Origin of the sequence: Novosphingobium sp. HR1a (assembly GCF_015594425.1) — a bacterium.
In the GTDB taxonomy this organism is placed as follows: Bacteria; Pseudomonadota; Alphaproteobacteria; order Sphingomonadales; family Sphingomonadaceae; genus Novosphingobium; species Novosphingobium resinovorum_A.
The window spans coordinates 1-57671 of the sequence record NZ_JABXWS010000092.1 but is presented as its reverse complement, the minus strand read 5'-3'; the positions used below and the strand labels follow the sequence as shown (position 1 = coordinate 57671).

General features: G+C 65.1%; 50 protein-coding genes and 1 pseudogene (1 of these 51 running past the window's edge). 24 read left to right on the top strand and 27 right to left on the bottom strand.

The genetic code is table 11. The features are described from left to right. The 13 genes from HWN72_RS24635 to hutI form a co-directional block, all read right to left on the bottom strand. Positions 1–1456, bottom strand: the 5' portion of a protein-coding gene (locus tag HWN72_RS24635; protein WP_211151609.1) for a response regulator. Its footprint begins 1343 nt before the window's first position; the window shows 1456 of its 2799 coding nt (coding positions 1–1456); the start codon lies at positions 1454–1456; the stop codon falls past the left edge of the window. Further along, complete coding sequence (locus HWN72_RS24630; RefSeq protein ID WP_211151608.1) at positions 1453–1761, bottom strand: hypothetical protein; 309 nt, start codon at positions 1759–1761, stop codon at positions 1453–1455. The genes HWN72_RS24635 and HWN72_RS24630 overlap by 4 nt, the downstream gene beginning before the upstream one ends. Before the next feature lie 165 nt (positions 1762–1926). After that, positions 1927–3744: a bifunctional diguanylate cyclase/phosphodiesterase gene (locus tag HWN72_RS24625; RefSeq protein WP_211151607.1), complete on the bottom strand. Its 1818-nt coding sequence runs from the start codon at positions 3742–3744 to the stop codon at positions 1927–1929. Positions 3745–3793: 49 nt separating this feature from the next. Continuing rightward, positions 3794–4966, bottom strand: coding sequence for a pectinesterase family protein (locus HWN72_RS24620; RefSeq protein ID WP_211151606.1), 1173 nt, complete (start codon positions 4964–4966; stop codon positions 3794–3796). Next, the gene (locus tag HWN72_RS24615; protein WP_211151605.1) at positions 4963–5937 is read right to left on the bottom strand and encodes an alpha/beta hydrolase; all 975 of its coding nucleotides are present in this window, start codon (positions 5935–5937) and stop codon (positions 4963–4965) included. The genes HWN72_RS24620 and HWN72_RS24615 overlap by 4 nt, the downstream gene beginning before the upstream one ends. Positions 5938–6009: 72 nt before the next feature. Continuing rightward, positions 6010–9000 carry a TonB-dependent receptor gene (locus tag HWN72_RS24610; RefSeq protein WP_248006303.1) on the bottom strand — a complete coding sequence of 997 codons (2991 nt, stop codon included), beginning with the start codon at positions 8998–9000 and terminating at the stop codon, positions 6010–6012. Between the two features lie 147 nt (positions 9001–9147). Continuing rightward, entirely contained in the window at positions 9148–10095 is a 948-nt protein-coding gene (locus HWN72_RS24605; RefSeq protein WP_036530874.1) for a FecR domain-containing protein, read from the bottom strand. Then, positions 10089–10718 (bottom strand): RNA polymerase sigma factor, encoded by a 630-nt coding sequence (locus tag HWN72_RS24600; RefSeq protein WP_008829310.1) that lies wholly within the window; start codon positions 10716–10718, stop codon positions 10089–10091. Before HWN72_RS24600 ends, HWN72_RS24605 begins: the two co-directional genes overlap by 7 nt. 48 nt (positions 10719–10766) lie before the next feature. Further along, positions 10767–11297 (bottom strand): HutD family protein, encoded by a 531-nt coding sequence (locus HWN72_RS24595; RefSeq protein WP_008829311.1) that lies wholly within the window; start codon positions 11295–11297, stop codon positions 10767–10769. Between the two features lie 123 nt (positions 11298–11420). After that, positions 11421–13085, bottom strand: coding sequence for a urocanate hydratase (hutU, locus tag HWN72_RS24590; protein WP_008829312.1), 1665 nt, complete (start codon positions 13083–13085; stop codon positions 11421–11423). A gap of 1 nt (position 13086) precedes the next feature. Then, positions 13087–13899, bottom strand: a complete 813-nt coding sequence (gene hutG / locus HWN72_RS24585) for an N-formylglutamate deformylase (protein ID WP_008829313.1) — start codon at positions 13897–13899, stop codon at positions 13087–13089. Continuing rightward, positions 13896–15425, bottom strand: coding sequence for a histidine ammonia-lyase (gene hutH / locus HWN72_RS24580; RefSeq protein ID WP_008829314.1), 1530 nt, complete (start codon positions 15423–15425; stop codon positions 13896–13898). Before hutH ends, hutG begins: the two co-directional genes overlap by 4 nt. Continuing rightward, entirely contained in the window at positions 15422–16618 is a 1197-nt protein-coding gene (hutI, locus tag HWN72_RS24575; RefSeq protein WP_008829315.1) for an imidazolonepropionase, read from the bottom strand. The genes hutH and hutI overlap by 4 nt, the downstream gene beginning before the upstream one ends. 88 nt (positions 16619–16706) lie before the next feature. Between hutI and HWN72_RS24570 the strand changes: the two genes are divergently transcribed. From HWN72_RS24570 to HWN72_RS24550, 5 genes and pseudogenes are all read left to right on the top strand, one after another. Continuing rightward, entirely contained in the window at positions 16707–18086 is a 1380-nt protein-coding gene (locus tag HWN72_RS24570; RefSeq protein ID WP_211151603.1) for a formimidoylglutamate deiminase, read from the top strand. A 2-nt stretch (positions 18087–18088) separates the two neighbouring features. After that, complete coding sequence (gene hutC, locus HWN72_RS24565) at positions 18089–18823, top strand: histidine utilization repressor (protein ID WP_008833402.1); 735 nt, start codon at positions 18089–18091, stop codon at positions 18821–18823. A 128-nt stretch (positions 18824–18951) separates the two neighbouring features. Further along, positions 18952–19984: pseudogene (locus HWN72_RS24560) on the top strand (IS110 family transposase). A 316-nt stretch (positions 19985–20300) separates the two neighbouring features. Beyond that, on the top strand, positions 20301–20483 hold the full coding sequence (locus tag HWN72_RS24555; protein ID WP_156799939.1) for a hypothetical protein: 183 nt from the start codon (positions 20301–20303) through the stop codon (positions 20481–20483). A gap of 235 nt (positions 20484–20718) precedes the next feature. Beyond that, the gene (locus HWN72_RS24550) at positions 20719–20985 is read left to right on the top strand and encodes a hypothetical protein (protein ID WP_036524974.1); all 267 of its coding nucleotides are present in this window, start codon (positions 20719–20721) and stop codon (positions 20983–20985) included. A gap of 284 nt (positions 20986–21269) precedes the next feature. On the opposite strand, the gene HWN72_RS24545 is transcribed toward HWN72_RS24550, so the two are convergent. Then, positions 21270–21737 (bottom strand): Lrp/AsnC family transcriptional regulator, encoded by a 468-nt coding sequence (locus HWN72_RS24545; protein WP_036525294.1) that lies wholly within the window; start codon positions 21735–21737, stop codon positions 21270–21272. A 126-nt stretch (positions 21738–21863) separates the two neighbouring features. Here HWN72_RS24545 and alr point away from each other — a divergent pair, with 126 nt between their 5' ends. From alr to HWN72_RS24530, 3 genes are read left to right on the top strand one after another with little or no spacing between them, the layout of a single operon-like run. Continuing rightward, entirely contained in the window at positions 21864–22982 is a 1119-nt protein-coding gene (gene alr, locus HWN72_RS24540; RefSeq protein WP_008828690.1) for an alanine racemase, read from the top strand. Continuing rightward, a complete protein-coding gene (locus tag HWN72_RS24535) occupies positions 22979–24229 on the top strand; it encodes a D-amino acid dehydrogenase (RefSeq protein ID WP_008828689.1) in 1251 nt (416 codons plus the stop codon). The genes alr and HWN72_RS24535 overlap by 4 nt, the downstream gene beginning before the upstream one ends. A 42-nt stretch (positions 24230–24271) precedes the next feature. Further along, positions 24272–24619 carry a RidA family protein gene (locus tag HWN72_RS24530; protein ID WP_008828688.1) on the top strand — a complete coding sequence of 116 codons (348 nt, stop codon included), beginning with the start codon at positions 24272–24274 and terminating at the stop codon, positions 24617–24619. 22 nt (positions 24620–24641) lie between these two features. Here the strand turns inward: HWN72_RS24530 and HWN72_RS24525 are convergent, their stop codons facing one another. Together HWN72_RS24525 and HWN72_RS24520 are read right to left on the bottom strand one after the other, a co-directional pair. Next, positions 24642–25823 (bottom strand): SGNH/GDSL hydrolase family protein, encoded by a 1182-nt coding sequence (locus tag HWN72_RS24525; protein ID WP_008828687.1) that lies wholly within the window; start codon positions 25821–25823, stop codon positions 24642–24644. 99 nt (positions 25824–25922) lie between these two features. Further along, positions 25923–28415 (bottom strand): TonB-dependent receptor, encoded by a 2493-nt coding sequence (locus HWN72_RS24520; RefSeq protein WP_211151602.1) that lies wholly within the window; start codon positions 28413–28415, stop codon positions 25923–25925. A gap of 149 nt (positions 28416–28564) precedes the next feature. Here HWN72_RS24520 and HWN72_RS24515 point away from each other — a divergent pair, with 149 nt between their 5' ends. After that, positions 28565–29572 carry an NADP-dependent oxidoreductase gene (locus HWN72_RS24515; RefSeq protein WP_008828685.1) on the top strand — a complete coding sequence of 336 codons (1008 nt, stop codon included), beginning with the start codon at positions 28565–28567 and terminating at the stop codon, positions 29570–29572. Further along, the gene (locus HWN72_RS24510) at positions 29572–30363 is read left to right on the top strand and encodes a ThuA domain-containing protein (protein WP_008828684.1); all 792 of its coding nucleotides are present in this window, start codon (positions 29572–29574) and stop codon (positions 30361–30363) included. Before HWN72_RS24515 ends, HWN72_RS24510 begins: the two co-directional genes overlap by 1 nt. 4 nt (positions 30364–30367) lie before the next feature. On the opposite strand, the gene HWN72_RS24505 is transcribed toward HWN72_RS24510, so the two are convergent. The 3 genes from HWN72_RS24505 to HWN72_RS24495 form a co-directional block, all read right to left on the bottom strand. Continuing rightward, positions 30368–30709, bottom strand: coding sequence for a hypothetical protein (locus tag HWN72_RS24505; protein WP_036524981.1), 342 nt, complete (start codon positions 30707–30709; stop codon positions 30368–30370). Positions 30710–30792: 83 nt separating this feature from the next. Beyond that, entirely contained in the window at positions 30793–31557 is a 765-nt protein-coding gene (locus tag HWN72_RS24500) for an SDR family NAD(P)-dependent oxidoreductase (protein ID WP_008828682.1), read from the bottom strand. A 92-nt stretch (positions 31558–31649) separates the two neighbouring features. Then, positions 31650–33974 carry a TonB-dependent receptor gene (locus tag HWN72_RS24495; protein ID WP_036524984.1) on the bottom strand — a complete coding sequence of 775 codons (2325 nt, stop codon included), beginning with the start codon at positions 33972–33974 and terminating at the stop codon, positions 31650–31652. A 153-nt stretch (positions 33975–34127) separates the two neighbouring features. Between HWN72_RS24495 and HWN72_RS24490 the strand changes: the two genes are divergently transcribed. Both HWN72_RS24490 and HWN72_RS24485 read left to right on the top strand, forming a co-directional pair. Then, the gene (locus HWN72_RS24490) at positions 34128–35141 is read left to right on the top strand and encodes an NADP-dependent oxidoreductase (RefSeq protein ID WP_008831895.1); all 1014 of its coding nucleotides are present in this window, start codon (positions 34128–34130) and stop codon (positions 35139–35141) included. After that, a complete protein-coding gene (locus tag HWN72_RS24485) occupies positions 35138–35854 on the top strand; it encodes an SDR family NAD(P)-dependent oxidoreductase (RefSeq protein WP_008831894.1) in 717 nt (238 codons plus the stop codon). Before HWN72_RS24490 ends, HWN72_RS24485 begins: the two co-directional genes overlap by 4 nt. Before the next feature lie 139 nt (positions 35855–35993). Here HWN72_RS24485 and HWN72_RS24480 read toward each other — a convergent pair whose 3' ends face one another. The 4 genes from HWN72_RS24480 to HWN72_RS24465 are packed head-to-tail and all read right to left on the bottom strand — an operon-like array spanning position 35994 to position 42127. Next, entirely contained in the window at positions 35994–37454 is a 1461-nt protein-coding gene (locus tag HWN72_RS24480; RefSeq protein ID WP_211151601.1) for a lipopolysaccharide biosynthesis protein, read from the bottom strand. Further along, a complete protein-coding gene (locus HWN72_RS24475) occupies positions 37451–38845 on the bottom strand; it encodes a glycosyltransferase (RefSeq protein ID WP_081798956.1) in 1395 nt (464 codons plus the stop codon). Before HWN72_RS24475 ends, HWN72_RS24480 begins: the two co-directional genes overlap by 4 nt. Further along, entirely contained in the window at positions 38842–39981 is a 1140-nt protein-coding gene (locus HWN72_RS24470) for an acyltransferase (RefSeq protein ID WP_083274773.1), read from the bottom strand. The genes HWN72_RS24475 and HWN72_RS24470 overlap by 4 nt, the downstream gene beginning before the upstream one ends. Then, positions 39971–42127: a polysaccharide biosynthesis tyrosine autokinase gene (locus HWN72_RS24465; RefSeq protein WP_162177371.1), complete on the bottom strand. Its 2157-nt coding sequence runs from the start codon at positions 42125–42127 to the stop codon at positions 39971–39973. The genes HWN72_RS24470 and HWN72_RS24465 overlap by 11 nt, the downstream gene beginning before the upstream one ends. 142 nt (positions 42128–42269) lie before the next feature. On the opposite strand from HWN72_RS24465, the gene HWN72_RS24460 reads away from it, so the two are divergent. Continuing rightward, positions 42270–43448, top strand: coding sequence for a glycosyltransferase (locus HWN72_RS24460; protein ID WP_051586770.1), 1179 nt, complete (start codon positions 42270–42272; stop codon positions 43446–43448). Beyond that, positions 43441–44523 (top strand): glycosyltransferase family 2 protein, encoded by a 1083-nt coding sequence (locus tag HWN72_RS24455; protein WP_008832831.1) that lies wholly within the window; start codon positions 43441–43443, stop codon positions 44521–44523. Before HWN72_RS24460 ends, HWN72_RS24455 begins: the two co-directional genes overlap by 8 nt. A 20-nt stretch (positions 44524–44543) precedes the next feature. Here HWN72_RS24455 and HWN72_RS24450 read toward each other — a convergent pair whose 3' ends face one another. After that, positions 44544–45332 carry a hypothetical protein gene (locus HWN72_RS24450; RefSeq protein ID WP_008832830.1) on the bottom strand — a complete coding sequence of 263 codons (789 nt, stop codon included), beginning with the start codon at positions 45330–45332 and terminating at the stop codon, positions 44544–44546. Further along, positions 45329–45838, bottom strand: coding sequence for an RNA polymerase sigma factor (locus HWN72_RS24445; RefSeq protein WP_008832829.1), 510 nt, complete (start codon positions 45836–45838; stop codon positions 45329–45331). The genes HWN72_RS24450 and HWN72_RS24445 overlap by 4 nt, the downstream gene beginning before the upstream one ends. An 86-nt stretch (positions 45839–45924) precedes the next feature. On the opposite strand from HWN72_RS24445, the gene HWN72_RS24440 reads away from it, so the two are divergent. After that, the gene (locus tag HWN72_RS24440) at positions 45925–47169 is read left to right on the top strand and encodes a S8 family serine peptidase (protein ID WP_069709381.1); all 1245 of its coding nucleotides are present in this window, start codon (positions 45925–45927) and stop codon (positions 47167–47169) included. 110 nt (positions 47170–47279) lie between these two features. Next, positions 47280–48059 (top strand): hypothetical protein, encoded by a 780-nt coding sequence (locus HWN72_RS24435; RefSeq protein ID WP_008832827.1) that lies wholly within the window; start codon positions 47280–47282, stop codon positions 48057–48059. A gap of 132 nt (positions 48060–48191) precedes the next feature. On the opposite strand, the gene HWN72_RS24430 is transcribed toward HWN72_RS24435, so the two are convergent. Both HWN72_RS24430 and HWN72_RS24425 read right to left on the bottom strand, forming a co-directional pair. Beyond that, a complete protein-coding gene (locus HWN72_RS24430; protein WP_069709380.1) occupies positions 48192–50438 on the bottom strand; it encodes an FdhF/YdeP family oxidoreductase in 2247 nt (748 codons plus the stop codon). 124 nt (positions 50439–50562) lie between these two features. Next, a complete protein-coding gene (locus HWN72_RS24425) occupies positions 50563–51486 on the bottom strand; it encodes a LysR family transcriptional regulator (RefSeq protein WP_008832825.1) in 924 nt (307 codons plus the stop codon). A 145-nt stretch (positions 51487–51631) separates the two neighbouring features. Here HWN72_RS24425 and HWN72_RS24420 point away from each other — a divergent pair, with 145 nt between their 5' ends. The 8 genes from HWN72_RS24420 to HWN72_RS24385 form a co-directional block, all read left to right on the top strand. Then, complete coding sequence (locus HWN72_RS24420) at positions 51632–52789, top strand: muconate/chloromuconate family cycloisomerase (protein WP_211151600.1); 1158 nt, start codon at positions 51632–51634, stop codon at positions 52787–52789. Positions 52790–52794: 5 nt separating this feature from the next. Further along, positions 52795–53085: a muconolactone Delta-isomerase gene (gene catC, locus HWN72_RS24415; protein ID WP_008832823.1), complete on the top strand. Its 291-nt coding sequence runs from the start codon at positions 52795–52797 to the stop codon at positions 53083–53085. Between the two features lie 47 nt (positions 53086–53132). Then, the gene (locus tag HWN72_RS24410; RefSeq protein ID WP_008832822.1) at positions 53133–54053 is read left to right on the top strand and encodes a dioxygenase; all 921 of its coding nucleotides are present in this window, start codon (positions 53133–53135) and stop codon (positions 54051–54053) included. Between the two features lie 25 nt (positions 54054–54078). Then, positions 54079–55428 carry a Rieske 2Fe-2S domain-containing protein gene (locus tag HWN72_RS24405; RefSeq protein ID WP_008832821.1) on the top strand — a complete coding sequence of 450 codons (1350 nt, stop codon included), beginning with the start codon at positions 54079–54081 and terminating at the stop codon, positions 55426–55428. Beyond that, positions 55425–55940, top strand: coding sequence for a benzoate 1,2-dioxygenase small subunit (benB, locus tag HWN72_RS24400; protein ID WP_008832820.1), 516 nt, complete (start codon positions 55425–55427; stop codon positions 55938–55940). Before HWN72_RS24405 ends, benB begins: the two co-directional genes overlap by 4 nt. A 10-nt stretch (positions 55941–55950) precedes the next feature. Continuing rightward, the gene (gene benD, locus HWN72_RS24395; RefSeq protein ID WP_008832819.1) at positions 55951–56736 is read left to right on the top strand and encodes a benzoate diol dehydrogenase BenD; all 786 of its coding nucleotides are present in this window, start codon (positions 55951–55953) and stop codon (positions 56734–56736) included. Between the two features lie 25 nt (positions 56737–56761). Further along, positions 56762–56905 (top strand): hypothetical protein, encoded by a 144-nt coding sequence (locus HWN72_RS24390; RefSeq protein ID WP_172705185.1) that lies wholly within the window; start codon positions 56762–56764, stop codon positions 56903–56905. 3 nt (positions 56906–56908) lie between these two features. Beyond that, a partial coding sequence (locus tag HWN72_RS24385; protein WP_211151599.1) for an alpha/beta fold hydrolase occupies positions 56909–57671 on the top strand: 763 nt, incomplete at its 3' end.

The window sequence follows — 57671 nt, the reverse complement described above, 5'->3', positions numbered from 1 at the left end:
CCAGCAGAACGAGGTCGTAGGCATGGCCGGCCTCGTCCGCGCCGCGGATGGCGCTGAGTGCTTCGTCACCCGACGCGACGAGATCGAGCGGGATTTCCCAGCCTGCGAAGATGTCCTGAAGGACCTGACGCGATGCCGAGTTGTCGTCGGCAGCGAGCACGCGCAGGGCGCGGATCTGCGGAGGCACGGCCGGCTCAAGCGCGGCGGTCTCATCCTCGCGCGCCATCTGCATGCGGGCAACGAAGGTGCTGCCTTGTCCGGGCGCGCTCTCGACGCGGATCGAACCACCCATCTGCTCCACGATCTGGCGGCATATCGCGAGGCCGAGGCCGGTGCCGCCGAAGCGCCGGGTGGTCGAGCTGTCCGCCTGCGAGAAGGACTGGAACAGCGCCGCCTGCTGCTCGGCGTTCATGCCGATGCCGGTATCGCGTACCTGCAGTTCGACGGTGAACTGGTCGTCGACTTCCGCGACGATGTCGAGGCCGATGGTGACGCTGCCGTTTTCGGAGAACTTGACAGCATTGCTGACGAGATTGAGCAGCACCTGGTTGAAGCGCAGTTCGTCGCCCATCAGGCGATGGGGCAGAGCGCGGGAAATCTCGGACGTCACACGGACCCGCTTGGCCTCGGCATCCCCTGCGACCAGCTGCAGCTGGTTGGCGACCGCGTTGCGCACGTCGAAGGGGTTGGCCTCCAGCGTCAGCTTGCCCGCTTCGTTCTTCGAGAAATCGAGGATGTCGTTGATCAGGCGCAGCAGCGACATGCCCGCCTGCCCGATCTTGGAGACGTAGTCCTTCTGCTTGGGGTCGAGGTCGGTTCGGCCGATCAGGTGGCAGAAGCCGAGGATCGCGTTCATCGGCGTGCGGATTTCATGGCTCATGTTGGCCAGGAACATGCTCTTGGCGCGGCTCGCCTCTTCCGCTTCGCGGGTGCGTTCGCGCAGGGCGAAGGATTCCACCAGCTGGTCGCTCAGCAGCACCAGCACGCTCGCCTGGAAGGTGACGATGACGGCATGGAGCAGCACGCGGCCGAGGTTGCCCCCGCCCGCGAAAACGACCGAGGGCAGCAGGTAGAGCAGCAACAGGTGATGCAGCGCCACGGCAGTCGCGGCGACCAGAACGGCGCGGCGATCGCACCAGCCGATGGTCAGCGTCAGCATGGCGAAGAAGTACATGTGCATGTCCATCTGCCACGGATGGCCGCGCAGCAGGACGAGCAGGATCGCCGGTTCCGCCATCAGCGCCACGGCGGAGAGGTAGCGCGTCGCAGGCGCGATGCCGTGCCGCAGCCACATCACGTGGTAGCTGCCCGCCACCAGGGCGCCCGCCAGCGCGGCGGCAACCGCATTGTGGCTCGTCAGCAGCGCCACCACGGCGAAGAGGGGCACGTGCGCCCAGAATAGCCAGAGGAGCAGGCGCCCGGACTTGCGGCGCAGTTGGTCGAGTTCGACGTTCAAGAGGTCTGCTCCTGCGAAGAAGGGGCGCCGCATCCCGCGACGGCCGGAACGGAAACAGCGAGCCACGCGCCCGCCTTGCGAAGCGACGCGGCGAAGTGGGCCTGGGAAGACCCGGCTATCACGACATTGGGCAGCGAACTGGTGGCTGCGAGGCGGCCGCCGGTCCGGGTGACGAGATTGACGCTATCGACCAAGGAGGAGGTCGGCGCCATGACCACGAGGTATTGGCCCGATTGCGTGCCCGAAAACAGCCAGCCAGCCGTCAGTCCGACGAGCCCCGCGGCGAGCAGTCCGGCAGCGGGCAAGAAGTCGCGCAGGCCACCTTGCGGGGAAGGGCCTTTCCGCGACGCGCAAGCACGCGACTCCGCCCGACGATGTATTGTCCAAGAAATCATGCCCACCGCCTACGAGACTATGGCTATTTTTTGGTTAAAGAGGTGCAGGATTCCCGTTCGATCCGGCACATTTCACTATTGTAACCGTCCGCCGGCCAGAGTGATTCCTCGCCCGCGTGGATGCGCGGCCATCAGGACCGCCGCCGCATCGCTCGGTACGGCGCGGGAATAGAAGAAACCCTGACCCAGCGTACACCCAAGCGCCATCAGCTTGCGTGCCTGTCCGGCCGTCTCGATCCCTTCGGCGATGACACGGATTCCGAGCTTCGTCGCGATGTCGATTATCCCCTCGACGATGATCTGGCTGGGGGCATGCGAAACGATGCGATCGACGAAGGACTTGTCGATCTTGATGTAGTCCACCGGCACGCTCATCAGATGCGTGAGCGAGGCGTAGCCGGTGCCGAAATCGTCGAGGGCCACCTTCAGCCCCTTGGCGCGCAGGGCTTCCACCGATTTCCGCACGACGCCCGCCTCGTCCATGTAGACGGATTCGGTCACTTCCAGACTGACGTGGCTCAGCGGCACCCCTTCGCGTTCGAAGGTATTGCTCAGCAGGCCGTAGATCGAGGCGCCGTGGAAGTCGGCGGACGAGACGTTGATGCTGACTTGCGGGACAGCGATCCCCGCCGCAAGCCATTCACGGATATCGCGCGCGACCGATGCCATCATGCGCTGGGTGAGAGTGCGTGCGATGTGGGAATCGGTCGTCGCTTCGTGGAACGAGGCGGCGGGCACGGCCTGTTCGCCGATGCGCATGCGGGACAGCGCCTCGAGGCCGACGACCTCGCCGCTGCGTATATCGACGACGGGTTGGTAGTGCGCCTCTATCCGGTTCTCGCGCAGGGCTGCGTTAACGTCGCGGATCGCGGTGAGACGCCGGGTCATCCGCGTTCCGATGCCCGGCCAGTAGCGCACGAAGCCGCCGCGCCCCGTCTCCTTGGCGTGATAGAGTGCGAAGTCGGCGTTCTGGCGCACCTGCTCGGCCGTGGTGTCGGCCAGCGAGCACTCGGCGAGGCCAATCGTGGCCCCCGGGGACACGACGTTGCCCCCGCAATTGGCGGTCGAGGAGATTTCGTCCAGATATGTCTGCGCCGTGCGTTCGAGATCGCGCAGCGCCGCCTCGCTCTCTACCACGATCGCGAATTCGTCTCCGCCGATGCGGTAGGCGCGGTCGGGGAAGGCGGCGATGGTCAGGCGGTCGGCAACTTGCCGGAGCAGGAGATCGCCCGCGCGGTGTCCGAAGGTGTCGTTGACGAACTTGAGGTTGTCGAGGTCGAGCAGGAACAGCGCCCAGCTACCCGGCCTGGCGGCATCGAGGTGGTGCAGGGCGGCATTGAAGGCTCCGCGATTGGCGAGGCCGGTGAGCGCGTCGGTATTGGCGCGCCGCTCGTATTCGACCACGCGCCGGTGCCGGTCGAGCGCGATCGCGCATACGTGGACGCAGCGCTCGACGATCTCGCGCTCGAGCTGCGACGGGCCGCGTTTCTCGCGGTAGTAGAAAGCGAAGGTGGCGACGGCGCGGCGGCGGGCGTCGAATATCGGGTGCGACCAGCAGGCCTTGATGCCCAGCGGCAGGACAAGGTGCTTGAAGTCCGCCCAGCGTGGATCGTTGGCGATGTCGGCGGTGGTGATCTCCTGCCCGCGATGGGCCGCGGTGCCGCAGGTGCCGACTTCGGGACCGATGCCGAGCCCCTCGATGGCCGCGCAGAAGCTCTGCGGAAGACTGGGGGCGGCGAGCGTGTGAAGGCGGCCCAGCTCGTCCACCGTAACGACCGAACAGACTACGTCGGGAACGAGGCGCTCGACTTCGAGGCACAGCCGCAAGGCTGTGTCCGCCAGTGTCTCGCCTTTGGCGATCATCTCGAGGATCGTATTCTGTAACTCGGTCATCGGCTCCCAGCCCGGTCAGCCGGGAGTCAGTCTGGCCGACAATGGTTAATTATTTTGCCATAGTCCTGCCGGGCCGTTCACGGGTCGCCTTCGTTCCGGCGCGGGTTCGACGCGCTTCGTCCTGCAGGCTCCACCCGGCAAGGATATCGCGCCGGATAGCGTCGATGCCTGTGGTCTCGCGCCAGGTCATGCCGATATCGCGCGCCTTCGCGCCGGGGCCGTGGGAGCCGGTCTCCCAGAAGCGGGATTCCTGCGGTCGGAACACCCCGGTCATGGTGCCGTCGCGGGCGGTGCCGTTCATCGTCGTCCAGTGGTCCGGGTGGATGTGTCGGTCCATGAAGCAGTCGATGAAGATCGCCTGTCCGACGGCGGCAGGGTCGGCATAGCGCCCGTCGGCGAAGCGCGTTGTCGGATGCCACGGCCGCGCGAGAGCCACGGCGCCGTCGGGCACCCCGGCCTCGCGGGTCAGGCGCGAGCGGTAGACGATGATGCCGTGCGCCTGCGACAACTGGGTCGATGGCGCGGCGATGAAAGACTGGAACTCGCCTGGAACATAAGGCTCACTGCGCGGACGGGAGCGGATCTCGCTGTCCTCGATCAGCAGTTGCCCGTTGCCGAAGATGAAGTCGATGTTGCCCGCCACCAGGCTGCGGCGCACCAGCGCCCGGCCGCCGTTGGTGAACAGCGTATCCTGATAGCCGAGGATTGCCGTGCGATCGACGAGCACGCGGTCGCTGTGCACGTCGAGGAGCAGGGCGACGGCCTGCGGGTTGGCGATGCGCTCCGCGCTGCCTTGCGGGTGGCGGTCATTGGCAAGGTAATCGAAGGTGTTCTCAATGGTCAGGTCGCGGATCACCACGTCCTTTGCGTCCACCATCAGCGTCGCCGAGCCGGGCGTGCCCCAGCCGTCGCGGTGCCAGGCTTTCGCGGTTTGCGCTACGGCGCCGAAGTGCACACGCGTGCGCTGCGCGCCGCTGCCGATCAGGCGCAGGCGATTGCGGGAGATCACCGGCTTCTCCGCATAGTCGCCCGGTGCCACGCGGATGGTGATCCAGTTCTCGGAACCGTCGCGCGCTGCCGCGTCGAGCGCACGTTGGATCGACGTGTAGCACGGCGCCGCGCCGTCCCCGCACGACGGCCGCACCACGTACTCGGTCGGCGCCGCCATCGCGGTTCCGGTGGACAGCATCGCTGCCAATGTGAACGCAAGTCTGCGGATCATTCAGGTGCGCTCCCTCGCGCCGGTTCAAGGGTTTTGAGGAAGCCGTCGATCTGCTCCGCGACGCGGGGCAGCCACGGTTCGAACAGCCAGAAATCGTGGGGGGCGTTCTCGAAGGCGAAGAAACGATGGGCGATGCCGTGATGTTCGAGGGAGGCGAGCACCGTGGCCTTGCCTCCGGTGAAGCGCGGGATGCCGCTGCTGACGATCAGCGTCGGCGGTGACTGTGCGCCGACATGGCTGGCGGCGCTCGCTTCCTTCCAGCGTGCGGCGGCGTGCTCGTAGGAACCGCCGAGCCAGCGCGCGGCGGGCGATGCCTCCCCGGCGGCATTCTCGAACTGCAGCGCCTGCGGGGTGGTGAAGTCCAGCACGCCGTCGAGGTCGATCAGCGCGGCGGCGGTGCGCTCCGTGCCGGAGCCGAACAGGCCCGAAGGTCCGGCATAGGCGAGCAGCGAGGCCATCTGCCCGCCGGACGACGCGCCGCCCACGGCGATGCGGGAGGGATCGACGTCGAATTCGGCCGCATGCGCGCGTGTCCAGGCCAGTGCGTCGCCGATGTCGATCATCCCCGCCGGATAGGCCGCCTCGACCGATAGACGGAACTCCGGCAGGAACACGGTGTATCCGCGCTGGGCAAGGAGGTTCGCCAGAGCGTAGAAATGCGTCTTCGCCCCGGCGCGCCAGCCTCCGCCGTGGACGAGCAGGATGCCCTGCCGGTTGGCTCCCGCCGAGGGGCGGAACACGTCGATATGAAGGTCGCGGGTGCCGGTGTTCTTGTAGGGCCGGTCGAACAGCACCGACTGGCCCGCTTTCCAAGTCACGGCGGGCCAGGCGATCCCGGGAAACTTGTCCCGGTACTGTGCGAAGCGCTGGCCGATCGTGTAGCTGTCATCCACCTCGCGTGCCGGGGCATGGCCCGGCAGCAGCATGGCGGCGAGGGCCAGCGCACATGCGAACTTGCTTGAACCCGGCACTCTATATCACTCCCGAAAAACGAAAAAGAGGACCGCCGCCCGAGGGGTATTGGGCAGCGGTCCTTCCAGGTATCAGAACTGGTAGCGGGCGCCCACGAACCACTGCGCGCCGGTCTTGGAGAATTCGCGCACCAGATACTGAGTTCCGTCGCCGGTGCCGTAGATGCGCTCCCGTTCGTTAGTGATGTTGATCCCCTGCAGGTTGACGCTGATCTGCTTGGTCAGGTTGTAGTACGCCGAAAAGTCCACTTGCGTCGGCCCGTACTTGCGTTCCTGCACGTGGCCATTGCCGCCCGGTTGGCTCAGCAGATAGTCGTCGCGCTTGTTAATCGAGAGGCGAAGGCCAAGGTCACCGGTGTCATAATAGGCCGTGAAATTGTAGGAGTTGGGCGACAACCCCGTGGAATCGCGGGCAGAGACATGAGTGTAGTTCGATGCGATGCCGAAGTACGAAAGCGCACCCGGCAGGAAGGTGAACGGCACGTTGAGCGTCGCCTCCAGCCCCTTCACGCTGTTCCCGTCCGATGAGTTCACGGTGCTGTAGAATGTGTACTGCGCGGTCGCCGGGTCCGCCTGGTACGAAGCGTCGTAGCGCGGATCGGCGTAGATCGCGGCCCAGTATTCCTGCGGGACCGACTGCTGCACCACCGAGGTCGTCAGCGAGCTGATGATGTTCTTCTTGAACACGCCTACCGAGAACAGGCCGCCCTTGCTGAAGTACCACTCGAAGCCGAGGTCGAAGTCGTTCGACAGGTAGGGCTTGAGCGCGGGATTGCCGAGGTTGCTCACCGTGCGCGTGGTGTACTCGAACACGGGCGCGGCGATGTTGAGCGAGGCGAGGCCCGGCCGCGTCATCGAGCGGGCATAGGCGAAGCGCGCAACGAGGTCGGGCGTGATGTTCAGCGCCGCGTTGAACGAGGGCAGGAAGTTGTCGTAATGCCGCTTCACGTCGACCGGCGATCCGGAGATCACCGCGCTCGATTCCACGTCCGTACGCACCCAGCGCGCGCCGCCGTCGAGGCGCAGGGTCATCGAACCGATGTCGATCTCGCCCGTCACTTCGCCGTAACCGCCGGTGGTCTTTTCAACCACTTCCCAGCCCGCTGCGACATTGGTGGTGTAGTTGCCCGAGAAAAGGCCCGACGATCCGATCGCGTCGAAGTCCATCACCGCGAACGTCGGCAGGCCCCCGGAAACCACGCCGCTGCCGAAGTGGCTGTACGGGAAGGCGGTCATGTAGCTGGACGGATCGAAGGTGGGCAGCTCGCCCTGAGCCTCGGAATAACGCACGAGGCGGCGGTTGTAGGCGAAGCCCGCCTGCGCGGTGAAGCGGCCCTTGGTGAAGGTGGCGTTGGTCTTGGCCGTGAAGTTGTCCTTCACGACGTTGTTCAGGCGATTGGCGGGCGTCGTCGCGTTGATGAAGTTGGTGGCATCGTTCGGGTCGTAATCACCGTAATCGACTTTGGCGACGTCCTTGCTGCCCGAATAGTCGTAGGCATAGTAGTGCGGCACCGAGCGGGCGTAGAAGCGCAGCTCGGTGCGGTCGGCGGTGTCGCGCGCCTTGCCGACCATGGCGTCGATCTTGAGGTTGTTCGTCACTTCGTAATCGCCGGAGAACACGAACTGGCGGAACTTGGAGGTCGAGGTCTGGTGGCGGCTTTCGTACCACGATGTCACGTCGTCGAAGGCGGCGGCGACCAGCTGCTTGCCGTCAGGCGCGACGGTGAACGAGAGCGGGGTCTGGCCGACGAAGTTGCCCGGGGTGCCGTGGGTCAGCAGCCACTCCATCGAATTGTAGCTGTAGCGGTCGTTGTCGAGCTGCGAATAGAGCGCGTCCAGACTGAGCGTCAGCCCGTCGATCGGCTTGGCCTGGATCGAGCCGGTCAGGCCGAGGCGCTTCTGGTCGTTGCCGAAGAAGTCCGCACGCGGCAGGCGCGGCGCCCACAGGCAGTCGAGACGGTCGGCGGCGCCGCAATCCTCGGGCGTGCCGGTGACGGTCGGGTTGGTGTCCGCCCAGCTGTCGCCGTTCACGTAAGGCGAAGTCCAGCGCACGCTGGAGAAGCCTTCCTGATAGACGGTGCGCTTGGAATAGGCGGCGGAGAACAGCACGCCGATCTTGTCGTCGGCGAAGGTGTCGGAAATCATCACGGTGGCGCGCGGATCGACCTTGCGCGTCATCGTGTTGTACCCGCCCTGCGCCGATCCGACGACATGGAAACCCTTGAAATCGAAGGGCTTGGCTGAATAGAGATCGACGGTGCCGGCGATGCCGCCTTCCTCGATCGAGGCGCGCTGGGTCTTCTGCACGTCGATGCGGTTGAACAGTTCGGATGCGAAGACGTGGAAGTCGAAAGCGCGGCCCGCGTTGATGGTGAAGCCGCCGGAATCGAGGCCGTCGCTGCTGGCGGGCACTTCCATGCCGTTTAGCGTCGTGCGGGTGAAGTCGGGCGAAAAGCCGCGCAGGGTGATGTTGCGGCCTTCACCCCCTTCGCGGGAGATCGCGACGCCGGGCAGGCGCTGGATCGATTCCGAGAGGTTGAGGTCGGGCATCTTGGCCATGTCCTCGGCCATGATGCTCTCGGTGAGGTTCACCGCGCGGCGCTTCAGGTCCTGCGCCTTGGCGAGGCTGCCGCGAAAGCCGGTGACGAGGATTTCGGAGTTCGCAGCCGGTTCCTCATCCGCCGCCGCGGCCTCTGCCGCCGGGGATGCGGCCTGTGCGGCGGCGACGGGTGCCTGTACGCTCGGGGCCGAGGTCAGGCTGGTCTGCGTCAGGGTGCGCGGCGACATCGGAGGCGTGGCGCGGGCGACGATGGCATAAGAACCCGGCCCGGTGCGGCGGGCGGTGAGACCGGTCCCCGCCAGCAGGCGGTTCAGTGCATCGTCCACGCTCATCTCGCCGCGCACGGCATTGGTGCGTACGGCATGCGTCAGGCGGCGCGCCGCGATGATCTGGATGTCGCCCTGTCGGCCAAGCTGGCTGATCGCGGTTTCGGCAGGCTGCGCCTCGATCGCGAACTGCCGCGTCTGCGCTGCCGCCTGAACCGGCGAGGCTACTATGCACATGATCGCAGATGATGCGAACAAGGCACTCCGAATGTCCGAAGTATTCATTATCCCTCCCAATGTCCCGATCCGTCAGGTTTCTTTTCACCTGTGCTCTTTAAGAGTCTCCGGAGCGGATATTCCTTCTCGTCATCTCAAAAAAATTTATCATTCGATCCGAATGAGGTTCGGATTGCTGGTGTCGAGCGACACGCCGAGGCTGGCCTTCACCGCTTCGGCGAAGCCTTCAGGGTCGTTGACGCGGAACAGGCCGTCGAACTCCTCGCGGGCGACGCGCGGGTCGGCGATGATGATCTGGCGCTGGTTGTAGCGGTTGAACTCGTCTGCCGCGTCATAGAGCGTGCGCCCGTTGAGATCGATCATGCCGCCGCGCCATGCCAGCGCCCGGTCGACGGAAGAGGAAATGCCGGTCTCGTAGTCGATCACCGCATGGGCGCTTAGCATCGCGCGGTCCCCGGCCTCCAACTTCATGCGCAGGCTCTGGTCGCCGTCCGCCCAGGTTTCCACGATGCCCTCGGTGACGAGGATCTCCACCCCGGTTTCACGCCGCCGCACCGAGAAGGCCGTTCCCACGGCGCGCACGCGGACGTTCCCGGCGGCGACGACGAAGGGGCGCTGCGCGTCCTTGGCGACCTCGAACCATGCCTCACCCTGTGCAAGCTGCACCTCGCGCAGCTTGGTCGCCATGCTGACGGTCAGTTCGCTGCCCGAATTCATCGTCATCACCGAGCCGTCCGGCAGCGGCAGGCGCCGGATCTCGCCGAGCTTCGTCGTATAAGCTGCCGGGCTTTGGCTCCAGCGCAGCCCGACGAAGGCGAGCGCAGCCGATGCAGCCAGCCCCGCCAGCACGCCGCGACGACCCCAGCCCGAGGGCGCGGGCTCTTCCTCCTCGACCGGGACAGCCGGTGCCTCGACCTCGGGGGTCAGCGCCAGCCACTGTGCCTGTACCTGCAGCAGCAGGCCCTGACGCAGCGGGTCTTCGGCCAGCCATGCCTGAAGTTCGCTCTCGTCGGCCTCGGTCCAGCCGTCGGCGTCCATGCGCGCCACGAACCGCGCCGCCTCGTCGCGAGCCTGATCGCCTGCGAGCGTCACCATGACCGCGCCCCCCGGCGATCGGCGCCGAGCATGCGGTTCTCGCTCTGCGCCTCGGCCTGCGTCCAGGCGTCGCGGACGGCGCGCACGCCGGTCCAGACCTGCTTCTCCACCGCCTTCTCGGTCATGCCGAGATGGGCGGCGATTTCCTTCTGGGACCAGCCTTCGATCTTGCGCAGTTCCACCACGCGGCGGCAGCGTTCCGGCAGGCGGCCGATGATGGCCAGGACCCGCTCGTAGCTGATGCGGCTCGCGGCCTGTTCCTCGGGCGAGGGGGTTTCGTCCTGCCATGTCTCGATCTCGCTCACGGCCTCCAGCACCACGACCTGCTGGCGCTTGAGACGGCGCAGCAACAGGTTGCGGGTGATCGAGAACATGTAGGCCAGCGGCCGGTCGATGTGGTCGACCGAGGGCAGCATCGCGATCCGGCAGTAGGCTTCCTGCATAACCTCGTCCACGTCCTCCGGCGAGAGGCGCGACCGGGCCAGCCAGCGGCGGACCCGCGCCTCATGGGGCACGATCTCGCGCGCGACCCAGAGGGCCGTCCCGCGTCGCCGCGCAAGTTCCTTGTCTGCCTCCCCTGGCGTGGCACCCTCCCTCAGGCATTCGGATTTCCCGTTTGCCATGAAAGAGACACGGCGCGGAAAATTCCTTCCGCGCGGGCGCAGATTTTTTCAGGAGAGGAAGCGGACCAGCAACACTGGGCCTGCGGTGGTGACCGGAGCATCGATCCGGGCACAGTCGAGATAGCCGAGATCGGTGTCGTCGAGTGTTTGCGCTTCAAGTGCGAGGAGGAACGTCGTGCCTGCGGGGGTGACCATTGCGTCGGGGGGCAGGCGCTGCATCTCGCAATTGTAAGTGCCGCGCCGGACCATGGCGTTGAGGTCGAGCACTGCCCCGCCCAGCGGGACGCCCTCGACGCTCGCAGCGCCGTCGAAAGGGAAGGGCGCGCTGACGGGGTCGAGTACTGCGTCGACGGCTCCGGATAAATGCAAGGTGCCTTCGAGCACCGCCAGCGTTCGGTCGATGCCCTCGAATGACGAGAACGGTCCGGCCTGTTCGACGCGCGCCATGCTGAGCCGCCACAGGAAATCGCCCATCCCCGCGCCGGGCGGGCAGACGGCGATCTCGCGCGTGGTGCCGCCGCCGTTCTTCCATGGAACCTCCGGGCAGTCGGCGGCGCGGATGATGCGGGTGATGGCCATGGGCGGATACTCACGAAAATACATTCGTCATTGCGAGGAGGCGAAGCCGACGACGCAATCCAGGGCGGTTTGCGCGGCCCTGGATTGCGTCGCTACGCTCGCAATGACGAGCAGGGGAGAGGATTACGGGATGCCCGGCAGGTCCAGCCCCTTCTCCGCCGCGCAGTCCCGCGCGATCTCGTAGCCCGCATCGGCGTGGCGCATGACGCCGGTGGCCGGGTCGTTCCACAGCACGCGCTCAAGCCGCGCCGCCGCCTCGGGCGTGCCGTCGGCCACGATCACCATGCCCGAATGCTGCGAGAAGCCCATGCCGACGCCGCCGCCGTGGTGCAGCGACACCCATGTCGCGCCGCTGGCGGTGTTGAGCAGGGCGTTGAGCAGCGGCCAGTCCGAAACCGCGTCCGAGCCGTCCTGCATCGCCTCGGTCTCACGGTTGGGCGAGGCGACCGAGCCACTGTCGAGGTGGTCGCGGCCGATCACGACCGGGGCCTTCAGCTCGCCCTTCGCGACCATCTCGTTGAAGGCAAGGCCGAGGCGGTGGCGATCACCGAGACCCACCCAGCAGATGCGCGCCGGAAGGCCCTGGAAGTGGATTTTCTCGCGCGCCATGTCGAGCCAGTTGTGCAGGTGCACGTTGTCCGGCAGCAGTTCCTTCACCTTGGCGTCGGTCTTGTAGATATCCTCCGGATCGCCCGAAAGCGCCGCCCAGCGGAACGGTCCGACGCCCTGGCAGAACAGCGGACGGATATAGGCGGGAACGAAGCCGGGGAAGTCAAAGGCGTTCGCCACGCCCTCGTCCAGCGCGACCTGGCGGATGTTATTGCCGTAGTCGGTGGTGGGAACCCCGGCCGCCTGGAAATCGAGCATCGCGCGCACATGCTGCGCCATCGACGCCTTGGCGGCCTTGGCGACCGCTTCGGGTTCGCGCTCGCGGCGCTCCATCCATTCGGCGACGGTCCAGCCTGCGGGGAGGTAGCCGTTGATCGGATCGTGGGCGCTGGTCTGGTCGGTCAGCAGGTCGGGGCGAATGCCGCGCGCGTAGATTTCGGGCAGCAGCTCGGCGGCATTGCCCAGAAGGCCGACCGAGACGGGCTTTCCGTCCGCCTTCGCCTGCTCGATGATGGCCATGGCCTCTTCGATGGTGGCGGCGGACTTGTCGAGATAGCCGGTGCGCAGGCGCATCTCGATCCGGCTGGGCTGGCACTCGATGGCGAGGCACGATGCGCCCGCCATGACGGCTGCGAGCGGCTGCGCGCCGCCCATGCCGCCAAGGCCTGCCGTCAGCAGCCATTTGCCCGAAAGGTCGCCGCCATGGTGCTGGCGGCCCATCTCCACGAACGTCTCGTACGTGCCCTGAACGATGCCCTGCGTGCCGATGTAGATCCACGAACCGGCGGTCATCTGCCCGTACATGGCAAGGCCGCGCTTATCGAGTTCGTTGAAATGCTCCCAGTTCGCCCAGTGCGGCACAAGGTTGGAGTTGGCGATCAGCACGCGCGGCGCATCGGCATGGGTGCGGAACACGCCGACCGGCTTGCCCGATTGCACCAGCAGCGTTTCGTTGTCATCAAGGCGCTGGAGCGTCTCGACGATCCGGTCGTAGCTCTCCCAGTCGCGCGCGGCGCGGCCGATGCCGCCGTAGACCACCAGCTCCTCCGGACGTTCGGCGACGTCCGGGTGGAGGTTGTTCATCAGCATGCGCAAAGGCGCTTCGGTTAACCAGCTTTTCGCGGAAAGCTGCGTGCCGGTGGCGGGCTTGATGACGCGGGTATTGTCGATACGGGTCATGTCAGGATTCCTGAAGAGCGAAGGCGCGGGCAGCCTTCATGATCTGGGAAAGCGTCTCGGTGATCGCGGCGGCGCGCGCCGGATCGAAGGCGGGGGGCCAGTTGGCCTCGCCGAGCATCTCGGGTTCGTCCATGTAGCCGCGAATGGCGAGTTCCATCTGGATGGCGTGGACGCCATTGTCGGGCTGGCCGTAATGCCGGGTGGTCCAGCCGCCCCGGAAGCGGCCGTTGAAGACGTGGCTCTCGCCCGATTGGGCGCAGATGCCTTCGACGGCGGCCGCCAGCGCGGGATCGCAGGTCTTGCCGCCGTTGGTGCCGATGTTGAACTGCGGCAGTTCGCCGTCGAACAGGCGCGGCACATGGCTGCGGATCGAGTGTGCGTCGTAGAGCACCACGCGGTCATGGACGGCGCGCAGTCGGTCGATCTGGGCCTGCAGCGCGGCATGGTACGGATCGAACCAGAGCGCGCGGCGGCGGGCGATCTCGGCCTCGCCGGGCGCTTCGCCTGAATAGAGCGGCTCGCCGTCGAAGGTCGTGGTCGGGCACAGTTCGGTCGTCGCCTGCCCCGGATAGAGCGAGGCGCCCGAAGGATCGCGGTTGAGGTCGATCACGCTGCGCGAGATGCACGTGCTGACAAGGGTTGCGCCAAGATCGGCGGCAAAGGCGTAGAGTTCGTCCACCCACCAGTCGGCATCGCGCCGCGCCAGCCACTCGGACGCGAAGAGGTGTCCCACGTCGGCAAGCTGGGTGCCGACGTGGGGGAAGGCGACGATGAGGGGGGCGTCGCCTTCAGTGATCTTGAGCCAGTCGCTCACGCTACACCGGGGAGGCTGTCACCTGCGGAGGCAAGCAGCGCGCCCGAACGGATCAGCAGGTTGGCCGCCTCCATGTCGGGGTGGAAATGGCGGTCGTCCTCCAGCGTCGGCACCTTGTCACGCAGGGTCGCGCGGGCAGATTCGAGCGTAGCGCTGGACGCGAGTGGGGCATGGAAATCCACCCCTTGCGCGGCGGCGAGCAGTTCGATGCCCAGTACCCCCGTCGCGTTGTCGGCCATGTCGAGCAGGCGGCGCGCGCCGTGGGCGGCCATCGAGACGTGGTCTTCCTGATTGGCCGAGGTCGGGATCGAGTCCACGCTGGCCGGATAGGCGCGCTGCTTGTTCTCGCTGACGAGCGCGGCAGCGGTCACCTGCGGGATCATGAACCCCGAATTGAGGCCGGGGCGCGGCGTCAGGAAGGCGGGCAGGCCGGACAACGCGGGGTCCACCAGCATGGCGATGCGGCGCTCGGCGATCGAGCCGATCTCGCAGATGGCCATGGCGATCATGTCGGCGGCGAAGGCGACCGGCTCGGCATGGAAGTTGCCGCCCGAAAGCGCCTCGTCGGTCTCCGGGAAGATCAGCGGGTTGTCGGAAACGCCGTTGGCCTCGATCTCCAGCGTGGTCGCGGCCTGGCGCAGAATGTCGAGCGCGGCGCCCATGACCTGCGGCTGGCAGCGCAGGCAGTAGGGATCCTGCACGCGCGCATCGTTCTCCAGATGGCTGGCGCGAATGGCGCTGCCGGTCATCAGGCCGCGCAGGGCATCGGCGACCTCGATTTGACCCCGATGACGCCTTAGCGTGTGGATGCGCGGGTCGAACGGGGTGTCGGAGCCCTTGGCCGCCTCGGTCGAGAGCGCGCCGGTGACGAGCGCGGAGCGGAACAGCAGTTCGGCCTCGAACAGCCCGGCCAGTGCGTTGGCGGTCGAGAACTGGGTGCCGTTGAGCAGCGCCAGGCCCTCTTTAGGCCCCAGTTGAGTGCTGGTGAGTGCCGCTCTGTGCAGCGCCTCGGCGGCGGGCAGGCGTTCGCCTTCGTAGAAGATCTCGCCCACGCCGATCATCGTCGCGGCCATGTGGGAAAGGGGGGCAAGGTCTCCGCTCGCACCGACCGAGCCCTGGCATGGCACCACCGGGGTCAGCCCCTTGACCAGCATCGCCTCCAGCAGCGCCACCGTCTCGGGGCGCACGCCCGATGCGCCTTGCGCCAGGCTGGCGAGCTTCAGCGCCATCATCAGCCGGATCACCGGCACCGGCGAAGGCGCACCCGTGCCCGCTGCGTGGCTCAGCACGATGTTGCGCTGGAGCGTCGCGAGGTCCTCGTCCCCGATCCGCACGCTGGCGAGCTTACCGAAGCCGGTGTTGATGCCGTAGACCGGCGCGCCCTTCGCCAGAATGCGCGCAACGGCGGCGGCGCTTTCCGCCACGCGCGGCGCGCAGGCCGGGTCGAGCGTGACGGCGGCGCCGCGATAGACCGCGCGCCAGTCCGCCAGCGGGACACTACCAGGTGTGAGCAGGACAGGATTCATTGACCACTCCAGATGCGGGCATGGAGCGGATTGAACCCCATGCGATAAACCAGCTGCGCGGGACGTTCGACGTCCCAGATGGCGAGATCGCAGCGCTTGCCCGCCTCCAGCGTGCCGCGATCCGCAAGCCCGAGGGCGCGCGCGGCATTGCGAGTGACGCCTGCAAGGCATTCAGGCACGGTGAGGCGGAACAGCGTCGCGCCCATGTTCATCGTCAGCAGCAGCGAGGTGAGCGGCGACGTGCCGGGGTTGCAGTCGGTCGCCAGTGCGATGGGCACCCCGGCGGAGCGCAGGCCCGCGACCGGCGGCAGCTTAGTCTCGCGCACGAAATAGTACGCGCCCGGCAGCAAGGTGGCGACGGTGCCTGATGCGGCCATGGCGGCGATCCCGGCCTCGTCGAGATGTTCGAGGTGATCGGCGGACAACGCCCCGTGCCGCGCCGCCAGCGCCGCGCCGTGGAGGTTGGAAAGCTGCTCGGCATGAAGCTTCACCGGTAGGACGTGGCGCGCGGCGGCGGCGAACATGCGCTCCGTCTGCGCCGGGGTGAAGCCGATGCTCTCGCAGAAGGCGTCCACCGCATCGGCAAGGCCGAGCGCGGCGACCTCGGGCAGCACTTCGTCGCAGAGCAGGGCGATGTAGCCGTCCGCGTCGTCCGCGAACTCGGGCGGCAGGGCATGCGCGCCGAGGAAAGTGGTGGCGATGGACACCGCGCGTTCTTCACCCAGACGGCGGGCGGCGCGCAGCATGCGGATCTCGCTGTCGCGGTCGAGGCCGTAGCCGGACTTGACCTCCACCGTGGTCGCGCCTTCCGCGATCAGCGCATCGAGGCGGGGCAGGGCGGCGGCGACGAGTTCGTCCTCGCTCGCGGCCCGGGTGGCGCGCATGGTGGAGACGATACCGCCCCCGGCCCGCGCGATCTCCTCGTAGGAGGCGCCGCCCAGGCGCATCTCGAACTCGGCCGCGCGGTCACCGCCGTGGATCAGGTGGGTGTGGCAGTCGATCAGGCCCGGGGTGATCCAGCGGCCTTTGCAGTCGACGATCCGCTTCGCATGGAGGGCCGGAGCCTCCGCAGCAGGCCCGGCGTAAGCGATCATGCCGTCCTTTGCCGCGATCACGCCATGGTCCACCGCGCCCATGCCTTCACCTGCCATAGTGGCGAGCCGGGCGCCTTTCCAGACGGTGTCGTACAGCATGATTCCGTGGCCCTCGTTTGCCTCGCCCATTGTGATTGCACCGTTCAAAATTAATGTATAGACAAAAATCGAAGCAAGGAGCAGATTCATGTCGGCAAGGTCGGATGGGCGGCACAGGTCATTGTTTTTCGAGCATTGTCTGCTGCCCGAAGGCTGGGCGCGGAATGTCCGCGTTACGCTGGAGCAGGGGCGGATCGCCGCTGTCGATGCAGGTGCGGAACCCTCGCCTGGAGACGAGCGCCACCCTTGCGCGCTGCCCGGAATGCCCAACCTGCACAGCCATGCCTTCCAGCGCGGCATGGCGGGCCTTGCCGAGCAGCGCGGCCCTGCGAACGACAGCTTCTGGACCTGGCGCGAGATCATGTACCGCTTCGTCCAGCGCATGACCCCGGACGACGTGCGCGCCATCGCCGCGATGGCCTATGTCGAGATGCTGGAAGGCGGCTTCACCCGCGTCGGCGAGTTCCATTACCTGCACCACGACCGCGAGGGCCGCGCCTTCGTCGACGTCGCGCAGATGAGCGCGGCGGTGCTGGCGGCGGCCGGGGACACCGGCATCGGCATGACGCTGCTGCCGGTGCTATACAGCTACGCCGGGTTCGGCGCGCAACCGCCAGCCCCCGCGCAGGCGCGCTTCGTCAACGATCTGGACCGCTACGCACGGTTGCTGGAAGGGGCTGAGGCCCATGCCCGCGCGCTGCCCGATGCCGTGGTCGGCGTGGCGCCGCATTCCCTGCGCGCCGTCTCGCCCGATCAGCTGCGCGATCTCGAACCGCTGGCGAAAGCCCGTCCGGTTCACATCCACATCGCCGAGCAGGTGAAAGAAGTGGACGACTGCCTCGCATGGAGCGGTCGGCGCCCAGTCGAATGGCTGCTGAACAATGCCGAAGTGGACGCGCGCTGGTGCCTCGTCCATGCCACGCACATGACGGAAAGCGAAACCGTTGCCGCGGCGCGTAGCGGTGCGGTGGCAGGGCTATGCCCGATCACCGAGGCGAACCTCGGAGACGGGCTGTTCCCGGTGGAAGCGTTCCTGCAGGCGGGTGGCCGCTATGGCATCGGCAGCGATTCCAACGTGCTGATCGACGCGGCCGAGGAACTGCGCCTGCTCGAATACGGCCAGCGCCTGACGCGCCGCGCGCGCAACGTAATGGCCCGGGAAAGCGGCCGCTCCACCGGCGCGGATCTTTACGCAGGCGCGCTGACGGGCGGGGCGGCGGCATTGGGCGTCGAGGGCGGCATCGCGGTCGGCCTGCCTGCCGACATCGTCAGCCTGAACCTCGATCATCCGGCGATGGTGCACCGGGCGGGCGATGCGATAACCGACAGCTTCGTCTTCGCCGCCGGGCGCTCGGCCATTGACTGCGTGTGGCGCCATGGCGACAAGCTGGTGAGCGAAGGGCGCCACCATGTCCGCGACCGGGTGGTCCGCGACTATGCCAAGGTACTGGAGACACTGATCGCGTGAGAATGCCCCTTCACGAACGCATTCGATCGGATTTCGAGGGCCGCATCCTCGGCGGCGAACTGGCTCCCGGTGACCGCCTGCCGATCGAGCAGGAGCTGATGCAGGAATACGGCTGCTCGCGCATGACCGTGAACAAGGCGCTCTCGGCGCTCGTCGCGGCGGGGCTGATCGACCGGCGCAAGCGGGCGGGGACGTTCGTGGCGCGTCCGAAGGTCCATTCAATGGTGCTCGACGTGCCCGACATCGCCGCGCAAGTGCGCGAGCGCGGGCAGGACTATGCTTTCCAGCCCATCCGCCGCCGGGTCCGGGCAGCGGGCGATGACGAGGAGGAAGTGCTGCTCGCGGGCGGCGGGGAACTGGTCCACATCGATGGCCTGCACCTCGTCGATGGCGCGCCGCTTGGCGTGGAGTTCCGCCTGGTAAGCGCTCTGGCCGTGCCGGAGATCGTTGGCGCCGACCTCGACGCGGTTCCTCCGGGGACGTGGCTCCTGCGGCACGTGCCCTGGACCGAGGCGGAGACGCGCATCTCGGCCGTCGGCGCGCAAGTCGAGGAAGCGGAATGGCTGGGCGTGGCGGTCGGAACGCCGTGTCTGTGCGTCGAGCGCCGGACGTGGCGCGGCTCGGAGCGGATTACTTACGTGCGCCAGCTGTTCCTCGGCGATGCCTACGACATGGTGGCGCGCTTCGGCCCGGTGGCGCCATTCGGCGGTATGCCGCGGGAAGGTATGAAAGTTTGAATGGATGGGGAGCGGACCTGTCCGGATAAAGTTCAGGGTGACGGCGGATTTGGGTGATGGGGTGGACGCCCCCCGACGGCATCGATGTGCCATAGTGGAGGTGTTGAACACCACTTGAGGAGGCGTCCGTGTCGGAAGTTACCACAATCGGTTTGGATATCGCCAAGAATGTTTTCCATGCGCATGGTGCGGATGCGCGTGGGCGAGCGTTGTTCAGTCGCAAAATCAGCCGCACCAAGCTGCTGGAATTCTTTGCCCAGCATCCGCGGTGCACGGTGGCGCTCGAGGCTTGCGGAGGCGCGCATCACTGGGGCCGCGAACTCACGGGGCTAGGGCATGACGTGAAGCTCATTGCGCCAACTTACGTGAAGCCGTTCGTGAAGCGGCATAAAAATGATGCGATAGATGCCGAGGCGATCTGCGAGGCGGCACAGCGGCCAAACATGCGGTTTGTGGCGATCAAAAGCGAAGAGCAACAGGCATCCGGGCTGGTGTTCCGGACCCGCGATTTGCTGGTGCGTCAGCGTACGCAACTGATCAATGCGATCCGAGGGCACCTCACTGAGTATGGCTGGGTGGCGCCAAAGGGGCCGTCGCACGTTGCGATGCTTGGTGACCTGCTCGAAGACGAGATTGGCTCTTCGCTTCCTGAGGCAGCCAAGGCGATGTTTCGCACGATGCTAGATCTTTTGGAGGAACTGAACGACAGGATCGGTGATCTCGACAAAGAGATCGCACGGCGAGCACGCGAGGATGCGATCGCGCGACAGCTCATGACGATCCCTGGCGTGGGCCCGATCACGGCCACCGCTATCGCGGCGCTGGCCCCGCCGGCCGAGACCTTTGCAAAGGGGCGCGACTTTTGCCGCCTGGCTCGGTCTCGCACCTCGGCAATTGTCGACGGGAGGCAAACAGAAGCTGGGCTCGATCACGAAGATGGGCGAGCGAACACTCAGGCGGCTACTCATCATCGGTAGCAGCGCTGTCGTGCTACAGGCGAGCAAACGAGGCGCTCCGGCAGGATCATGGCTCGAACAGATGCTGGCCAGGAAGCCGCGCATGTTGGTGACCGTCGCGCTTGCCAACAAGACTGCGCGGATCATCTGGGCGTTGCTCATGAGCGAAGAGGATTACAGAGTTCCGGTCGCAACTGCGGCGTAAGCCACAGCGGACCAGGGGTCGTCGGAGGACGTAGTCGGTCGAAGGAGGGTATGGCACAACAGTCGGCGAGACGGGGCTGGAAGAACAAGTGCTAACCACCGTGCCACATGCACGCTTAGGGTGAAGTGGTTCCAGTCCGCGAACTCCCATACGGGCCCGCAGCCTCCGGTGCTGCATCAGAGGCCGGACAGATGGCAGCATCCGACTACGTGCCTATTCTCCCGAATACCGCTTGCGTTCGTGCGGGCGTCCACAGATGGGTAGCGGACCGAAGGATTGCTAGCGTTCCTCGTTCTTTCGCTATGGGGCTAATCGAATGGCCATCGAGAAGTCGAAAATTTTGAAGATGGGCATCCCTCTCGCCGGGTCCACATTTATTTTAGCTCTTGAATGCTTTCGCTACGGGCTCTCATGGCGCATCCTTGCTACACTAGGAGTCTTTGTTGGCAGCTACTTCCTCGCCTCAATTATTCTTGGTCGGAAAGCCAATCGACTATGACGGCCTGACACAGGCCCTTGCGGCTATCGTGGTCACGAACGGGCTCGTCCACACAGGGGCGCGGGCGGTCAGGCAGCCTTTCTTCGCGGGCGGGCGGAAACGGACAAGCGGGAATGGAGCGCGGCCCCCGGCCCCTAAAGGACCGAAAGGGGTGGAAAGCAGCCATGGCGCGACATATGGTTTATGAATGATACAGGATCGTAAGCGCAGTCCCTACGTCAAAGCATGTGTGTTCATGCTTTACCTGATCGTTGCCCTGTTTGTGATCATGTGGGTTTTGCCATCGGCTTTAACGAACCTCGGCGTTCCATCCGACTTGGTTATGTGGATCGAATTCGCCTTTGGGCTGCTATGGTTCGTCGTCGGGGGTGTGAGATCATTCATGATCGCCTGCCCGAATTGCGGGAGATCACTCTTCATTCGTCACGGTTTTATCAGCGTACTGTGGCCTCCGAAGCGTTGCAGCAAGTGTGATCTGAACTTGATTGAAGGTGACGCATGACTGCTATGGGGCGCTTCCGGAAAGTCCGCTTTCCTACAAACATCGCTGTCCGATACCTTGCGGGCTATGACCGGCTCGTCCATCTCTATCCGCAAAAGGTTACACTGCAAGGCTACACATCGTCTTCGCAAGGTGACACATCGCGCGCCAAAGGTGTCACCTTGCCCCCTTCAAGGTGACATTTTCTGACACAAGGTGACACGTTTTCTCTGGACGGTGTAAACCGTGTAAACCCTGTCACCTTGTGAGAAAGGCCATGGTGGACGATCGATCGGGAAGGAGCGCTATTTTCGCGCGCGCCGCGGACGCATGGCGTCGCGCATCGCGAAGCTGGAGTTGATGCGGGTGACGCCCGGAAGTCGCGACAGGACCTCCCCGTGGATCGCCTCATAGGCGGCAACGCTTTCCGTGCGCAGCCGCAGCCAGTAATCGACGTTGCCCGTCATCAGGAAGCATTCGCGCACTTCGGGACACTGCCGCACCGCGTTTTCGAAACGCGACAGGTAATCCTCGGTCTGGCGGTCCAGCGTGACCTGCACGACGATATCGACCCCGCGCTCGTCATCGTCTTCCGGCCCGGTGAGCACGGTGTAGCCGCGAATGACGCCGCGGTCCTCGAGCAGGCGGATACGGCGCAGGCACGCGGACGGCGAAAGGCCGACTTCCTCGGCGATCTCGGAATTGGGCCGCCTGCCGTCGAGACGCAACAGGCGGATGATCGCGCGATCCACGGGGTCGGAGGTCACTGGCATGATCTTGTGATTTGTCCGCATTATCGTGTGCAAGGCCACATAATGTGGCACAATATACATACATTCGGCAGCCTATTCGCTTCGTTATGCGATACGATGCATTAATCGGATCGCCAAGGGGGCTTCGTGATCACCGCTGCACGCCTGACCATCGACCTGGAGGCTCTGGCCGCCAACTACCGCCTGATCCGCGACCGCGTCGTGCCTGCGCAGACGGGCGGGGTGGTCAAGGCGGACGGCTATGGCCTCGGCGCGGTGACGGTCGCGCGCACGCTGATGGCCGAAGGTTGCCGCCATCTCTTCGTCGCCCTGTTCAGCGAGGCGGAAGCGCTGATGCCGCAACTGGAGAGCGGGGCCGAAGTCTACGTCCTCAACGGCCTTCTTCCCGGACTGGAACCGCGGTGTGCCGGGCTTGGCGCGATCCCGGTGCTCAATTCGCTGGACCAGGTCTCGCGCTGGTCGGCGCAGGCGCGTCAGAGTGGCCTGGCATTGCCTGCGGTCCTTCAGATCGACACGGGCATGTCGCGCATGGGCCTGCCGCCCGAGGAGGTGGAGCACCTGATCGCCACGCCGGCTTTGCTCGACGGTATCGAACTGCGCTTCCTGATCAGTCATCTGGCCTGCGCCGACGATCCGGAAGATCCGGCGAATGCGGCGCAGGAAGCGCTTTTCAACACCATCGCCGCGCGGTTCCCGCAGGTGCCTCGGGCGCTCGACAACAGCGGGGGAACGTTCCATCGACGCGGGCATTTCGACCTCGTGCGCGCAGGTATCGCCCTTTACGGCGGCAATCCCGGGACCGGGCCGAACCCGATGCAGCCGGTCGTAGGGCTGGAGGCGCCGATCGCGCAGTTGCGTACGATCCCTGCGGGAACCGGTGTCGGCTACGGCCTGACATTCCATGCCGCACGAGAGACGCGGATCGCGACGATCCCAGTCGGCTATGCCGACGGCTGGCCGCGCTGCCTCGGCAATCGGGGCGCGGCCTACGTCGCCGGAGTGCGGGCACCGATCGTCGGGCGGGTCTCGATGGACAGCATCACGCTCGACGTCACCGACGTGCCTGCCGGGCATTTGTATCCCGGCGCTCCAGTCGAACTGATCGGCCCGAACCAGAGCTTAGACCAGGTCGCGGCCGATGCCGGGACCATCTCCTACGAAATCCTGACCCAGCTCAGCCGCCGCTACGACCGGGATTATCTTCCGGTTCGTGCGCCCGCCCTCGACCGGAGCACCATCGCATGAAGATCGCCATTCTCGGCAGCGGCGTTATCGGCGTCACCTCGGCATGGTATCTGGCCAAGGCGGGCCATGAAGTCACCGTGATCGACCGGCAGGATGGCCCCGCGCTGGAGACCAGCTTCGCCAATGCCGGGGAGATTTCGCCGGGCTATGCCTCGCCTTGGGCTGCTCCTGGCATTCCGATGAAGGCGGTCAAGTGGCTGATGATGAAGCATGCGCCGCTGATCCTGCGGCCCCATGCCGACATGGCCATGCTGCGCTGGCTCGTCGCCATGCTGGGCAACTGCAACGCGCGCGACTACGCGATCAACAAGAGCCGCATGGTGCGCCTCGCCGAATTCAGCCGCGACTGCCTGATCGCGCTGCGCGGGGAAACCGGCATCCGCTACGACGAGCGCAGCCGGGGCACCTTGCAGCTCTTCCGCGAGCAGAAGCAGCTCGACGGCATCGGCAAGGACATCGCCGTGCTGCAAGCTGATGGCGTGCCTTTCGAGGTGCTCGACCGCGCAGGCTGCATTGCCGCCGAGCCGGGTCTTGCGGCCAGCACGGCGCCGATCGTGGGAGGGCTGCGGCTGCCGAACGACGAGACGGGCGATTGCTTCAAGTTCACCAATGCGCTGGCGGCGATGGCGGCAGCGAAGGGCGTCGAATTCCGCAATGGAATCAACATCCAGCGGCTGATCGAGGAGGGTGGCCGGATCGTCCGGGTGGAGACGGACAAGGGCAGCGTCTCCGCCGACGTGTTCCTTGTCGCGATGGGCAGTTTCTCGCCCCAGTTGGTGGCGCCGCTGAGCATTCGTCTGCCGGTCTATCCGGTCAAGGGCTATTCGCTGACGGTGCCGATCGTCGATGAGGCGCGGGCACCGGTCTCGACCCTGCTGGACGAGAGCTACAAGGTTGCGATCACCCGCCTCGGAGATCGTATCCGTGTCGGCGGAATGGCGGAAATCTCGGGATTTTCTCGCGACCTGCCGCCCGAGCGGCGCGCCACGCTGGAGCATTCGGCGGGCTCGCTGTTCCCCGGCGGCGGCGATCTGGAGGCGGCGAGCTTCTGGTGCGGACTGCGCCCGATGACGCCTGACAGCACCCCGGTGATCGGACCGACGCGCGTTTCCAACCTGTTCCTCAACACTGGACACGGCACGCTGGGCTGGACGATGGCCTGCGGTTCGGCGCATGTCATCACCGACCTCATCGGCGGTCGTCGTCCCGCGATAGAGGCTTCCGATCTCGCCATCAGTCGCTACTGAGCGGCACATAAACCGACATAGACCGACAGGGAACGACCACGCATGACCATAACCCGCATCGATCAGGGCACTCGCATGAGCGAAGCGGTGGTCCATGGCGACACCATCTACCTCGCCGGCCAGATCGGCAATCCGGGTGAGAGCGTCGCCGAGCAGACCCGCGTTGCGCTCGCCGAGATCGATGCCTTGCTCGCCCGGACCGGTAGCGACCGCGACCACTTGCTCTCGGCCACGATCTGGCTCGCCGACATGGCCGACTTCGCGGAAATGAACGCGGCCTGGGACGCATGGATCGCCGGGCACCCCGCACCCGCCCGCGCGACCGGCGAGGCGAAGCTGTTCGAGCCCGGCTACAAGGTCGAGATCATCATGATCGCCGCCAAGGCGTAACCGCGCCGCGCATGAGCGCCTGTCAGGGCAGGCGCCTCAGCGTGGCGAGATCGATGGCGTCGCCCATCGCCTTCAGCCCGGCGTCGTTGGGGTGGAGGTGGTCGCCCGGATCGAATTCGGGCCGCAGGTCGGCGGGCGCGGCGGGGTTGCGTACCGCAGCCTCGAAATCCACGATCCCGTCGAAGACCTTGCCGCTGCGGATCGCGGCGTTGACCGACTGGCGCACCCGCTCCTTCACCGGCGACATGTACCCGGCGCGCAGAGCGGGCGTCATCGTGCCGCCGATCACCTTGATCCCCAGTGCATGCGCACGCTCGACGAATTGGCGGTAGCCGTAGAGCAACTGCTCCGCCGTCACCGCATCGGGGCCGGTTTCCGTCCCTGCGCCGATGTCGTTGATGCCTTCGAGGAAGATCACGTGAGTGACGTTCGGCACGCTCGCCACGTCGCGCCAGAAGCGGTCGAGTGCGGACGTCGCGCGGCCCGCTTTCAGCACCCGGTTGCCGCTGATCCCCATGTTGACGACACCGCAGCGCTGGACGGCGGGAAGGGCGGCGAGGCGCTCGGCCAGGCGCCCCGGCCATCCGCGCGTCTGGGGTGACAGGCCGAGAAACCCGTCGGTGATCGAATCCCCGAATGCGACCACGGTGCAGGGTGTCTGCGCAGAACGCACCGATACCAGCGAGAGATAGGGCCGTACCTTGATCGGGGTGAAGGTCGCCCCCGGCGTCGCGGGCGCGAAGGCCATCTCCATGCCGAGATTGGTGCGCCCGGGCCGCGACGGGGTGGAGAACGTTACGCTGACGATCACGTCCTGCGCATTGTGGAACGGCGCGAGGATCGGGTCGCTGATCACCGTCCCGCCTTTGGACAGTGCCACGGCGGGGAGCCCGGAGAACCGGATCGGATGCACCGGGTTGGTCCCGATTTCCGTGCCCACCGGCCCGGAAGGGCTGGCGATCGTCACCGCGCCTATGGCGAGCGGCTTGTCACCTTCGGCATTGCTGAAAGTGAGCTGCATCGCGTCGCCCGCCTGCGTCAGCCGCACGCGGTAGCGATAGGTCCCGGCGGGCTGCTCGGGTTCGTTCGCGCCGCTGTCGGCGGGGGCATAGCCCCATGCGCCCGCCCACTTCGGGGCTGCATGGGCAGGGGTGGAAATCAGGGTAGCGCCGCAGAGGGCGGCCAGAAACGTCGCGGTCTTCATGCCGCCTCTCTTGTCGGACCGGTGCGCCGCTTGTCCAGTCCTGTTTCATCGCATTGCAAGTGGATGAGCGAGGTGGCTGCGCCACCTCGCTCGCCTGGTTCAGAACCGCTTGGTCACTTCCACCATGACCGTACGAGGCAGGGTGCCGAAGCCCAGCTGGTCGGCCTTCACGCCCGCCGCAGTGCCGGTGCCGCCGCCGGTCGAGGGGCCATCGACCACGCCGGTGACGTAAAAACGGTTGGTCAGGTTCTTGCCGATCAGGGCGATCTGCCAGTTGTCGTCCTCGGCGCCGAAGCGCACGCCGGCATCGAGCGTCACGTACTTGCTCTGGCGCGACAGCGGGTTGCCGAAGCCGGAAGCGAGATAGCTGGCCGAGTACTTGCTATCGACGTTGAAGCCCAGCTTGTTGGCCGATCCGATCGAGACTTCGTAGCCGATGCCGAGGTTGCCGGTCCAGCGCGGGGCCACCGAAAGCGGTGCGCCGGTCAGGCTCTGGCGGCTGTTGCCCGACAGGTTGCAGCCTTCCGCCGGGGTCTGGCCTGCATAGCACGGTGCCAGCGGGAAGTCGGTGTAGGTCGCCTTGTCGTAGTTGATCGAGCCATGGATATCGAGCCCGGCGATGCCGTTGGGCGCGAACTCGAACTCGGCCTCGATGCCCTTGGTGCGCGCGTCGGCGGTAAGGGTCTGGAATGCGAAGATCGGCGAGTTGAAGAAGTCCACCTGCAGGTTGCGGTACTTGTAGGTGAACGCCGTGACGTTGAAGCGCAGCTGGCGATCGAGCAGGGTGGACTTGAAGCCAATTTCGAAGCCTTCCGCCTTCTCCGGATCGAAGGTGAGGTCGGCGGTGGGATCGCTCGAGAACTTCGAGTTGATGCCGCCGTTGGAGAAGCCGCCGGACTTGTAGGCGGTCTTGTAGGCGCCGTAGACCATGAGGTCGGGCGTCGGCTTCCAGGTCAGCGTGGCTTCCGGCGACCAGTTGGTGAAGTGCTGGCGCGCGGTCACGACGCCAAGGCCGTCGGGGTCGTTCTGATCGCGGAAGATGCCGAGGACCAGCGGGTTGTTGTAAGGCTGCGTGAAGAAGCTGTTCTTCGTCTCGTCAGTGTAGCGCACGCCGCCCGCGAGTTCGAGGTCGGGCAGGATCTTGTAGGTCATCTGGCCGAAGACGGCCATCGTCTCGCCCTTGGTGAAGCTGCTCTTCGCGGTGGTGACGTATTCGTAGCCCTCGGGCGCATCCGAATTGGAGACGCCGCCAGTCAGCACGAACTGGTCGAAGTCACGCCGCGTCTTCTGGTAGAGCATGCCGACCATCATGTTGAACGGCCCGTCGAACTGGGTCAGCGCGCGCAGTTCCTGGCTGAACGCCTTCCACGAGGAGTTCTCGGTCGCCCAGGTCGGGCCGATGCCGTTTTCGCTGCCGCCCGACTGGAAGTCGCAGGCGCAAGCCCAGCGGTTGTTGTTCCACTGGTAGTTGGTGACGGAAGACAGCTGCAGCTGGTCCGCATCGTACGTCAGGTTAAGCGTGCCGCCCGCCGAACGGTACTTGTTGTAGAGCGAGCCGTCCTTCTTCGCGTAGGGATAGGTCGCGGCGATGTCGGCGGGCATGTTGTTCTGGTGGGTGACGAAGTCCTTGCCGCAGGCATAGCCGTTGAGCTGCGAGGTATCGCCGTCGCCGCACCGGTAGGCCACGTAGTTCCACGAGGAGTTGTTGACCGTGCTCTGGTCGAAGCTGCCCTTGAGGGTGGCGGTGAAGCGGTCGGTCGGTTCCCACTTCAGGGTGGCGCGGGTGAGGAATTCCTCTTCGCCCGGCGCCTTGCGTGCGGCAGGCTGGGCGACATGGGTGGTCGCATCGCCGGTGCCGCCTGCGAGGATGCTGGCGGAGTCGATCTCGGTGTAGTTGATGGGATCGGCGACGTTGCGATAATAGCCGCCGTCCATCTTGGTATAGCGCGCGGCCAGACGGAAGCCGAGGGTGTCGCTGATCGGGCCGGAAAGGTAGCCTTCCAGGCGGTACTGCTGGCTCTTGATCTCGTAGCCGCCCTTGACCATGCCCTCGAACTTGTCGGTCGGGTCGGCAGTGGTGATCGAGATCACGCCTGCCGTCGCATTCTTGCCGAAGAACAGCGCCTGCGGGCCTTTCAGGACCTCGATGCGGGCGAGGTCGAAGAAGCCTTCGTTGATGACGCGGCCCTGCCCATAATAGGCGCCATCGACGACGACCGCGACCGACTGCTCGATGCCGATCGAGGTCGAGGACGAACCGATGCCGCGCAAGGTGAGCTGCGCGCCCGAACCGTTCGAGGCGCGGCCGACGCTGAACTGCGGGGCGATCGCGGTGATCTTCTCGACGCTGGTGACATCGCGCGTGGCGATCTGCTCGGCGGAGATGGCGGTGACGGCAACGGGCACGTCCTGCACGGATTCCTGCCGCTTGCGCGCGGTGACGATGATCTCGTTGAGGCCGCCCTTCTGCTGGGCCGCGTCATCCTGAGGAGCGGCAGCCGGTGCCTCTGCAGACGTATCCTGGGCCATGGCCGGAGACGCCACCATCGTCAGCGCCGTGGAGACGAGCAGGACGGATTTGGGGACTCGCATTTCAGAAACCTCCCGTTTTGTAATCGTTCTTGGCTGCTGGTTAGACCCGTCGCGGTTGGGGGGCGTCCTGTGCAAACGGATAGCCCTATCAGTTTGGACAGGTGGCCTCGGCGGGGCTGCGCGCGAGGGTCGGGCAGAGGAGACCTGAATTGACGCGCTGCCGTTTCTGGCGACTGGATCGCCACCCCGAAGGAAATACCGATTTCGCCCGTTTCCTGAGCTTGCAGGAAGAAGACTGCGCGCCGCTGGCCGATGGCGAAGTGCGTATTGCCACCGAGTGGCTTTCGATGGACGCGGGCACGCGCATGTGGATGAGCCCGCGCACCGACGGCTATCAGCCGCCGCTGCCGCTGGGATCGAAGATGGTCGGCCTCGTGCTCGGCCGCGTGATCGAGAGTGCGGACGCGGGCTATCCGGTCGGCGCGCTGGTGCGCGGCTTCGGGCAGTGGGCGGACGTCGCCACCGTGGTCCCGGCGCTGACCGGGCTGGAAGTGGTGGACGAGACGGTCGCCGATCCGCGCCAGCATTTCGGCGCGCTCGGCATGAATGCCTGGACGGCCTATGTCGGCGTCAAGGAAGTCGCGTCGGTGAAGCCGGGCGAGTGGCTGGTCGTCTCGGCGGCGGCCGGAGCTACGGGAAGCCTCGCCTGTCAGGTCGGCCGGAACCTCGGGGCGAAAGTCGTCGGTATTGCGGGCGGGGCGGACAAGTGCCGCTACCTGACCGAAGAGGTCGGTGTCGACATGGCGATCGACTACCGCAATGAGGACGTCGACGCGCGATTGGCCGAAGTGCCGGGCGGGGTGAACGCCTTCTTCGACAACGTGGGCGGGCCGATCCTCGACGCGGTGCTCGGCAACATGGCGCATTACGGGCGCGTCGCAGTGTGCGGAATGGTCGCGGGCTACGACACCGATGCGCCGATGCCGGGACCGGCGAAGTTCGATCAGGTGCTGATGCGGCGCCTGCGGATCGAGGGCTTCTTCATCCCCGACTTCCTCCATCGCGGCGCCGAATTCATGCCGCAACTGCGCGAATGGCTCGATGCCGGGAAACTGGCGGTGCGCTTCGACGAGACCGCCGGGCTGGAGAATGTCCTCACCGCTTACGAACGGATGCTGACCGGCAAGAACATCGGCAAGGTGGTCGTGAAGCTCTGATGCCGACGATCCGTCATCGCGCTCCGATCCAGTGCCTGGTCGCCGTACGCGGGCATCCGTTCGATCGTACTGCCTTTGATGCGCTGTTCCAGTCGATGGAGGGTATCAGCGCGACGATGGTGGACCAGCCCGCAGCGGCCAAGCTTATGAACACTGACGGGATGCGCGGCTTCGATGCGCTGGTGCTCTACGATATGCCGGGCCTCGATTTCGAGGTAGAGGTGGGAGCGCCGCTGCATCTTGATCCGCCACCGGGACTGGCTGACGGCTTTCGCGCGTTGCTGGAGGAGGGCAAGGGCGTCGTCGCGCTGCACCACGCGCTGGCGGGCTGGCCGACTTGGGACGAATATCACGAATGGCTGGGCGGGCGGTTCCTCTACCATCCGGGCACGGTGCGCGGACGACCGGTGCTCGATAGCGGCTATGCGCACGGCGTAACATACGATGCGGTGGTTCTGGCGGAGCACCCGGTGACGGCCGGCCTGCCACCGCGCTTCACGTTGACCGACGAGACCTACCTTGCGGAGATCTTCGCAGAGGATGTGACACCTTTGCTGCGGGCAGACATTCCCTTCACGCGCGAGCAGTTCTTCTCCGCCGAACTGGCGGTCCGGGGACGCATGTACGACCGCGAGGACTGGGACCATCCGCCGGGCAGCGATCTGATCGGCTGGACGCGTGAGGTGGGACGCAGCAGGCTGGTCTACCTCCAGCCGGGTGACGGGCCATCGGCTTACGACGATGTGAATTACCGGCGGCTGGTGGAGAACGCGATCCGCTGGGTCGCGTGAGCGTTCAGTCGTTCGCGGTGAGCCGATCCAGCCAGGCGCGGGCCTGCTTGGGCTCGCCCACGGCCTGCGAGTCCACCGGGCCGCGCTGGCGCAGGAATTCCTGGTGGAGTTCGAAAGGCTCCATGAACAGCTGTTCGCGCGCGGTGTCGATCTCTTCGGCGAGTTCGGTCAGTTCGGCGATCGTCGGAGCTACGGCTGCGCGTGCAGCGCGGTCGGCATTGTGGTCGAACAGGCCCCACTTGCCTGCCGCACAGACCTTGAGCGCGGCGATCAGCGCCTCGCGGTAATCGACCTCGAGGTCGGCGCGGCGGGTGTCGAGGCGTTCGAGACGGTCTGCTTTGGCCATCCGGCGGCGGTAGAACGGGGCAGCGCGGACTGCAAGTGCCGCAATCCTCCCCATCGCTGCGCGACAGGGAGGATCAGGAGCGATCACATCGCGGTCACGCCGCCGTCCACGGTGAATTCGCAACCGGTGACGTAGTTCGCCTCGTCGCTGGCGAGGAACAGGTTCATGTTGGCGATGTCGACGGGGCTGCCCATGCGCTTCATCGGAATGCCGGAGACAATCTCCTTGAAGCCCTCGGGGTTATCCTGGCGGGCGACGTCCTGCATGGCGGTCTCGATCATGCCGGGATGGACCGAGTTGCAGCGGATGCCCTCGGCAGCGCATTCCAGCGCCACGACCTTGGAGAACAGGCGCACACCGCCCTTGGCCGCGCCGTAGGCTCCGCACATCGGCACGCCGACCAGCCCGCCGATCGAGGAAAGGTTCACGATCGAGCCGCCGTGGCCGACCTTGCGCATCAGCGCCACCGCGCGCTGGGTGCCGAGGAACACGCTGTCGAGGTTGACCTTGTTCTGCTTCTCCCAGTCGGCGAGGGAGAGTTCCTGCAGCGGCTTGAGAATGGCGATCCCTGCGTTGTTCACCAGCACGTCGAGACGCCCGTGGCCCTGCTCGATCGCAGAGATGGTGTCATCCCACGAGGCTTCGCTGGTCACGTCCTGTGCCAGTGCCTCGGCCTGGCCGCCTGCCTCACGGATCGACGCGGCGACGCCTTCGGCGTCTTCCAGCCTGAGATCGGTGACGTAGACGAAGGCACCTTCCTCCGCGAAGCGCTGCGCGGTGGCGGCGCCGAGGCCCCGGGCGTTGCCCGCGCCGGTTACCAGAGTGATCTTGCCTTCGAGACGGCCCATTTCATGTACTCCTTCTTCAAAGTGAAGGGTGCCCGGCGCCGCCCCCAAGGGACTGACGCCGGACACCCCATTTCCCCCGCTGGGGTAACAGGTCAGAATTTCACGCCGACGGTGGCTCCGTACGTGCGCGGTTCCAGTGCCATGCCGAACGAGAACAACCCGGCCACGGTGAACGCGTGCGTCGTGGTCTTCTCGTTGGCGAGGTTGCGGCCGAAGACGCGGAAGTAGGCTTCCTTGTCGCCGACATCGAAGTTGAAGGTCAGGCTGGCATCGACGAGGTCCTGCGTGGTGGTACGCACGCGGGCATCGTTGCCATTGACCGTCACGCCGGTCACGTCGCCGCTGCCGTCGAGCGTCGGCGTCAGGGATTGTTGCGAGATCTGCTCGTCATAAGGGCTGATGTGACGCCACCCGGCGGTGGCGACGACCTTGCCGAAGCTGGTCGGGATCTCGTAGTCGGCATTGACCGAGCCGGTGAACTTGGGCGCATAGATCAGGCGGTTGGCGGAGTAGTTGAACGGAACCAGTCCGGCGCCGCAGCTGTTGGCCGCCGCCGTGCCCCCCGCATAGGCGCCGCAGGTCACGAAGTTGCGGAAGTGCGACTTCATGTAGGCAGTCGAGGCGGTGATCTTGAACTGCGGGGTGATGCGCAGGGTGGCGTCGGCCTCGATGCCCTTGATGATCGCGCCGCCCGGCACGTTGCCGGTGATCGTCTGGTTGCCGAGCGGGCCGCCGGGAACCGTCAGGTTCTGCTGCATGTCCTTGTAGTCGGACACGTAGCCCGCAACGTTGAATTCCAGCTTGCGATCGAACGCCGAGAGCTTGGCGCCCACTTCGTAGGCGTCCACGGTCTCGGGCTGGAACGGGGTGCTCGCGGTGGCGGCGGTGGCCGCGCGGGGGCTGAAGCCACCCGAACGATAGCCGCGCGACCAGCTGGCATAGAGCATCACGTCGCTGCTGGGGCGATAGTCGATGCCGACCTTGGGCGTGAACTTGGTGAAGTTCGCGTCCCCGGAACCGATCAGGCCCGCCGTGGCGAAGCTGTTGGTCAGCTTCTTGTTGTCATGGCTCCAGCGACCGCCGAAGGACAGGCGCCACTTGTCGGCGAAGGCCCAGTTGAAGTCGCCGAAGAAGGCGTAGCTGGTGGTCTTGCCGACGTTGGTCTGGGCGTTGGTATCGAACTCCATCGGCGGAATGCTCGGATCGAAGCCGAAGAAGCGCGTCCACTGCGTCAGGCTGTACTTCGAATGGAAGTAGTACCCGCCGACAACGTAGTCGAACCCGGTGAACAGGTTGCCTGCAGCGCGCAGTTCCTGGCTCCACTGCGTGTACTTCTGGCGGCGATCGACGTAGTAGAGATCGCTCGACGACCCGTCGAAGTCCTGGGTCTGCGCTTCCTTGCTGTGCCGCCAGCCGGTGATCGAGCTGAGCTTGATGCCGCCCAGATCATAGTTCATCTGCAGCGTGGCGTTGGGCGCCTTGTAGGTGCTCTTGGCGGGCAGGGTGAACACCGTATAGAGGTCGGTAGTGTTGTTGCGGCCGCATTCGTTGGCGGGGATCAACCCGCAGAACAGTTCGGTGCTGTTGGTCAGGTTGCTGACCACCGGCTCGAAGCTCTGCACCACGTTCTCGACCGAAAGCTGGGCGTCGAAGCCCGATCCGGCAGGCTCGAACAGCAGGCTGGCGCCGTAGCTGTCGGCCTTGCTGCCGCCCGCGCGGGTGTTGCGGATGGCATTGCGGTAGAAGCCGTCGGACTCGTTGTGGAAGTACCAGCCCTTGATGCCCCAGGTCTCGCCGTCGCCATAGTTGACGATGGCCTTGCCGGCCCAGGTGTTCCAGCGGCCGTAGGTGAATTCGGCCTTGCCGCCGGGCTCCATGGTGGGCTTGGTGCGGGTGATGTTGATGACGCCGCCGATGGTGTTGGCGCCGAACAGCGTGCCCTGCGGCCCGCGCAGCACTTCGATCTGGGCGATGTCGAAGGCGTCCTGCAACTGGCCGGTGTTGGTGCCGATCGTCACCCCGTCCACCACGACGCCGACGGTCGGGGTCTGCGACTTCTCGATGTCGGCATAAGTCAGGCCGCGGATCGAGATGTTGGCCGCCTGCGCGCCTGAATTCTGCTGGGTGATGAGCAGGCCCGGCGCGGCGCCCTGCAGGTCGCCGATGTTGGCCGAGGCCTTGTTCTCAAGCATCGCCGCGCTGACGGCGGTGATCGCGATCGGGGTTTCCTGCAGCGTTTCCGAGCGGCGGCGGGCCGAGACGATGATCTCGTTCGGATCGACCACGGCGGTGTCGGCCGCCTGCGGGGCGGCGTCCTGCGCGAAGGCGGGTGCCGAAATACAGGTCAGTGCGCTGGATGCGAGTGCGAGCTTGATGAGCGCGGTGTTCCGCGCTCCGCGAACATGTGCGGATGCCATCAGTTTATCCTCCCGGTGCGGCCGCGATTCTGTGAGGCCGTCTTCCGGTGGTCACTATGCATCGGATCGTTTCGCGCCCTACCTGTCGATTTGCACAGGTGCAGGTTTGCGTCCGAAATCGGACCACTCGCATAAATAGAGGAGATCGATGCCATGGCCGAGAACCGGCGATTCCTGCTTGCGCGCAGGCCGGAAGGGGAACCCGTTCCCGAAGACTTCATGCTGGTGACCGAACCTGTCCCCGCGCCGCCGCCCGGCGGTATCGTGGTGCGCAACCATTACGCCTCTCTCGATCCGGCCCAGCGCGGATGGATGGACGATACGGAAAGCTACATGCCGCCGATCCCGCTCGGCGATCCGGTGCGCGCAACGACGGTGGGCGTGGTCCATGCCTCGGACAACCCGGACTTCGCGGTCGGCCAATGGGTCATGGGGCTCAACGCACTGGAGGACTACTCCGTCGCCATGCCCGGCGGCTTCACGATGCCGATCGATGTAGAGGCCGTGGCGTCGCCGTCGAACTTCCTGTCCGCACTCGGCGCGGTCGGGCTCACGGCCTACTTTGGGCTGACGGAAGTGGCAAAGCCCCGGCCGGGTGAGACTCTGCTGGTCTCGGGCGCGGCAGGCGCCGTAGGCTCGGCCGTCGGCCAGATCGGCAGGATCATGGGCTGCCGCGTGGTCGGCATCGCAGGTGGTGCGGAAAAGTGCCGCCGCCTGATCGACGACTACGGCTTCGACGCCGCCATCGACTATAAGGGCAAGGACCACGCGAGCCTCGTCTCCGAGATCGCGGCGGCCGCTCCCGACGGCGTCAACGTGGTGTTCGAGAACGTCGGCGGCCCGGTGCTGGAGGCGGAAGTCTTCACCCTTGCGCATCACGCCCGGATCGTCCTGTGCGGCCTCATCGCCGAATACAACACGCCCGAAAAGCTGGGCCTGCGCAACTTGTGGCAGATCCTGGCCCGGCGCGCGACGATCCACGGGTTCCTGATCGCCGACTACGCGCACCGCTTCGCTGAAGGCGGCGCGCAGATGGCGCAATGGTTGGCAGAAGGAAAACTGCGCGCCGACGAGGACGTGCAGGAAGGGCTCGAGAACGCCTACCCGGCCTTCATGCGGCTGTTCTCCGGCGCGAATACCGGCAAACTGGTGTTGAAGATCGCATGAGCGCGGGCAGGCTGGCGGGCCGCAGGGCCATCGTTACCGGAGCAGGCTCGGGCATCGGTGCGGCCGTCGCCGCGCGGCTGGCGGCGGACGGGGCGCAAGTCTTCACCGCCGACATCCAGGGCGAGGTGGACTTCATCGCGGACCTTACCGAAGCGGATGCCAATGCGCGGCTGGTCGCCGCCGCGATAGAGCGGATGGGCGGGCTGGATACGGTTGTCCCCTGCGCCGGGATCAGCGCCTTCCATCCTCTGGAGGGGCATGACGACGCGTACTTCCAGCGCGTGCTCGACGTGAACCTCGTCGCCGTGTTCCGTCTGGTGCGCGAGGCTACTCCGCACCTGAAAGCACACGGGGCAGGGCGCATCGTCACGATCGGCTCGACCACCTCGACATATGGGGATGAGGGCCTGTGTGCCTATTCGGCATCCAAGCACGCAGTGCTGGGCTTCACCAAGTCCGTCGCAGCGGAGCTGGGGCCTTTCGGCGTCACCGCCACGTGCGTCCAGCCCGGCGCCATCGACACGCCGATGACGGCTCCCGCTTTTGATCAGATGCCGGAATACCGTACCTTCTGGGAAGGCAAGGCCCCGCTGCGCCGCCTCGGGCAAGCCGGGGACATCGCCGATGTCGTGGCCTTCCTGTGCAGCGAGGACGCGCGGTTCGTTTCCGGCCATGGCCTGTGGGTGGATGGTGGCGCGATGGTGCGGCATTGATCGCCAAAGGTGGGGACGGAGCAAGACCCAAAGCCGATCGGGACCTGGCGAGATAAATCCGCCGCAATCCCTCCCGCCGTATGTTCGCGGGTTGGTCCGGCACGCCGAGCCGACGGCGCTGCGATCGGTCGATAAAAGGTCAGCGCGGCGCGTTCCTGCACAACCTGCTGCGAAGCATGTCCCGCGCTTGGACAAGAATGGCAGGGTCCTGCCATATGTATGAACCGACATAGGTCACGACCCCTGAGGGCAATGCGAAGGCTATGATCCCCAGTGGCGATATGGACGCTTCGCTCGTCCGCACACATGCAAGTATCAGCACAACCATGAGTGCGCTGCTGGTCAGCGCGGGCCTAAGGCTTGCGAAAACGTCGCGAAACGGAATTTCCAGGCGTTTGCGCAGCAAATAGAGGCCATAAGGCAGAACGAGATAGCCACGAACCACTCCCGTCATCAACATGGCCTGCCACCCCCAGTCGTGGACCGCTGCCGCGGCCGCCAGACCAAGCACGATCTGCGTGGAGGTCCATGCCAGAACGGTCCGGGATTCTCCTGCCGAGGCGATGGCCGCCACGACAAGGGTGTTCATCTGCGAAGGAACTACGGCGCACGCGAAAATCCGGATCGCGTCGGCCACGGGTTCCCATCCCGGACCGAAGACAAGGTCCACGACCTGACGTGACAGAGCCAGCGTGCCGAAGAAGGCGGGGAACATGACGAACGCCGACAACCGGCTCATGCGCAGATACGTCGTTCGCATGGCCTGACGATCGTGTGCCGTTCGCGCCAGAACGGGCAGGGCGATCTGCTGGAACGGCGCATAAGTAACCTGGTTCAACACCTCGACGATGCGTGATCCGGCCCGAATGAATGCAACGGCCGCCGGGCCGACGAGAATGCCGGATATGACCTCGGCGCTGCGGATGTTGATCTGGTTGAGCGTGCCGGCGATGCCCAGATGAACCCCGAAGCGCATCATATCGCGGCAGGCGGCGCATTTAAACCTCGGCCTTGGCATCCAGCCGGTACTTATCCACGCACTGACAGCCATGGCGGCAGAAGCACCGATCCGTTGTCCGACAAGAGCCCACGCGCCAAATCCGGCCAAGGCAAGGGGCAACCCGACCAGCGCGCCCGCCAAAGAAGCGGCAAGGCTTCTTGCAGCCACGGAGCGGAAGCGCAGTTCACGCTGCAGGCGCGCGGTGTGTATGGTTCCGAGCGGGGTGATCGCGAAGATCGATGCGAGCGCAGCGACGATGGGGGCGAGTTCGGGCTGGTCGAATAATCGTGCGAGCAGCGGGGCGGCGGCGACAGTAACGACGCAGCATAGAAGTCCGCATGCCAGGTTGGCCCAGAACGCGGTGTCGGCGTCTTCTTCAGTAAGTGAGCGGCGCTGAACCACTGCTTCATTCATGCCGATGGTGCTGAGCGTCAGCAACAAGTCGATGACGAGGGCCGCCATCGCGACAAGCCCGAATGCAGGTGCTCCCAGCAAACGTGCCAAAATGGCAAAGGTCAGGAACGACAACGCTTGCGTCCCGAGGCTTGAAGCCGTGGACCAGAACAGCGGCTTCGCGACGTCAGGCGAAATTCTGTTCATGATCGGTTTCGGACTTTTGGATCGGCGTCCAGGTCGGGGCGATTGTCCTCCAGCCACGCGATGAACGCGGCATGGCAGACTTGTGGAGAAAAGTGCGTTCTGGCCGCCGATAATGCAGCGGTGCCCAGAGCCAGACGGTGTTGTTCATCCTCAAGCGACAATACCGCTTCGGCGAATGCTTGCGCTTCGTCCGCAACACGTATGACGGGCCGGCATTCGTGCTCCACACCTTGCAAAGTCACGCTGGTAGCAACCACGGCCTTGCCTTGCGCCATCGCTTCGACGAGCTTGATCTTCAGTCCCGACCCAAATGTCAGCGGCGAGATCACGACTGCCGCCGCCGCGTAGATCGAGGCAAGATCGTCAATTATTCCGTGGAACCTGACCCCTTCTGGTGCTCTTCCAGGAAAGGCGAGGGCCACCGATCCGACGACATCCAGCGTTGTCTCCGGAGACCTTGATCGGACGGTTGGCCAGACGTTTTCGAAGAACCATTCGAGACAGACGACATTGGGCGCGGTGTTGCTTCCCACGAAGAGGAGGCGTCCGGTCGCTCCTGGCTGCGCGGCCTCGACGGGACGGACTGCCATTGGCGCCAGTATCGATCTGGCCGCGGGCACATGTTCGGATACGAAGCCGGCCTCGTCGGCCTGGATCGCCAGGACTGCGTCGGCGCGGCGCAATAGTGCAATTTCCTGATCGCGATCGAGGTGACATACTGAATCGCGGCCGCCGGATGCGATTTTGCGGCGATGGAACAAGTCGTGCATCACGATTGCGCCGGGCAGGTCGGGCAGGAGGTCGAGAGCTTCCGCCTGAAAAGCATAGTCGGCGATGACAAGGTCCGCGCGCGCTCTGGCGTGCCTGATCACGAACGACCGGTCGGAATTTCGCCACGCGGCCGCTATGGAATATGGGCGTGGTCGATCTTTCAGCCATGTTGCGGTCAGTCCCGCACGCCGAAACCATCGGATCATGATGGCGAGAATGGCATCGCGAAAAACGCCGGGATCGAGTGATATGACCCATGATCCCAATTTCAGCACGCTGCGGATTTCATGCGAGTGAAACACACTCATTTCAGGCCGTAAGCGCATGACCGGCCATCGTCCCATAAGATCTGGAGACGGCTGCAACAGGTGAGGCGTAAACCCGGCACCTTTGGCCGCGTCAGCGAGATCCAGCAGATACGCGCTGCTGCCGTTCGTGCGGCCGATGATCCTTTGCCGACTTATGAAGAAAATATCGCCTTTTGAAGGCATACGATTTCGGTAAGAGTTATCTTTATTGATGAAATTTCCGGAAAATGAGATAAAATCCAGAAAAAATTTTTTCGGGTGCAGAAAAAATGCTAATGATGTTTGCGCGCTGGATAGCATAAAATTATTCATATATTTTGCATACGTTTCAGAGAATGTGATTTCGAATGCGAATGAAATTCCAAATTTTTATCTATAAATTTATTGGCATAATTTCGAGATATTGAATCAATTTTTGTGATTATTGATGCTGATATAACAACAAATAAGGCGCATAAAGGAAGTGTAAGCGTGTACTGGAAGTTGGATATAGCCTCCATCACGTGCTTAATGGGCGCATGTAGCGCGTATATCGGGTAAGATACTGCTCCTAGCCAATCTAAAATTGCACGGTTGGCTGGCGAAGGTATTGATTTTGCCCCAAGCATTACAAGTAATGGTGAAAAAATCATTACAAATGCCAGATCGTAAGCCGCTCTCGCACGCCCATCAAAATCAGGGATCAAAATTAAGACACAGATCATCAGGAGAACAGGAGTCGAAATGCATGGCACCTTTGGAACCCAGTACCTCCGGGTGCCATCAAGCACTACGCCAAAAGAAAACGAGAACGATACCCGCGACAATGCAACGAACCAATCTTGTAATACCACTCCATGATCAAGGTCACCGAAAATAACTACCGATAGGAGCAACCCCGCGAGACCCAGTACCATCCAGCACAGCAAGCCGATCGCCGTTTTGCGAGCAGAGGATCGCCGCGTTCGTGTCAGCCTTGCCGCGTATATCGCGTTTGCCACGAGTTCGTAGAACAGTGACCATGCGGGCGGATTGAAAAGAAATATGCCCCACGGAACGAACACGTTAGGCAGCATCAGCAGGTTGGCTGGTAATCCGGTAACGATGGCGAACAGACCGGGGCCTTGATCGGGACTGAACAGGCTCCGGCTCAATGCGAGCGAGAGTCCGATGAGCGTCCCGATCGCCATGACGGGTTGCAGGCGTACAAAACGCATCACCAAGAACTCGCGCAATCCCATGCCTTCTCGAAGCCGGGTTCCATAAGCATGGGCAATCACGAAGCCGCTTAGTACAAAGAAAAAATCCACTGCCAGATAGCCGCTTGCGAACAGCGAGCCCGCTGCGGCCGGCCGCCCTAGTGCCGCAAGAGTACGTAAGTGATAAAACAAAACCGAAAACGCGGCGATGCCGCGTAGTGCGTCCAGCGCAGCAAAGCGCTGGGGGGCTACAGTGTCCTCAGTCGACATAGTAGCCCTTGAATTTCTTGTGGTAGCCAAATGCGTCGGTGAGCCCCGCGCTGGCGAATTCCTTGATGTTCACCAGGCTGAGCGCAACCCCTCCCACCTTGCCGCCCCCTTGAGCGAGGAGGTCAAGAGTCGTCCGCACCGCTTTTTCCGGCGTTCGGCGCCAGCGTGCGATGACCAGAGTCTTGTCCGATAGCCTGGATACCATCCGTGTTTCGGCCACGCCCAGAACAGGTGCAGAATCGATGATGATGATGTCGAAACCCTCCCTCAGGCCAGCGATCAGGCGCGCCATGGCATCTTCCGTTATCTGGTCTTCCGAGCTCCGTTGGCCGAGGGTTGGCAAGATATGCAAGCCGGTACGATCTTCGCGCACCAGCGCTTCGTCGATCCGGATCGTACCATCCAGAACACGGAACAGCCCTTCGGCATTCCTGCCGGGTAACAGGGCGTCGGAAGTCGAGTGATGGCGTACGTCGGCGTCCACCAGCACGACACGCTGCTTGCCGATGGCCAAGGTTCGAGCCAGGCACATCGAAGTGGTGGACTTGCCCTCCCGGGGAAGAGCGGATGTGATGGTGAGGACTTTGGCCGTGCCGTCCGACATCGTGAGTCCAAGGTAGGTTGCAAGATTACGAAGGCTTTCCGTGAACAGCGACATCGGCCGCATTGTCACATAGTCCTGAGGCAGGATGCTTTCCGCTTTTGCACGAGTTGCTGAGGACAGGGTCGGAATGGCTCCTGCATAGACCGCGCCTAGGCCCGTCTCGATGTCGGCGCGGGTCGCGACCGTATCTTCCAGATATTCCGCGACCGCCATGGTCAGGCAGGCAGCTATCGCTGCTGCTGCCAGCCCGGCAAGCGCACCGAGAAGATAGCGGGGTGAGGAAGGGGTATCTGGTACACGTGCCACAGACGCGATCGTCGCGTCTGCGTTGGGCAACGCGCCGACCTGCGCGGTCTCTTTTTCACGCGTGAGGTAGGCGTTGTAGATCGCCCTGCTTGCCTCGGCTCGTCGCTCGAGTTCCAGGCGGCCCACTTGTGCCGAACTGTTCTGGGCCAGCGAGCCTTTCGCCTGTGCGCGACTTGCGAGCAATGAACCAAGCCGGGATTCCGCAATCTGCACATCGCCGCGCAGGCCGGAGATGATGCGCGTCAATTCGGCACCGAGTTGACTGCGTACGTCGGCAAGTTCATCGCGAGCTTCGACCACGTCGGGATGGAGCGCTCCATAACGCGCATCCAGTTGGGCCAGGCGGGCACTGGCCTGCGCTTCCTGCTGCCGCAGTTGCCTGACCGTTTCCGACGCAAGCGCGCTGCCGGTATCGGCCCCGCCTCCACCGCGCGCGATCTGGGTCTGAGCAGCGCTCAGCTTTCCGCGCTGTTCGGCCAGTTGCGCCTGCGAGTCCGCGATCTGGCGATTGAGTTCGGAGACTTCCTGCTCGGCCATGGTCGCGCCTTGCGCGCTCATGAGATTGTTGCGGATCATGTAGTTCTGAAGCGCCGCATCATCGGCGACCGCCTGGCGCTGCAGAGTGCTTGCCTGTCCTTCGACGTAGCGCGCGGACTGGCTGTTGCGCAGTTGCTTCTTGGTGCTGTCGAGTTGGATGTAGCGCCCTGCCAGCGCGTTGGCGATCCTTGCCGCGTTCACAGGGTCGGTGGAAGAGACCGAAATCTCGACGAGATATGTCACACCAACACGCCGAACATGACTTTGCGCCAGAAGGATTTCGGCCGTCCGGCGCTCGCGCTCTGCCGCGGATGCGGCGGTATCGATCTTGCCGCCGAACTCGCGTGTGCGTGCGAGACCCAGTTGGCGCACCACGTCCAGTGTCAATGCCGGCGAGCGGACCACTTGCACCGCCGTGTCGATCAGGTTGTCATCCGCAGGTGCCACGAAGCCGCGGTCGTTGATCTTCACCGGTTCCGCCTGCCGCGGCTCCAGCAGAAGCGTGCTTGTGGCGGTATAGGTGCGGGGCAGCAAGGCCAGTATGGTTGCGGCGATCGTCAGAGTGATCACGAAGGCCGAAGCGAAAGCCCACCTGCGCCTGAAGAAAAGCGCGCCTATTTCAGACGCCTCGGGAAATAGTCGAGCGGTTGCCCGGACGGATATTTCATCCGCTGCGGCGCCATGAATCCTGTTGCTCAAGGCGTTGCTCCAAATAGGATCATCTAAACATTGAGGCATATGCAGCAATGCCTAAGCATGTCGTCCGTAAAGCGTTGCGGTCGTCCTAGGTATAATGCCGATACGCCCCGTCGCTGGAAACAGAATTTCGCTCCATTTTGAGATGGAGTTTCGGGGTTTTCAGATGGAATTGGATCAAACTGTCAGGGCATCGGTGGCGTATCTCGTGCATGACATGGACGACACCGCCGTTCATCGGAGAGTCGATCTGCTTTTGGGAGAGGGTTTGGCGGTGGCTCTTGGCGGCTTTCGCAGGCGCGCATCGGTGATGGACACCGACATCGCGCATCGGGTGCTTGATCTGCGCCGCACTGTTGATCTGGGCCGCACCATGGATGCGCGATTGATGCAGCGTGCGGCGGCGGTGGCGCGACATCTTCTTGATCCGGCAGCGGTTCGGGAGCTTTGCTACGGAGCTTCGGTGATCGTCGCCCGAAACCTTGAGATGCTCGTGCTCGCGTGGCGTGTGCGCCGGCGCGAGCAGCGTCTGGTCTACGAGTGCCTGGACATCCATCGGCTGATGCTCGGCGGGGGCTGGAAATCCCGTATGCTCAGGTGGCTGGAGCGGTGGTTGCTGGCGCGCACGGACCTGGTGATCGTGAGTTCACCGGCGTTCGCGGATCGCTACTTTTCGAAAAGGCAACGGCGCTCCGAAGGCGTGATACTGGTGGAGAACAAAGTGTCCCGCTCGCGGTCCAGCGTGCCTCCCTCGCCTAGATCCTCCAGTGACGCCCCCATTGTCATCGGGTGGTTCGGAATGCTGCGCTGCCGCCGGACCTTCACGCACCTTGCCCAACTGGCACAGCGGGCGAGAGGGCGCGTGGAAGTGGTGATCGCCGGCATCGCCAGTCCTGCCGAATTCCCCGATTTCGAAGCGGAAGTGTCGAAGATCCCACGGATGCGATACCTGGGAGCCTATCGCCCCGAAGACCTGGCAGACCTTTATACCGGTGTCGATTTCGTCTGGGCCATCGACTATTTCGAGGAAGGGATGAATTCGGAATGGTTGTTGCCCAACCGGCTCTACGAAGGCCTGGCCCATGGCGCGATACCCATCGCCTTGAAAAGCGTCGAAACCGGGCGCTGGCTGGCGCGCCGTGATGTCGGGTTGTTGTTGGACGATGCGGACAGCGAACTGCCCGATCGATTGCTGGGGCTGACCGCCGATGAGCGATGGCGCATGCAGCTCGCCATTGCCGCCTTGCCGGATGGCGCGCTTCATCAGGCCCTTTCCGAGCGCCGTGCCATAGCCGAGGCCATCTTAGGGCGTGTCCGTGCCTGATTTCGACGGTGCCGACATGCTCATCGTCGTACCCTGCCTGAACGAGGAAGCGTACCTGCCCGCCTTGCTGGCGAAGCTACTGCGCAATGTGGGCGGTGCGCTGGTCGTGGTGGCCGATGGCGGAAGTACCGATCGAAGCAGGGAGATCGTCAGAAATCTCGCCTCCAGGCACGATAATCTGGTGCTGCTGGAAAATCCCAAACGGATGCAGGGGGCGGCGGTAAACCTGGCGGCTCGCCGCTATGGCGCCGGACGTCGCTGGCTGGTGCGGATCGACGCACATGCGCGATACCCGGAAGAGTTCGTCCCACGCCTCGTGCTTTCGGCGCAGGGCATGCGGGCGACCTCGGTGGTCGTGCCGATGACCACACGGGGGACGGGATGCTTCCAGAAAGCGGCGGCTGCGGCGCAGAACTCCGTGCTGGGCACAGGCGGCGCCGTGCATCGCCACGTCGGAAGGGGGCAGTGGGTCGAACATGGCCACCACGCCCTGTTCGACCTCGTCCTGTTCATGATGGTGGGAGGATATGACGAGGATTTTGCCGCTAACGAGGATTCCGAACTCGATCGCCGGCTTATCGCCGCGGGCGGCCGCATCTGGCTCGAGCCGGATGCTGCGATCGTCTACCACCCTCGTGCCTCCGTGAGCGCCCTGTTCAGGCAGTATCGCAATTACGGCAAGGGTCGCGCGCGCAATCTCAAGCGACATCCGGCACCGTTGAAGTTGCGCCAGATGCTGCCGATCGGCGTGCTGCCGGCAATCGCCACTGCACTGAGCGCATTTGCGGCGGCGCCTTTCGGGTTCGGAGCGATGGTGCTGGCAATACCTATGTCATGCTGGTTGGCGGTGTCGCTCGTCGGCGGGGCGTTGCTCGGCATGCGCGCGCGATCGGGATGTGCGGCCTGCTCCGGAATTGCCGCGATGACGATGCATGCTGGCTGGTCGCTGGGCTTCATAGGTGAGGCGCTGAGCAGGCGCAGGATGCCGCCGTCACCATCGTCGCTAAGGCTCGATCCATTGCCCGATGAGCCATCGATGGATGAAACACCGCTGCGGGTGGCACAGGCTACCTGATCAGCCGGTCTGGCGCAGCCCTATTTGCTCCACCGTGCTGCGCGCGCAGCCCGTTCTTGCGCGGCGTCAAGCGGATCGCCTGAGGCCATCGCTTGCGCCGCGGCCATGAGATCTCCCGCGGCCGAGCCGGCTTGTCGGTATTCGCCGTGCGTGGTGGCCTCGTTAGTCATCGCCCGGCGCAGGACCCAGCCTTCGCTGTCCTTGCAGGCGATGCCCGAACTGGCGCCGGCGTCGTAGACGCGGCAATAACCGCCGTCACTGCGCCGGAAGCTGGTGAGAATCCGCAGCTTGCCGGTTTCATCGCTGGACGCGAGCTTTTCGTCGAGGCCCCTGGCCAGCATGCCTGTCGCCACAAGCGCACCGCTTGAAGTCACACCGGCACCGTCATCTGCAATGCGCGTTCCGAAGAACAGTCCCAGCACGAGCGAGGCGGCGATCGCTGCTCCCATGCCGGACCAGCGCGGCAGCGTGAAGCGGCGCGAACTGGCGGCGCGGGTCTGCCTGTCCCGGCGCGCGCGCGCGGCGGTGAAATCGAGAATCCGGGCGGGTTCGTCCGACTTGGCGTCGATCATCTCCGCTTCGACGTCCTCTGCCGCAGCGGCTGCGATCATCAGGGTCAGGCTTTCCGGCACCGGCTCTTCAGCGACGGGATCGAAGTGGCCGCGCAGTAGCGCACGCAGGCGCTGCTGCTCCTGGAGTCGCGACGAAAGCGTGGGGTCGGCGGCAATCGCATCGGCCACCCGCTGCCCGTCGGCGCCGGACAGTTCGCCATCGGCGTAGGCGGCGAATTCCTCCTCGCTCACGGTCATGCGATTTCTCCGAGTTCGCGCAGCAATGCCTCGCGGCCACGCCCGAGCCGCGAGGTGAGCGTGCCCTGCGGCACGCCGATGATTTCGGCCGCTTCCTTGTAGGCAAAGCCCTCGACCAGCACGAGCACTACCGCTTCGCGCTGGTCGTCGGGCAGACGGGCGAGGGCGCGGCCGACATTACCCAGTTCGACCATGTTCTCGGCATCGCGATCACCGGGTGTGCCGACGTTGGCGCCTTCCTCCTCGTGAGTGAAGGTCTGCGAGCGCCGCGTCCTTGCCCGTACTTCATCGATCCACTGGTTGCGCATAATCCTGTAAACCCAAGCGTCAAGCCGCGTGCCGTCCTGCCACGACTGGCGGGACTTGAGCGCGCGCTCGACCGTCTGCTGGCACAAGTCGTCGGCGTCGGCCGCATCACGGGCGAGGCCCCGCGCGAAGCGCCGCAGGCGCGGCAGCAGGGCGGTGAGTTCCTCGCAGAAACGGTCTTGGCTCGTCGATGCGTTCATCGAAATGTCTTGTCCGCAGGATGAAACGGACCGACTGCCGCGTTTCATCCCTGAATGCCACGAAATTTTTGCTATCGGATGGATCGATGAGAAATCGCACCCTTCTTTCGGCCGGGATTGCCGCCATCTTTCTCGCCGCGCCGTCGGTGCCGGTCGAAGCGCAGCTCGGTGGTGGGCTGCCGATGGACCTGCCCGGGACCGTGGGCCGGGTGCGCGATACGCTCGGCGACATTGCCGGGCCGGTGATAGAGCCCGTCGGGCGGATCGTGAGCGACGTGCGCGCGCTGGCGAACGAGCGGGTGCGGCGGCTCACCCGGCTGGTCGCCGATCACGGCGACCGGGTCGAGTGGGACGAGCAGCACCAGCCTGCCGTGCGGGGCGAAGTGCTGATGCTGGACCCCGACGAGGCGGCGCTCGATACGGCCCGGCGGCAGGGGTACAATGTGATCGAGCAAGGTGCGCTGGAAGGGCTCGATGTACGCTTTGCGCGCCTCGAGGTGCCGTCAGGCGCCTCTCTGGCCAAATCGGTGGAGGACTTGCGAAAGACCCTTCCTGGCCGGGAGATCAGCGCGGATCAGTTGCATTTTCCTTCGGGTGGCACCCCCACGCAGGACGGCAAGGCGGTATCCGGCGCGCTTCCACGCGGCGGCACTGTCGGGGTCATCGACGGCGGCATCGGTGGTTCGACGCGGCTTGCCTCGCAGCGTGGCTTCGCGGCGGGAGCGCCGAAAACAAGCGACCATGCCAGCGCGATCGCCTCGCTTCTGACGGGGGCGGGGACTGCGCGTATCTATGGCGCCGATGTCTATGGCGCGGACCCGGCGGGCGGCAATGCGCTGGCGATCGCAAGGGCGCTGGGGTGGATGCAGGTGCAGGGCGTGCCGGTGGTGTCGATCAGTCTGGTCGGTCCGTCCAACCCGCTGCTGGCGCGGGCGGTGGCTTCGGCGCAGAGCAAGGGGATGACGGTGGTGGCGGCGGTCGGCAATGACGGCGCGGCTGCTCCGCCTGCCTTTCCGGCGTCCTATCCCGGCGTGATTGCGGTGACAGGCGTGGACGGATCGGGACGCGTGCTGATCGAGGCGGGGCGTGCCTCGCACCTCGATTATGCCGCGCCGGGAGCGGACATGTCGGCGCTGGTGCCGGGCAAGGGCCGTCAGTCGCTGCGCGGAACGTCCTATGCTGCGCCGCTGGTGGCGTCGCGTATCGCGGCGCGGCGGGCACTCGTCAGAAGTGCCGCAGAGGCGCTGAAAGCCGTGGATTCCGAAGCCATCAAGGGGCAGCGCCGAACCGGACGCGGCGTGTTGTGCAACATCTGCCGATCGGGCCTTTAGAAAAAATCTGAAATAATTTCATCGGCCATGGATGAAAGCGAAATGGCCATCCGTTCCTTCCATCAGACACCCCGGACGGGGCCAACGACAACAAGGAAGGAGCAAATCCCATGAACAAGCTCTCACTTACGACCGCCATCGCAACTCTTGCCCTGATCGCCGCGCCAGGCGTGGCCAATGCCCAACTGCTGGGCGGTGGCGGCCTTGGCGGATCGCTCGGCGGTGGCCTCGGCGGCTCGCTGGGCGGCACCATCGGCGGTGTCGGCAGCTCGATCGACGGGACCATGGGCGGTGCGGGCGACATCAGCGCCTCGCGCGCCAGCCGCAGCGTTTCGTCGCGGGCCTCGGGCAATGCCAGCGGCCACGCCAGGAAGTCCGTGACCAAGCCCTCGGTTTCGGCGCCGGATACCTCGGCGGTGACCGGTGCAGCCGATAGCGCCCGCTCGCAGGCCAGCGGCCTCGTCGACTCCGCCCGCTCGACGGCGGGTAGCGGTTCGGCAACCGGCACGGGTTCGGCCACGGGCTCGCTCGCCGGTTCACTGACGGGATCGGGCGCGAACGGCTCGGCTTCGGGTGCGGGCAATCTCGCCGGTTCGGGCAGCCTGCCTGATACTTCGGGCGTGACCTCGCAGGTTGCGGGCACCGCGACCGGGACGGCTCAGGCAGCCCGCTCGGCCGCGGCAGAGAAGGCGCAGGCGGTCGGCAGCCAGGCCCGCGATGCGGCGTCCAGCGCGGCGAACAGCTCAGCCTCGGGTTCGGGTAATGGTTCTGCCAACGCGCAGGCGGGCAAGCGCAGCGCCAACGTGAACGGCTCGGGCAGCGGTTCGGCTTCGAAGAGCGGTGCGAATGGTTCGGTCGGCCTCGGTGCCAGCACCAGCCGCGACCAGTAAGTTCCGCAGATAAGCCTTCGTCAGAAAGGCGTGCCTAACACCGCCGCGTCGCTTCCATCCCCCACCGATGACGCGGCGGCCTGCGCCCCCGGGAGAGACCACTCACTCTCGGGGGCGTTCTCATGCGTGCGATCAGGCGGCAGCGCGGATGGTGACCGGGATCGACTTGTAGGCCGGGGTGCCGCTCGCGGGGTCATAGTTGTCCAGCGGCACAAGGCAGTTGGCCTCCGGATAGTAAGCCGCCAGCGAGCCGCGCGCGATGGCATGGCGGACCAGCGTGAAGCCCTTCAATGTGCGCCCGGCCGGGGTGGTGACGTCCACCTTGTCGCCCTCGGCCAGACCCAGCATGGCAAGGTCCACTTCGTTGGCGAAGATCACGTCGCGGCGGCCGGTGACGCCGCGATAGCGATCGTCAAGGCTGTAGATGGTGGTGTTGTACTGGTCATGGCTGCGGATCGTGGTGAGCAGCAGCGAGCGCTCGACCTGTTCCTCGGCGTGGGGGTGCGCGATGAACTGCGCCTTGCCGGTCGGTGTCTTCCACGTGCGGGTCGCAGGGCCGATGGTGAGGCGGAATCCACCCGGCTCGCGCACGCGAATGTTGAAGTCGCGAAAGTCGGGATAAACGGCCTCGATGCCGTCGCGGATGCGGTCGTAGTCGGCGACGAGCGCGGCCCAGTCGATGCGGGTGTGCGGCATCGCCGCCTGCGCCAGCCCGGCAACGATCGCCGGCTCGGAGCGCACGTCGGGGCCGGGCGCCTTGAGTTTCCCGCGTGAGGCGTGGACCATCGACATGCTGTCCTCCACCGTCACCCACTGCGGCCCGGCCTGCTGTACGTCCAACTCGGTGCGGCCGAGGCAGGGGAGCACCAGAGTCTCCTTCGCCGTCAGCAGGCAAGTGCGGTTGAACTTGGTGAGGATATTGACCGAAAGGTCCAGCCCGCGCACCGCGGCGAAGCAGGCCTCGGGATCGGGCATGGCGACGGCGAGGTTGCCGCCGAGCGAGATCAGCGCCTTCGAGTGTCCGGAGCGCATGGCGGCAAGGGCTTCGACTGCATTGTGGCCGTGATGGCGGGGCGCGGCGATGCCGAAAGCGTCGTCGAGACGCTGCAGCATGTCCTCGGTCGGCAGTTCGGTGATGCCGACGGTGCGGTCGCCCTGTACGTTGCTGTGGCCGCGCAGGGGGCAGATGCCCGCGCCCGGCTTGCCGAACTGCCCACGCAGTAGCAGCAGGTTGGCGATCGCCTGCACGTTCTGGGTGCCGTGCTTGTGCTGGGTGATCCCCATGCCGTAGCAGACGATCACCCGCTCCGCCTTCATGTAAACTTGCGCCATGCTTTCGATGGCATCGCGCGTCAGGCCGGAGGCGACCTCGATCCAGTTCCAGCTGGTGGCATCGAGATCGGCCCTGAGCGCGTCCAGCCCTTCGGTGTGATCGGCGATGAAAGCGTGGTCTAGGGCGTCGGCCTCAACCACCAGTTTCATCATGCCCTTGAGCATCGCCATGTCGCCGCCAATGCGGACCTGATGGTAGGCAGAGGCGAGCGGGGTGGAATGGGTCGAGAGCATTTCGGTGGGATGCTGCGGCGACTTGAAGCGTTCGAGTCCGCGCTCGCGCATCGGGTTGGCGACGACGATGGGCACGCCGCGCTTCGATGCGGCGGCCAGCGTGCCGAGCATGCGCGGGTGGTTGGTGCCGGGGTTGTGGCCGATGCAGAAGATCGCGTCGGCGAGGTCGAAATCCTCCAGCGTCACCGTGCCCTTGCCGATGCCGATCGACTTGGGCAGGCCGGTGCTGGTCGCCTCGTGGCACATGTTCGAGCAGTCGGGGAAGTTGTTGGTCCCGAACTCGCGCGCGAAGAGCTGGTAGAGGAACGCGGCCTCGTTGGAGGCGCGGCCGGAGCAGTAGAACTCGGCCTGGTCGGCGTGGGCGAGGGCCTGCATCGATGCACCCGCGCGGGCGAAGGCTTCGTCCCATGTGATGGGCACATAGTGGTCGGTCTCGGCATCGTAGCGCAGCGGTTCGGTGAGGCGGCCCGCGTCCTCCAACTGGTGATCGCTCCAGGACCACAGTTCGGTGGCGGTGTGGCGCGCGAAGAAGTCGGGATCGACGCGCTTGACGGTGGCTTCCCAAGTGACGGCCTTGGCGCCGTTCTCGCAGAATTCGAACGAGGAGGTGTGCCGGGGATCGGGCCAGGCGCAGCCGGGGCAGTCGAAGCCGTCGGGCTGGTTCATTTGCAGGAGCGCGCGCGTGTCGGGGCTGGCCTTCATCTGCTCGCGAACGGTACGCGCCACTGCGCGCAGAGCGCCCCAGCCGCCGGCCGGCCCCGTGTAGTCGCTAATGCCTTGGGGGCGGTTCTCGGGTTCACGCGTTTCGCTCATGACTCTGGTACTCGCTGCATGGTGGCGCGGCCGGTTTAGCATCCCGCGTCGGAAAATCCGACGGTACAGGAGTATGCTTTGTGCGCGGACCTGGTTGCATGCTGCGCAGCACAGAGCGGCACCATCAGAGGTCCTCTATCAGCGCGGTGGGCACTTCGTAGCCCCATTGCGCATACTTGCGCGCGATGACGGCGGCCATGAGCGCCAGTTCGGGTGAGCGGTCGCCGGGGCGGTGGCTCATGATGATCGGCGAGGTCGCAGGCTCCACGAGTTCGCGGAAGGCGACGTCGTGGCTGCGGGCGCGGCGGACCGATTCCGGGACGATCGCCATGCCTTCCTGCGCCGCGACGAGGCCGATGGCGATCTGCAGTTCGCGCGCCTCGTGGACCACGCGCGGTTCGATGGAATGGTCGCGGAAGAGCGAGATCACCTGGTCGGCATAGCTGGGGCGCGGTGCGCGCGGGTAGAGAATTTGCGGTTCGTCGGCGAGTTCGCGCAGGGAGATCGGCTCCTCGCCGTTCGCGAGCGGGTGATCCGTCGGGAAGGCGGCGATGAGTCTTTCGTCGCGCAGGATGATGCGCCGTACTGCCGGATCCTCGAACCGGATACGACCGAAGCCGACGTCGATACGCCCGTCCTTGAGGGCGGCGATCTGGTCGAGCGTCGTCGCTTCCACCATGACCAGTTCGACGTTCTCGGCGACCTTGCGGAATTCGCGGATCAGTTCGGGCAGGCGCGCGTATATGGTGGAGGCGACGAAGCCGATGACCAGGCGCCGGCGCCGACTGGTCGCCGCCGCCTTCACCATGGTCTCCACGTCTTCCATGCGGGCGAGCATCTGCAGCGCCTGGGCATGGAGCAGCCGTCCCACCGCGGTCAGCCGCAGCGGCCGGCTCGACCGGTCGAGCAGCGGGGCGCCGACGTGAGCCTCCAGCTGCTGGATCGCGCGCGACAATGGTGGCTGGGCGATGTGCAGCCGTTCTGCCGCCCGGTTGAAGTTACCTTCGTCCGCAACCGCCACGAAGTAACGCAGGAGGCGCATGTCCATCACGAGATCTAAACCCTCCCTCTAGCATCGCTCGGGCTGCAATATACCCAACAGGTATGTAGTGTTGACCGCATTGATCTTTGATAGAAGTATCGCGCAGGCATATCTGTCCCATGAAAGCTAAGCATATGGGAGAGTCGCTGCAATGGCTATGTTAAGCCGCGCTGATACCTTCATCGTCGATGTGCCGACGATCCGGCCTCACGTGCTGGCCATGGCTACCATGCATGCGCAGTCGATGGTGATCGTTCGGCTGATCGACGCCGACGGCGTCGAGGGACTGGGCGAGGGCACCACGATCGGCGGCCTCAGCTATGGCGAAGAGAGCCCCGAGAGCATCAAGTCCGCGATCGACACCTACATCGTCCCGGTGCTGGAAACCTGCGATATCGCGCAAGTCGGCGCGACTATGGCCAAAGTCGCCAAGTGCGTGCGCGGCAATCACTTCGCCAAGTGCGCGGTGGAGACGGCGCTGCTCGACTTGGCAGGCAAGCGGCTCGGGGTTCCGGTGTCCGAACTGATCGGCGGAGGCCGGGTGCGCGGCAGCCTGCCAGTGGCCTGGACGCTCGCCAGCGGCGACACCGCGCGTGACATCGCCGAGGGCGAGGCCATGCTGGAGGCGCGCCGCCACCGCATCTTCAAGCTCAAGATCGGCAAGCGCGACGTGCGCGACGACGTGGCCCATGTCGGCGCCATCTGCAAGGCGCTCGGCGACCGGGCCAGTGTGCGGGTGGACGTCAACCAGAACTGGAGCGAGGCGCAGGCCAAGCTGGGCATGGCGATGCTGGCCGATGTCGGCTGCGATCTCGTCGAGCAGCCGATCGCCGGGGACGACGTCGCTGGCATGGCCCGGCTGTCCACCACGCAGGCGGTGCCGCTGATGGCGGACGAGGCGCTTCATGGCCCCCGCTCCGCGCTGCGTATCGCTGCGAGCCATGCCGCGGGCGTCTTCGCGCTCAAGATCGCCCAATCGGGCGGCCTTTTCGCCACCGCCGAAGTCGCCGCGATCGGTACGGCCGCGGATATCGGCCTGTATGGCGGCACCATGCTCGAAGGCGGGATCGGCACCATTGCGTCGGCCCATGTCTTCGCGACCCTGCCTGAACTCGCCTGGGGCACCGAACTGTTCGGTCCGTTGCTCCAGACCGAGGAAATCCTTTCCGAGCCGCTGGCCTATGCCGACTTCTCGCTGGCGGTCCCGACTGCGCCGGGCCTCGGCGTCAGCCTCGACGAGGACAAGCTCGCCTTCTTCCGGCGCGACCGGACCGCGCCCGCCCTTCACGCCGTCAACGCAGGAGCCTGACCCCCGTGCTTTTCATGGTCGAAATGGACGTCAACATTCCCCTGGGCTTCGATCCCGCCGAAGCGGCGCGGATCAAGGCCGAGGAAAAGGCCTACTTCCAGAAGCTCCAGGCCGCGGGAACCTGGCGCCACATCTGGCGCAAGGTCGGCTTGTACTCGAACGTCTCGATCTTCGACGTCGAGAGCAACACCGCGCTGCACGACACGCTCATGGCACTGCCGCTGTACCCCTTCATGACCATGAAGGTGACGCCGCTGTGCCGCCACCCTTCCTCCATCCATGACGACGATCGCTGATCGCCACCGCCCGGAATAACGGGCCTAGAATTACGGGAGAGAATGAAATGGACACCAGCTTCGTAAAGACCCCCGAGATCCAGCAGTTGCTCGACCGCGCCGCCGGCGTGAACGAGAGCGGCGGCAGCCCGCGCCTCAAGGCGATCGTGCGCGACCTTACTGAAAGCGTGATGGAACTCATCGTCAGGCATGACGTCTCCGAGAGCGAGTTCTGGCTGGCGATGAAGTACCTGTCGGACAGCGCAGGTGAGATCGGCCTGATCGTCCCCGGCACCGGCCTCGAGCACTTCCTCGACCTCTACATGGACGCCAAGGACGCCGAGGCCGGCCTCACCGGCGGCACGCCGCGCACCATCGAAGGCCCGCTCTACGTCGCCGGTGCGCCGCTCGTGGAAGGCAACGCCAACCTCAGTGTCGATCCCGACGAGGGCACCACCGTGCTGCACATGACAGGCACCGTGACCGGCCCCGATGGCGAAGCGGTCAAGGACGCCATCGTTCACGTCTGGCACGCGAACTCGAAGGGCTGGTATTCGCACTTCGACCCGACCGGCGAACAGACCCCGTTCAACAACCGCCGCCGCATCAAGCTGGCCGACGACGGGCGCTATGCGTTCCATTCGAACCAGCCGAGCGGCTATTCGGTGCCGCCCGAGGGCGCGACCGACAAGCTGATGCAGGCGCTGGGCCGCCACGGCAACCGTCCGGCCCATGTCCACTTCTTCATCGAGGCGCCGGGCTACCGCACGCTGACGACGCAGATCAACTTCGGCGACGATCCCTTCGCGGCCGACGACTTCGCCTTCGGCACCCGCGCAGGGTTGCTGCCAGTGCCCAGTCGCCAGGGTGACAGCGCCTACATCCAGTTCGACTTCCAACTGCAGCGCGCCCACGACGCCGGTGACGAGGGCTTCTCCTCGCGCACCCGCGCCGAAGCGACGCCTGCTCCGGAAGCCGAAACCGTCTGACAACCAGAACACGGGAGACAGGATCATGCACGAACACCTGATGAGCCGCGTTGCGACCGCCGTGGTCGACGACCCCGAGACCGGCCTGTTCCGCTGCCGCCGCGACGTCTTCACCGACCCGGCGCTGTTCGAACTCGAGATGAAGTATATCTTCGAGAGCAACTGGGTCTACGTTGCCCACGAAAGCCAGGTCGAGAAGAAGAACGATTACTTCACGACCTGGATCGGGCGCACCCCGGTGATCCTGACCCGTGCCAAGGACGGCGGCCTCAACTGCGTCGTCAACGCCTGTGCCCATCGCGGCGCCAAGCTGTGCCGCCGCAAGCGAGGGAACCAGCCGCTGTTCGTGTGCCCCTTCCACGGCTGGAGCTTCAAGACCGACGGTTCGCTGATGCGCGCCAAGGACGCCAGCACCGGCGCCTATCCGGACAGCTTCAACCATGAAGGGTCGCACGACCTGACGCGCGCCCGCGTCGAAAGCTATCGCGGCTTCATCTTCGCCTCACTCAACCACGATGTGCTCCCGCTGGAAGAGCATCTGGGCGAAGCGAAAGTCATCATCGACCAGATGGTCGACCAGGCGCCCGAGGGGCTGGAACTGCTGACCGGCAATTCCACCTACACCTTCGACGGCAACTGGAAGATGCAGATGGAGAACGGCTGCGACGGTTACCACGTCAGCTCCGTTCACGAAAACTACCAGTCCACCATGGGCCGGCGTGCCGAAGGCGGGACCAAGGCAGTCGATGCCAACGGCTGGTCGAAGGCTCCGGCAAGCGGCGTCTACGGCTTCGAGCATGGCCATATCCTGCTCTGGACGCAGGTGCTGAACCCCGAAGTGCGCCCGATCTGGAGCCACAAGGCGGCGCTGGACGCACGGCTCGGCGAGGACAAGGCGAAGTTCATTCTCGAACAGACGCGCAATCTAGCGCTCTATCCCAACGTGTTCCTGATGGACCAGTTCTCCACCCAGATCCGCGTGGTGCGTCCGATCGACGTCCATACCACCGAGGTCACGATCTACTGCTACGCGCCCAAGGGGGAGAACGCAGAGGATCGTGCCCACCGCATCCGCCAGTATGAGGACTTCTTCAACGTCACCGGCATGGGTACGCCTGACGACCTCGAGGAATTCCGCAGCTGCCAGTCCGCCTACGAAGGCGCAGGCGAACTGTGGAACGATCTCAGCCGTGGCGCTACGCGCTGGATCCATGGCCCCGACGCCAATGCGAAGGCGATGGGCATGAACCCGCTGCTCTCCAGCGAGCGTAGCGAGGACGAGGGCCTCTTCGTGCGCCAGCACGAGTTCTGGGCGCAGATCATGCTCGACGGCATGGCGAAGGACGCCGAACCGATGCTGGAGGCTGCGGAATGACCCTCGTTCTGGAAAACACTGCCGCCGCGCTGTCCTATGCCGAGATCTGCGCGTTCCTCTACCGCGAGGCGCGCCTGCTCGACGACCGCGAGTTCGACGAATGGCTGGAATGCTATTCGCAGGATGCCGAATACTGGATGCCCGCGTGGACCGACGACGATGCGCTGACCACGAACCCGCAGACCGAGATCTCGCTGATCTACTACGGCAACCGCAAAGGGCTCGAGGACCGGGTCTACCGCCTGAACACCGAGCGTTCGTCGGCCAGCACGCCTGAAGCGCGCACCTCGCACTTCATCGCCAATGTCGAGGTGCTGGAGACGCGCGAAGGTGCGATCGACCTGCGCTACAACTGGCACACGCTCAGCCACCGCTACCAGCAGACGCAGCAGTTCTTCGGAACCACCTTCCTGACGCTGGATACGGCTGGAGACGTCCCGAAGATCCTGAAGAAGAAGATCGTTCTCAAGGACGACTACATTCATCAGGTCATCGACGTCTACCACGTCTGAGGAGGCTGCAGTGATCTTCGCAGGACGGTTCGCAGGCAAGGTCATGGTCGTGACCGGCGCCGCGCAGGGTATCGGGGCAGGTGTTGCCACACGCGCGGCGGCGGAGGGCGCAAGCGTCGTCCTCGTCGACCGAGCCGATTTCGTCGCCGAGGTGGAGCAGGCCATCGTCGCGGATGGCGGCAAGGCCGTGTCGGTCCAGTGCGACCTCGAAACGTACGAGGGTGCGGCCGAGGCGATGGCAGCGGCCGTCGCGGCGTTCGGGCGCATCGACATTCTCGTCAACAACGTCGGCGGCGCGATCCGCATGCGTCCTTATGCCGAGTTCGAGCCGGCGCAGATCGATGCGGAAATCCGCCGCTCGCTGATGCCGACGCTCTATTGCTGTCATGCGGCGCTGCCGGTCATGCTGGGGCAGGGCGCTGGCACGATCGTCAACCTCTCGTCCAACGCCACGCGCGGCATTCGCCGGGTGCCCTATTCGGCGGCCAAGGGCGGGATCAATGGCATGACGCAGGCGCTCGCCATGGAGTATGCAGAAGACGGCATCCGCGTCGTCGCGACCGCGCCCGGCGGCACCAGTGCGCCTGCGCGCCGGGTCGCCCGCAACGCCGAGGGGGACAACGCGCAGGAGCAGGCCTGGATGGCAGAGGCGGTGGCGCAGGTCACCTCGTCCGCCTTCATGAAACGCTATGGCACGCTGGAGGAACAGATCGCGCCGATCCTCTTCCTCGCCTCGGACGAGGCCAGCTACGTGACCGGATCGGTCCTGCCGGTGGCTGGTGGCGATATCGGCTGACGCCAGCTTCATAGGACATGGATAGGTGCCCAGACTGATCGCCGTCACCCGCTCGGGCGACGAAACCGCCATCGGTGCTTATCGCACCGACTTCTCGCGCTTGTCCTGCCTGATCGCCATGACCCTGGCGCTCGACGGCCTGCGTGTCACCATCGCACCTGAGGACTGATCTATGCCTTTCACTCAAGCTGCAGGCGCCAGCCTCTACTGGAAGCGCGACGGCCGCGACGACGCACCTGCGCTGGTGCTGCTCAACTCCATCGGCACCGATATGGATTTGTGGGACGCGGTGCTGCCACTTCTGCGCGAACACTTCGCGCTGCTGCGGATCGACGCGCGCGGCCATGGTGCGTCAATTGCCGAACCGGGTGACTTTTCGATGGCGATGCTGGCCGCCGATGTGCTTGCAGGCGCGGACGCGGCAGGTTTTGCGCGCTTCAGTGTCGCGGGCGTCTCGCTGGGAGGGATAATCGCGATGGAACTGGCCGTCGCCGCGCCCGAGCGGATTGAAAAGCTCATCCCCATCTGCACGTCCGCCACGATGGACAGCGCTTCGTGGAACGATCGTATCGCGAAAGTGCGCGGTGAGGGGATGGCCGCCATCGCCGATCTTGCGATGGGGCGTTTTCTGTCGGACACGGCCGAACCCGCGATCTACGAAGCCGTGCGTCGTCAATTGCTTGGCATGGACGCGCAAGGCTACGCGGGCTGCGGGGCGGCGATCCGCGACATGTATCTAGCCGAGCGTATCTCCGGCATCGCCGCGCCCACTCTGGTGGTAACCGGCACGCGCGATACCTCGACGCCGTTCGAAGGGCATGGCGAATATTTGCTTGCCCGCATCCCCGGCGCTGCGCATTTGTCGATCGAGGCTGCACACCTTGCACCGCTGGAGGCTCCCGCCGAACTGGCCTCAGGCATGATCGCCTTCCTCT

Bases quoted from the DNA above. Each gene is read 5' to 3' on its own strand.
- HWN72_RS24625 (WP_211151607.1), bottom strand. From the start codon at position 3,744: ATGACCGAGTTACAGAATACGATCCTCGAGATGATCGCCAAAGGCGAG.
- HWN72_RS24620 (WP_211151606.1), bottom strand. From the start codon at position 4,966: ATGATCCGCAGACTTGCGTTCACATTGGCAGCGATGCTGTCCACCGGA.
- HWN72_RS24610 (WP_248006303.1), bottom strand. From the start codon at position 9,000: ATGTGCATAGTAGCCTCGCCGGTTCAGGCGGCAGCGCAGACGCGGCAG.
- HWN72_RS24605 (WP_036530874.1), bottom strand. From the start codon at position 10,095: ATGGTGACGCTCGCAGGCGATCAGGCTCGCGACGAGGCGGCGCGGTTC.
- HWN72_RS24600 (WP_008829310.1), bottom strand. From the start codon at position 10,718: ATGGCAAACGGGAAATCCGAATGCCTGAGGGAGGGTGCCACGCCAGGG.
- HWN72_RS24595 (WP_008829311.1), bottom strand. From the start codon at position 11,297: ATGGCCATCACCCGCATCATCCGCGCCGCCGACTGCCCGGAGGTTCCA.
- hutU (WP_008829312.1), bottom strand. From the start codon at position 13,085: ATGACCCGTATCGACAATACCCGCGTCATCAAGCCCGCCACCGGCACG.
- hutH (WP_008829314.1), bottom strand. From the start codon at position 15,425: ATGAATCCTGTCCTGCTCACACCTGGTAGTGTCCCGCTGGCGGACTGG.
- hutI (WP_008829315.1), bottom strand. From the start codon at position 16,618: ATGCTGTACGACACCGTCTGGAAAGGCGCCCGGCTCGCCACTATGGCA.
- HWN72_RS24570 (WP_211151603.1), top strand. From the start codon at position 16,707: ATGTCGGCAAGGTCGGATGGGCGGCACAGGTCATTGTTTTTCGAGCAT.
- hutC (WP_008833402.1), top strand. From the start codon at position 18,089: ATGCCCCTTCACGAACGCATTCGATCGGATTTCGAGGGCCGCATCCTC.
- HWN72_RS24555 (WP_156799939.1), top strand. From the start codon at position 20,301: ATGGCCATCGAGAAGTCGAAAATTTTGAAGATGGGCATCCCTCTCGCC.
- HWN72_RS24550 (WP_036524974.1), top strand. From the start codon at position 20,719: ATGCTTTACCTGATCGTTGCCCTGTTTGTGATCATGTGGGTTTTGCCA.
- HWN72_RS24545 (WP_036525294.1), bottom strand. From the start codon at position 21,737: ATGCCAGTGACCTCCGACCCCGTGGATCGCGCGATCATCCGCCTGTTG.
- HWN72_RS24535 (WP_008828689.1), top strand. From the start codon at position 22,979: ATGAAGATCGCCATTCTCGGCAGCGGCGTTATCGGCGTCACCTCGGCA.
- HWN72_RS24530 (WP_008828688.1), top strand. From the start codon at position 24,272: ATGACCATAACCCGCATCGATCAGGGCACTCGCATGAGCGAAGCGGTG.
- HWN72_RS24525 (WP_008828687.1), bottom strand. From the start codon at position 25,823: ATGAAGACCGCGACGTTTCTGGCCGCCCTCTGCGGCGCTACCCTGATT.
- HWN72_RS24520 (WP_211151602.1), bottom strand. From the start codon at position 28,415: ATGCGAGTCCCCAAATCCGTCCTGCTCGTCTCCACGGCGCTGACGATG.
- HWN72_RS24510 (WP_008828684.1), top strand. From the start codon at position 29,572: ATGCCGACGATCCGTCATCGCGCTCCGATCCAGTGCCTGGTCGCCGTA.
- HWN72_RS24505 (WP_036524981.1), bottom strand. From the start codon at position 30,709: ATGGCCAAAGCAGACCGTCTCGAACGCCTCGACACCCGCCGCGCCGAC.
- HWN72_RS24500 (WP_008828682.1), bottom strand. From the start codon at position 31,557: ATGGGCCGTCTCGAAGGCAAGATCACTCTGGTAACCGGCGCGGGCAAC.
- HWN72_RS24495 (WP_036524984.1), bottom strand. From the start codon at position 33,974: ATGGCATCCGCACATGTTCGCGGAGCGCGGAACACCGCGCTCATCAAG.
- HWN72_RS24490 (WP_008831895.1), top strand. From the start codon at position 34,128: ATGGCCGAGAACCGGCGATTCCTGCTTGCGCGCAGGCCGGAAGGGGAA.
- HWN72_RS24485 (WP_008831894.1), top strand. From the start codon at position 35,138: ATGAGCGCGGGCAGGCTGGCGGGCCGCAGGGCCATCGTTACCGGAGCA.
- HWN72_RS24480 (WP_211151601.1), bottom strand. From the start codon at position 37,454: ATGAACAGAATTTCGCCTGACGTCGCGAAGCCGCTGTTCTGGTCCACG.
- HWN72_RS24475 (WP_081798956.1), bottom strand. From the start codon at position 38,845: ATGAATAATTTTATGCTATCCAGCGCGCAAACATCATTAGCATTTTTT.
- HWN72_RS24470 (WP_083274773.1), bottom strand. From the start codon at position 39,981: ATGTCGACTGAGGACACTGTAGCCCCCCAGCGCTTTGCTGCGCTGGAC.
- HWN72_RS24460 (WP_051586770.1), top strand. From the start codon at position 42,270: ATGGAGTTTCGGGGTTTTCAGATGGAATTGGATCAAACTGTCAGGGCA.
- HWN72_RS24450 (WP_008832830.1), bottom strand. From the start codon at position 45,332: ATGACCGTGAGCGAGGAGGAATTCGCCGCCTACGCCGATGGCGAACTG.
- HWN72_RS24445 (WP_008832829.1), bottom strand. From the start codon at position 45,838: ATGAACGCATCGACGAGCCAAGACCGTTTCTGCGAGGAACTCACCGCC.
- HWN72_RS24440 (WP_069709381.1), top strand. From the start codon at position 45,925: ATGAGAAATCGCACCCTTCTTTCGGCCGGGATTGCCGCCATCTTTCTC.
- HWN72_RS24435 (WP_008832827.1), top strand. From the start codon at position 47,280: ATGAACAAGCTCTCACTTACGACCGCCATCGCAACTCTTGCCCTGATC.
- HWN72_RS24430 (WP_069709380.1), bottom strand. From the start codon at position 50,438: ATGAGCGAAACGCGTGAACCCGAGAACCGCCCCCAAGGCATTAGCGAC.
- HWN72_RS24425 (WP_008832825.1), bottom strand. From the start codon at position 51,486: ATGGACATGCGCCTCCTGCGTTACTTCGTGGCGGTTGCGGACGAAGGT.
- HWN72_RS24420 (WP_211151600.1), top strand. From the start codon at position 51,632: ATGGCTATGTTAAGCCGCGCTGATACCTTCATCGTCGATGTGCCGACG.
- HWN72_RS24410 (WP_008832822.1), top strand. From the start codon at position 53,133: ATGGACACCAGCTTCGTAAAGACCCCCGAGATCCAGCAGTTGCTCGAC.
- HWN72_RS24405 (WP_008832821.1), top strand. From the start codon at position 54,079: ATGCACGAACACCTGATGAGCCGCGTTGCGACCGCCGTGGTCGACGAC.
- benB (WP_008832820.1), top strand. From the start codon at position 55,425: ATGACCCTCGTTCTGGAAAACACTGCCGCCGCGCTGTCCTATGCCGAG.